Origin of the sequence: Roseobacter weihaiensis (assembly GCF_020622345.1) — a bacterium.
GTDB classification, from domain to species: Bacteria; Pseudomonadota; Alphaproteobacteria; order Rhodobacterales; family Rhodobacteraceae; genus Roseobacter; species Roseobacter weihaiensis.
The window spans coordinates 1-57,015 of sequence record NZ_JACNMO010000023.1 but is presented as its reverse complement, the minus strand read 5'-3'; the positions used below and the strand labels follow the sequence as shown (position 1 = coordinate 57,015).

57 protein-coding genes (1 of these 57 only partly in view) are annotated in these 57,015 nt (G+C 58.9%); 29 read left to right on the top strand and 28 right to left on the bottom strand.

What is annotated here, in order from left to right; genetic code table 11:
• Window positions 1-740 carry the 3' portion of a glycosyltransferase gene (locus H7847_RS20325; protein ID WP_227271316.1) on the top strand. 421 nt of this gene lie to the left of the window's left edge, so only the last 740 of its 1,161 coding nucleotides appear in the window; its start codon lies beyond the left edge, outside the window; its stop codon occupies window positions 738-740.
• Between the two features lie 43 nt (window positions 741-783).
• Here H7847_RS20325 and H7847_RS20320 read toward each other — a convergent pair whose 3' ends face one another.
• From H7847_RS20320 to H7847_RS20310, 3 genes are all read right to left on the bottom strand, one after another.
• Window positions 784-1,722, bottom strand: coding sequence for a pirin family protein (locus tag H7847_RS20320; protein ID WP_227271315.1), 939 nt, complete (start codon window positions 1,720-1,722; stop codon window positions 784-786).
• A gap of 243 nt (window positions 1,723-1,965) precedes the next feature.
• Window positions 1,966-2,565 (bottom strand): alpha/beta hydrolase, encoded by a 600-nt coding sequence (locus H7847_RS20315; protein WP_227271314.1) that lies wholly within the window; start codon window positions 2,563-2,565, stop codon window positions 1,966-1,968.
• Between the two features lie 23 nt (window positions 2,566-2,588).
• Complete coding sequence (locus tag H7847_RS20310) at window positions 2,589-3,521, bottom strand: VOC family protein (RefSeq protein ID WP_227271313.1); 933 nt, start codon at window positions 3,519-3,521, stop codon at window positions 2,589-2,591.
• 125 nt (window positions 3,522-3,646) lie between these two features.
• Between H7847_RS20310 and H7847_RS20305 the strand changes: the two genes are divergently transcribed.
• The 3 genes from H7847_RS20305 to H7847_RS20295 all read left to right on the top strand — a co-directional run bounded on the left by H7847_RS20305 (window position 3,647) and on the right by H7847_RS20295 (window position 7,952).
• Window positions 3,647-4,552, top strand: a complete 906-nt coding sequence (locus H7847_RS20305) for a LysR family transcriptional regulator (RefSeq protein WP_227271312.1) — start codon at window positions 3,647-3,649, stop codon at window positions 4,550-4,552.
• Between the two features lie 183 nt (window positions 4,553-4,735).
• On the top strand, window positions 4,736-7,303 hold the full coding sequence (locus H7847_RS20300) for a methyl-accepting chemotaxis protein (RefSeq protein WP_227271311.1): 2,568 nt from the start codon (window positions 4,736-4,738) through the stop codon (window positions 7,301-7,303).
• 229 nt (window positions 7,304-7,532) lie between these two features.
• Window positions 7,533-7,952, top strand: a complete 420-nt coding sequence (locus H7847_RS20295) for an ACT domain-containing protein (protein WP_227271310.1) — start codon at window positions 7,533-7,535, stop codon at window positions 7,950-7,952.
• 148 nt (window positions 7,953-8,100) lie between these two features.
• On the opposite strand, the gene H7847_RS27260 is transcribed toward H7847_RS20295, so the two are convergent.
• From H7847_RS27260 to H7847_RS20255, 8 genes are all read right to left on the bottom strand, one after another.
• On the bottom strand, window positions 8,101-8,304 hold the full coding sequence (locus H7847_RS27260; protein ID WP_227271343.1) for a transposase: 204 nt from the start codon (window positions 8,302-8,304) through the stop codon (window positions 8,101-8,103).
• A gap of 411 nt (window positions 8,305-8,715) precedes the next feature.
• The gene (gene ptsP, locus H7847_RS20285; RefSeq protein WP_227271309.1) at window positions 8,716-10,959 is read right to left on the bottom strand and encodes a phosphoenolpyruvate--protein phosphotransferase; all 2,244 of its coding nucleotides are present in this window, start codon (window positions 10,957-10,959) and stop codon (window positions 8,716-8,718) included.
• A gap of 46 nt (window positions 10,960-11,005) precedes the next feature.
• Complete coding sequence (locus H7847_RS20280) at window positions 11,006-12,244, bottom strand: aspartate kinase (protein WP_227271308.1); 1,239 nt, start codon at window positions 12,242-12,244, stop codon at window positions 11,006-11,008.
• 144 nt (window positions 12,245-12,388) lie between these two features.
• Window positions 12,389-13,027 (bottom strand): SDR family NAD(P)-dependent oxidoreductase, encoded by a 639-nt coding sequence (locus H7847_RS20275; RefSeq protein ID WP_227271307.1) that lies wholly within the window; start codon window positions 13,025-13,027, stop codon window positions 12,389-12,391.
• Between the two features lie 3 nt (window positions 13,028-13,030).
• Window positions 13,031-13,462: a DUF1178 family protein gene (locus H7847_RS20270; RefSeq protein WP_227271306.1), complete on the bottom strand. Its 432-nt coding sequence runs from the start codon at window positions 13,460-13,462 to the stop codon at window positions 13,031-13,033.
• 73 nt (window positions 13,463-13,535) lie between these two features.
• Entirely contained in the window at window positions 13,536-13,997 is a 462-nt protein-coding gene (locus H7847_RS20265) for an NUDIX hydrolase (protein WP_227271305.1), read from the bottom strand.
• Between the two features lie 167 nt (window positions 13,998-14,164).
• Window positions 14,165-14,926 (bottom strand): EcsC family protein, encoded by a 762-nt coding sequence (locus tag H7847_RS20260; protein WP_227271304.1) that lies wholly within the window; start codon window positions 14,924-14,926, stop codon window positions 14,165-14,167.
• Window positions 14,927-14,968: 42 nt separating this feature from the next.
• A complete protein-coding gene (locus H7847_RS20255) occupies window positions 14,969-15,460 on the bottom strand; it encodes a GNAT family N-acetyltransferase (RefSeq protein ID WP_227271303.1) in 492 nt (163 codons plus the stop codon).
• 92 nt (window positions 15,461-15,552) lie between these two features.
• Here H7847_RS20255 and H7847_RS20250 point away from each other — a divergent pair, with 92 nt between their 5' ends.
• Both H7847_RS20250 and H7847_RS20245 read left to right on the top strand, forming a co-directional pair.
• On the top strand, window positions 15,553-16,158 hold the full coding sequence (locus tag H7847_RS20250; protein ID WP_227271302.1) for a flavin reductase family protein: 606 nt from the start codon (window positions 15,553-15,555) through the stop codon (window positions 16,156-16,158).
• Window positions 16,159-16,282: 124 nt separating this feature from the next.
• Window positions 16,283-17,110, top strand: a complete 828-nt coding sequence (locus H7847_RS20245; RefSeq protein WP_227271301.1) for an endonuclease/exonuclease/phosphatase family protein — start codon at window positions 16,283-16,285, stop codon at window positions 17,108-17,110.
• A 62-nt stretch (window positions 17,111-17,172) separates the two neighbouring features.
• On the opposite strand, the gene H7847_RS20240 is transcribed toward H7847_RS20245, so the two are convergent.
• Window positions 17,173-18,801 carry a SulP family inorganic anion transporter gene (locus H7847_RS20240; RefSeq protein ID WP_227271300.1) on the bottom strand — a complete coding sequence of 543 codons (1,629 nt, stop codon included), beginning with the start codon at window positions 18,799-18,801 and terminating at the stop codon, window positions 17,173-17,175.
• Window positions 18,802-19,071: 270 nt separating this feature from the next.
• Here H7847_RS20240 and H7847_RS20235 point away from each other — a divergent pair, with 270 nt between their 5' ends.
• Genes H7847_RS20235 through H7847_RS20225 form a run of 3 tightly spaced genes read left to right on the top strand, consistent with a single transcriptional unit; the run spans window position 19,072 to window position 21,160 of the window.
• Window positions 19,072-19,944, top strand: a complete 873-nt coding sequence (locus H7847_RS20235; RefSeq protein ID WP_227271299.1) for an S-methyl-5'-thioadenosine phosphorylase — start codon at window positions 19,072-19,074, stop codon at window positions 19,942-19,944.
• Between the two features lie 35 nt (window positions 19,945-19,979).
• Entirely contained in the window at window positions 19,980-20,615 is a 636-nt protein-coding gene (locus H7847_RS20230; RefSeq protein ID WP_227271298.1) for a LysE family translocator, read from the top strand.
• A 14-nt stretch (window positions 20,616-20,629) separates the two neighbouring features.
• Window positions 20,630-21,160: an adenine phosphoribosyltransferase gene (locus tag H7847_RS20225; RefSeq protein WP_227271297.1), complete on the top strand. Its 531-nt coding sequence runs from the start codon at window positions 20,630-20,632 to the stop codon at window positions 21,158-21,160.
• 3 nt (window positions 21,161-21,163) lie between these two features.
• Here H7847_RS20225 and H7847_RS20220 read toward each other — a convergent pair whose 3' ends face one another.
• The 12 genes from H7847_RS20220 to coxB form a co-directional block, all read right to left on the bottom strand.
• Window positions 21,164-21,628 (bottom strand): YHS domain-containing (seleno)protein, encoded by a 465-nt coding sequence (locus H7847_RS20220; RefSeq protein WP_227271296.1) that lies wholly within the window; start codon window positions 21,626-21,628, stop codon window positions 21,164-21,166.
• A gap of 98 nt (window positions 21,629-21,726) precedes the next feature.
• A complete protein-coding gene (locus H7847_RS20215) occupies window positions 21,727-23,148 on the bottom strand; it encodes an FAD-binding oxidoreductase (RefSeq protein WP_227271295.1) in 1,422 nt (473 codons plus the stop codon).
• Window positions 23,149-23,190: 42 nt separating this feature from the next.
• Window positions 23,191-24,012 carry an MBL fold metallo-hydrolase gene (locus H7847_RS20210; protein WP_227271294.1) on the bottom strand — a complete coding sequence of 274 codons (822 nt, stop codon included), beginning with the start codon at window positions 24,010-24,012 and terminating at the stop codon, window positions 23,191-23,193.
• A 190-nt stretch (window positions 24,013-24,202) separates the two neighbouring features.
• Window positions 24,203-24,787 (bottom strand): GNAT family N-acetyltransferase, encoded by a 585-nt coding sequence (locus H7847_RS20205; RefSeq protein WP_227271342.1) that lies wholly within the window; start codon window positions 24,785-24,787, stop codon window positions 24,203-24,205.
• Window positions 24,787-26,049, bottom strand: a complete 1,263-nt coding sequence (locus H7847_RS20200) for a M16 family metallopeptidase (protein WP_227271293.1) — start codon at window positions 26,047-26,049, stop codon at window positions 24,787-24,789. The genes H7847_RS20205 and H7847_RS20200 overlap by 1 nt, the downstream gene beginning before the upstream one ends.
• Window positions 26,046-27,434, bottom strand: a complete 1,389-nt coding sequence (thrC, locus tag H7847_RS20195; protein ID WP_227271292.1) for a threonine synthase — start codon at window positions 27,432-27,434, stop codon at window positions 26,046-26,048. Before thrC ends, H7847_RS20200 begins: the two co-directional genes overlap by 4 nt.
• A 6-nt stretch (window positions 27,435-27,440) precedes the next feature.
• Window positions 27,441-28,121, bottom strand: a complete 681-nt coding sequence (locus tag H7847_RS20190; protein WP_227271291.1) for an SURF1 family protein — start codon at window positions 28,119-28,121, stop codon at window positions 27,441-27,443.
• 93 nt (window positions 28,122-28,214) lie between these two features.
• Window positions 28,215-29,021, bottom strand: coding sequence for a cytochrome c oxidase subunit 3 (locus tag H7847_RS20185; protein ID WP_227271290.1), 807 nt, complete (start codon window positions 29,019-29,021; stop codon window positions 28,215-28,217).
• A 24-nt stretch (window positions 29,022-29,045) separates the two neighbouring features.
• On the bottom strand, window positions 29,046-29,630 hold the full coding sequence (locus H7847_RS20180) for a cytochrome c oxidase assembly protein (protein WP_227271289.1): 585 nt from the start codon (window positions 29,628-29,630) through the stop codon (window positions 29,046-29,048).
• Complete coding sequence (locus tag H7847_RS20175; protein WP_227271288.1) at window positions 29,627-29,794, bottom strand: cytochrome C oxidase assembly protein; 168 nt, start codon at window positions 29,792-29,794, stop codon at window positions 29,627-29,629. Before H7847_RS20175 ends, H7847_RS20180 begins: the two co-directional genes overlap by 4 nt.
• 3 nt (window positions 29,795-29,797) lie before the next feature.
• Entirely contained in the window at window positions 29,798-30,736 is a 939-nt protein-coding gene (gene cyoE / locus H7847_RS20170; protein WP_227271287.1) for a heme o synthase, read from the bottom strand.
• A 61-nt stretch (window positions 30,737-30,797) separates the two neighbouring features.
• Entirely contained in the window at window positions 30,798-31,712 is a 915-nt protein-coding gene (gene coxB / locus H7847_RS20165; protein WP_227271286.1) for a cytochrome c oxidase subunit II, read from the bottom strand.
• Between the two features lie 186 nt (window positions 31,713-31,898).
• Between coxB and tldD the strand changes: the two genes are divergently transcribed.
• The 6 genes from tldD (at window position 31,899) to H7847_RS20135 (ending at window position 40,025) form a co-directional block, all read left to right on the top strand.
• The gene (gene tldD, locus H7847_RS20160) at window positions 31,899-33,320 is read left to right on the top strand and encodes a metalloprotease TldD (protein ID WP_227271285.1); all 1,422 of its coding nucleotides are present in this window, start codon (window positions 31,899-31,901) and stop codon (window positions 33,318-33,320) included.
• Window positions 33,321-33,418: 98 nt separating this feature from the next.
• A complete protein-coding gene (gene dprA / locus H7847_RS20155) occupies window positions 33,419-34,582 on the top strand; it encodes a DNA-processing protein DprA (RefSeq protein ID WP_227271284.1) in 1,164 nt (387 codons plus the stop codon).
• A 272-nt stretch (window positions 34,583-34,854) separates the two neighbouring features.
• On the top strand, window positions 34,855-37,443 hold the full coding sequence (gene topA, locus H7847_RS20150; protein ID WP_227271283.1) for a type I DNA topoisomerase: 2,589 nt from the start codon (window positions 34,855-34,857) through the stop codon (window positions 37,441-37,443).
• A gap of 182 nt (window positions 37,444-37,625) precedes the next feature.
• On the top strand, window positions 37,626-38,321 hold the full coding sequence (locus tag H7847_RS20145; RefSeq protein WP_227271282.1) for a CoA transferase subunit A: 696 nt from the start codon (window positions 37,626-37,628) through the stop codon (window positions 38,319-38,321).
• Window positions 38,322-38,332: 11 nt separating this feature from the next.
• Entirely contained in the window at window positions 38,333-39,382 is a 1,050-nt protein-coding gene (locus H7847_RS20140) for a PAS domain-containing protein (protein ID WP_227271281.1), read from the top strand.
• Window positions 39,383-39,398: 16 nt separating this feature from the next.
• Entirely contained in the window at window positions 39,399-40,025 is a 627-nt protein-coding gene (locus tag H7847_RS20135; protein WP_227271280.1) for a 3-oxoacid CoA-transferase subunit B, read from the top strand.
• Window positions 40,026-40,043: 18 nt separating this feature from the next.
• Here H7847_RS20135 and H7847_RS20130 read toward each other — a convergent pair whose 3' ends face one another.
• Entirely contained in the window at window positions 40,044-40,874 is an 831-nt protein-coding gene (locus tag H7847_RS20130) for a lytic transglycosylase domain-containing protein (protein WP_227271279.1), read from the bottom strand.
• 350 nt (window positions 40,875-41,224) lie between these two features.
• Here H7847_RS20130 and H7847_RS20125 point away from each other — a divergent pair, with 350 nt between their 5' ends.
• The 12 genes from H7847_RS20125 to H7847_RS20065 all read left to right on the top strand — a co-directional run bounded on the left by H7847_RS20125 (window position 41,225) and on the right by H7847_RS20065 (window position 53,300).
• Window positions 41,225-41,470 carry a hypothetical protein gene (locus H7847_RS20125; protein WP_227271278.1) on the top strand — a complete coding sequence of 82 codons (246 nt, stop codon included), beginning with the start codon at window positions 41,225-41,227 and terminating at the stop codon, window positions 41,468-41,470.
• A gap of 634 nt (window positions 41,471-42,104) precedes the next feature.
• On the top strand, window positions 42,105-42,953 hold the full coding sequence (gene cpaB / locus H7847_RS20115) for a Flp pilus assembly protein CpaB (RefSeq protein ID WP_227271341.1): 849 nt from the start codon (window positions 42,105-42,107) through the stop codon (window positions 42,951-42,953).
• A gap of 195 nt (window positions 42,954-43,148) precedes the next feature.
• Window positions 43,149-44,531, top strand: coding sequence for a type II and III secretion system protein family protein (locus H7847_RS20110; protein ID WP_227271276.1), 1,383 nt, complete (start codon window positions 43,149-43,151; stop codon window positions 44,529-44,531).
• Between the two features lie 4 nt (window positions 44,532-44,535).
• Entirely contained in the window at window positions 44,536-44,925 is a 390-nt protein-coding gene (locus H7847_RS20105) for a hypothetical protein (protein WP_227271275.1), read from the top strand.
• Between the two features lie 292 nt (window positions 44,926-45,217).
• On the top strand, window positions 45,218-46,453 hold the full coding sequence (locus tag H7847_RS20100; RefSeq protein ID WP_227271274.1) for an AAA family ATPase: 1,236 nt from the start codon (window positions 45,218-45,220) through the stop codon (window positions 46,451-46,453).
• A 20-nt stretch (window positions 46,454-46,473) separates the two neighbouring features.
• A complete protein-coding gene (locus tag H7847_RS20095) occupies window positions 46,474-47,916 on the top strand; it encodes a CpaF family protein (RefSeq protein WP_227271273.1) in 1,443 nt (480 codons plus the stop codon).
• 46 nt (window positions 47,917-47,962) lie between these two features.
• Window positions 47,963-48,925: a type II secretion system F family protein gene (locus tag H7847_RS20090; protein ID WP_227271272.1), complete on the top strand. Its 963-nt coding sequence runs from the start codon at window positions 47,963-47,965 to the stop codon at window positions 48,923-48,925.
• 12 nt (window positions 48,926-48,937) lie between these two features.
• A complete protein-coding gene (locus tag H7847_RS20085) occupies window positions 48,938-49,924 on the top strand; it encodes a type II secretion system F family protein (RefSeq protein WP_227271271.1) in 987 nt (328 codons plus the stop codon).
• Window positions 49,921-50,520, top strand: coding sequence for a tetratricopeptide repeat protein (locus H7847_RS20080; RefSeq protein ID WP_227271270.1), 600 nt, complete (start codon window positions 49,921-49,923; stop codon window positions 50,518-50,520). The genes H7847_RS20085 and H7847_RS20080 overlap by 4 nt, the downstream gene beginning before the upstream one ends.
• Window positions 50,521-50,551: 31 nt before the next feature.
• Window positions 50,552-51,409 carry a tetratricopeptide repeat protein gene (locus H7847_RS20075; protein WP_227271269.1) on the top strand — a complete coding sequence of 286 codons (858 nt, stop codon included), beginning with the start codon at window positions 50,552-50,554 and terminating at the stop codon, window positions 51,407-51,409.
• A gap of 6 nt (window positions 51,410-51,415) precedes the next feature.
• A complete protein-coding gene (locus H7847_RS20070; RefSeq protein WP_227271340.1) occupies window positions 51,416-51,913 on the top strand; it encodes a prepilin peptidase in 498 nt (165 codons plus the stop codon).
• A gap of 79 nt (window positions 51,914-51,992) precedes the next feature.
• On the top strand, window positions 51,993-53,300 hold the full coding sequence (locus H7847_RS20065) for a P-loop NTPase family protein (protein ID WP_227271268.1): 1,308 nt from the start codon (window positions 51,993-51,995) through the stop codon (window positions 53,298-53,300).
• A gap of 945 nt (window positions 53,301-54,245) precedes the next feature.
• Here H7847_RS20065 and H7847_RS20060 read toward each other — a convergent pair.
• The 3 genes from H7847_RS20060 to H7847_RS20050 are packed head-to-tail and all read right to left on the bottom strand — an operon-like array spanning window position 54,246 to window position 55,412.
• On the bottom strand, window positions 54,246-54,632 hold the full coding sequence (locus H7847_RS20060; RefSeq protein ID WP_227271267.1) for a hypothetical protein: 387 nt from the start codon (window positions 54,630-54,632) through the stop codon (window positions 54,246-54,248).
• A 21-nt stretch (window positions 54,633-54,653) separates the two neighbouring features.
• Window positions 54,654-55,049, bottom strand: a complete 396-nt coding sequence (locus H7847_RS20055) for a nucleotidyltransferase domain-containing protein (protein ID WP_227271266.1) — start codon at window positions 55,047-55,049, stop codon at window positions 54,654-54,656.
• Between the two features lie 18 nt (window positions 55,050-55,067).
• Window positions 55,068-55,412, bottom strand: coding sequence for a hypothetical protein (locus H7847_RS20050; RefSeq protein WP_227271265.1), 345 nt, complete (start codon window positions 55,410-55,412; stop codon window positions 55,068-55,070).
• A gap of 479 nt (window positions 55,413-55,891) precedes the next feature.
• On the opposite strand from H7847_RS20050, the gene H7847_RS20045 reads away from it, so the two are divergent.
• Both H7847_RS20045 and H7847_RS20040 read left to right on the top strand, forming a co-directional pair.
• Entirely contained in the window at window positions 55,892-56,620 is a 729-nt protein-coding gene (locus H7847_RS20045; protein WP_227271264.1) for a thermonuclease family protein, read from the top strand.
• Window positions 56,621-56,690: 70 nt separating this feature from the next.
• Window positions 56,691-57,015: transposase (locus H7847_RS20040; RefSeq protein ID WP_227271263.1), on the top strand; the 325-nt coding region annotated here is incomplete at its 3' end.

The window sequence follows — 57,015 nt, the reverse complement described above, 5'->3', positions numbered from 1 at the left end:
CGCTGTACCGCGATCTCTTTGCCGAGGGCGATCTTCACCTGACGGTCAATGCGCTCTTTGCCGCCCAGCTGATCGACTGCGGTGCCCCTGCGGCGCGGGTCGATACGCATCATCTGGGCATCCCGGTCACGCGCTATGGTTTTACACCCCCGGCCCCGGGCAAGATATTGCGACTGCTCAGCGTCAGCCGACTGGTGGAAAAGAAAGGTCTCAGCGTCGCCATAGAAGCACTCGCCCTGATGCGCGACAGCCATCCTGACGTTGATTGGCGCTATGACATCGGCGGGGATGGTCCGTTGGAGGCGGCGCTCAAGGCGCAGGTGGCCCGCGCGGGCCTTCAGGACCGCATCCGTTTCCTCGGTGCGTTGTCACATGAAGAGACCCTGCGCCGCATATCGGAGGCCGATGTGCTGCTGGTGCCGAGTGTCACGGCAGCGGACGGCGATCAGGAGGGCATCCCCGTCACCCTGATGGAAGCCATGGCGCTTGGCACCCCCGTCTGCACCACGCGCCATTCCGGTATTCCCGAGCTTGTGACCCACGGCGAGACCGGGGTGCTCTCGGACGAGGGGGATGCTGCCGGGCTGCGGGACAATCTGGCCTCGCTTGCCTTGGACAAGGACAGCGCCGCGACCCTCGCCAAGGCGGCCCGCCACAAGGTGGAGCGCGACTTCAACGAAGACCGCCAGAACGCCCATCTGCTGGCGCGGTGCGAGATGCTCGTGACCAAAGGCCGCTGAAGGTCACGAAGGACTGCAGGCTGGTACGGATCGCGACGGATGCCTAGCCGTCGGGCGCCGGCGTGAATTCGTCGCGGTCATCGGGGGGGAGCTGAAAGCGACCGTGTTCCCAATCCCCTGCCCGCCAGGCTTCCTTGGCCGCATCGATCTTGTCCTGAGACGAAGCGACGAAATTCCACCAGATATAGCGGGACTGCCCCAGTGTCTCGCCTCCCAGCAGCATCAGCCGCGCGCCTTGTGGCCCGGCCTTGAGCGTGATCGCATCCCCGGGGCGAAAGACCATCATCCGCCCGGCCTGAAAATCATCGCCCGCAACGGTGATACTGCCACTGGTGACATAGACGCCGCGATCCTCGTGATTGTCCGGCAGCGGGATCATCGCACCGGGCTGCAGCACGGCGTCCGCGTAAAACATCTCTGAGAACGTCTTGGTGGGGGCCGCCGCCCCCCAGGCCGTCCCGATGATAAGCCGCACCTCCTTCCCCTCCCCTTCGATGAACGGCAGGGCATCCTCGGCGTGGTGCTCGAAACCTGCGTCGGTGTCTTCGTCTTTCTCGGGCAGCGCGACCCAGGTCTGAATGCCAAACAGAGAGCTTGCTCCCTTGCGCGTCTCGGCGCTGGTCCGCTCCGAGTGGGTCACGCCATTACCTGCGATCATCCAGTTGACCTCTCCGGGATAGATCATCTGGTTGGTGCCAAGGCTGTCGCGGTGCTGGAACTCCCCTTTGTAAAGATAGGTTACCGTGGCCAGCCCGATGTGCGGATGCGGGCGCACGTCGATGCCCTGATCGGTCAGAAACTCCACGGGGCCCATCTGATCGAAAAAGATGAAGGGCCCCACCATTTGCCGTTTTGGAGCGGGCAAGGCGCGCCGTACCTCAAAGCTGCCAAGATCGCGGGCACGTGGAATGATGAGCGTTTCAATGGCGTCCAGGCTGCCGGCCGTCGGACAATGCGGTTCAATCGATGGGTTCCAACTCATTGGCTTAGGTCCTCCGTAGGGGTCTGGTCGTCTCCGGTCAGATTGCGGCCTGTGCGCTTGTCCAAAAGACCATGTCGAGGGTCCTTGGGGCGCAGAGCCCGCGCCGTGTCACTGCCTGCACTCTACCTCGGGGAACATGCGCCTGCACTTTCAAAAGAGAGGGTGCCATGTTCATCCTGGCTTCCAACGGGTCGTGTGCCACAAGGGCTGCGTGGGCTGGCCTTTCCCGACCTTGGTTTGCAATCAATCCGCTGCAAGAAAAGTTGCAAGCGCGTCAACCTCTGATCGGTGTATCTCGTGCCCGCCCTCGTGCCAAAGGAGGGTGACATCCGACTGCTGATCTTTGACATAGTCGACCAGCGCTTGTGTCAAAGGGGCGGGGCAGATCGGATCGCGTCGCCCGGCGCTAATCAGAACGCGCGCGCCCTTCAGCCCCGGTTGCGGCGCAGGGGCCCAGGGAATGAGCGGATGCAACCACGCCGCCCGGTCAAAGAGCTGCGGGTATTTGAGCATGATCGCCGCAAGGATATTCGCCCCGTTGGAATAGCCAAAACCCATTACGGTGGAGGCACCCTGCGCGGCCTTTTGTTCTGCAACAAAACCCGCCATGGCGTCTGCCCGCAGCGCAAGATCCGCCATGTCATAGACACCCTCACCGGTCCGCTTGAAAAAGCGGTTGGCGCCGCGTTCTGACACGTCTCCGCGGGCGGAGATCACCCGCGCATCCGGTCGGATCGTGGCGGCAAGATCGTGAAACTGCGTTTCATCCCCGCCGGTTCCGTGGAATGTCATCAAAAGCGGTGCCCCCGGAGGGGCACTTTTCTCAGCATAGTGGTAGGTCATCGGATTTCCTTTCGGTACCGCCCTCAATCCACGATCGGTGGCAGACTGTCTTCGAGACGGTCGCGCAGATGCTCGTGCTGACTTGGTAGTTGCAACGCCTCCCCCAGATGGGCGGTGTCTTCGTCCCGGTCAAAACCGGGCTCGTTGGTGGCGATTTCAAACAAGACACCCCCAGGGGTCCGGAAATAGATCGCCCAGAAATAGTCGCGATCAATCACCGGGGTGACCTGATAGCCGGTGTCAAGCAGCGCGCGGCGCACCTCCAACTGCTTTTCACGGTTCTCCACCGCGAAGGCGATGTGGTGTACCGACCCCGCTCCCTGGGCCGCATGTTCCTTGCCGGGCAGGGTTTCGACGTCGAGGATATTGGCCTCGTTCCCTGCCTCAATGGCAAAGCGCGTGACAGGCCCGTCGGTTTCAAGCGCACGGTACCCCATGAATGTCAGCAGTTCGGACATGGCACCGCCATCCCGCAACCGCATGGACGCCGATTGAAAGCCCCGGATCGCCGTCTCCTGCGATACGCCGTTTCCGGTCCAGCCGGGGCGGTCATCCTCCTCGGCCTCCACAAGCGAGAAACGCTCCCCATCCGGGCCGTCAAACTTCAATGTGTCCGCACCAAAGGCCGTTTCTTCGGTCAGGCCGGTCACCCCGTGGTCCTGCAGCCGGTTTTTCCAATAACCCAAAGCGCCTTCCGGGATCGCAAATCCGGTTGTACTGACCTCTCCCGTTCCCGGCCGACCCCTTGGCATATGCGGAAAAGGAAAATAGGTCATAACAGAACCGGGCGTGCCCACCGCATCACCATAATAGAGGTGATAGACATCCGGCGCGTCGAAATTCACGGTCTTCTTGACCCGGCGCAAACCCAGCGTCTTGGTGAAGAAATCGTTGTTTGACTGGGCGTTACCCGCCATCGATGTGATGTGGTGGAGGCCCTTGATATCGGTAATCATTTCATCTTCCCTTTCCGAAAGCCCCTTGGGCGGTTTCGTTCTGCGACCAAGATAGCGAGTTTCAGTCGAATGATTAGAGGGATAATTCACGTTTAATTATTGCGAAAATCACGGTAATCAAACGTATGAGCGGTCAGATCGAATATATTCACACCTTTCTGGAGGTCGTTGAACAGGGTGGGTTTGCGGCCGCCGGGCGCGCCCTGGGGCTCTCCCCCACAATCGTCACCCGCCACATTGCGGACCTTGAGGCAAAACTGGGTGTGCAGCTTTTCACCAGGACCACCCGCAAGGTCTCTCTGACCGATGCGGGACGGCTCTATCACACCCAGGTCATGCCGGTTGTCAGCGCGCTGAACGCGGCAAATGCGGCCGTCAGGACACGGCAGGTGGGGCTGTCCGGTCCCTTGAAGGTCAGCGCGCCCATGTCGTTCGGAACACGTGTACTACCGGATATCATTGCGCAGTTTCGCACACTGCATCCCGGCGTGCAGTTGGATTTGCAACTGACCGACCGCTTTGTTGATATAGCGGCAGAAGGCTTTGACCTCGCTTTGCGGATATCAGAGCCGCCGACCGATCAGACAACGATCTGGCGCAAGATCTGCAGTATCCCGAGGGTGATCGTCGGGGCCCCTTCCTACCTTGATCTGCACGATCCGATTACCGACCCCGCAGGCTTGCCCCGCCACCAATCTCTGCACTATGCGCATCAGAAGGGCTCAGCGGTCTGGGTCTTGCACCAAAAAGACGACAAAAGGCGGGTCCGGTTAGACCCCTGTTTTATCGGCAATAACGGCGATCTCATTTCGGAACTGGCCGTCCGCGGTGAAGGTTTGGCGCTCTTGCCGCTGTTCTTGGTCGAAAGCCATGTGACGTCAGGCCGTCTGAGGACTGTCCTGCCGGGCTGGCACGCCCCGGACATCTGGCTTACCACGACCTTTCCGCCCTATGACCGCCTGACCGCCAAGGTCGAGACATTCACGAAATTCGTCGAAGCGGAAATGCGCACGAACAACCCGGCCATCTAGCTGTACCTGCGACCAGGCAAGCAACGATAAGCTGATGCCGCCAAAAATGCCCAGCCGTTTACGATCCTAAAAGAAGTTGCTGATAACAGGGGTCTGCCAAGAAGCGGGCACCGACGTAATCAGGCCAGTTTTGCATCGTTCGCTGTTGCGATTGAGCCAACTCTAGCAAATGGGCGACCAACTATGACGAACTTCCTGCGTGATGCAAAATTAAGCCTTAAACTGCCGTTTTTTATCGGGGCTCTTGTCGCTCTTACAATCATGGTGATGTCTGCGGCTAACGCGGTCATGACGGCGGGCATCATCTCGAACGCTGCTCAGGTAAAGCTGGAAAGTATCGCAGTTCTCAAATCCAAACGCGTTGAGGCGCTGCTGGAAAGTATTGATCGCGACATTCGACTGCAGGCGGCCGCCCCCGCAACATCGCTGGCGCTGGTGGCCCTGGCCGATGGCTTTGACGCGCTGGACGACGCACAGGATGTTTTGCAGCGAGTCTATATTGATGAAAATGAATTCCCAGCTGGGGAAAGAGACCAGCTTGTGAAGGCCGACACCGGGTCAAGCTATGGTTTTATTCATGCCGTCTATCACCCGACGTTCGACGCGCTCCAGAACGAGATGAATTACTATGACGTTTTCCTGTTCGATACCGCGGGAAACCTTGTCTACAGCGTTTTCAAAGAACAAGATTTTGCCACCAATATGATGACCGGACCCTGGTCTGATTCAAACCTGGCCGAAGCTTATCACCGGGCGATGGAGCTGGACGCAGATGCCCCTTCGGTCTTTACGGACTTTGCCCCTTATGAGCCAAGCAGTTTTGCTCCTGCCGCTTTCATGGCCCGCCCCGTGTTCAACGAACAGGGAACGCGGTTGGGGGTTTTGGCTTTTCAGATGTCAATCGTAAAGCTGAACCAGGCAGCAGGTGAAATCGAGGGGCTGGGCGAAACAGGAGAAGGCTTTCTTGTGGGTGAAGACGGCCTGATGCGCACCGATTCATTCCTCTCGGACGGCGATGATATTCTCAATACGCGGGTGGATCACCCCGGATTAGCTGCCGCTGTCACCGGCGAGATCAGCGGCTTTGAAACCATGAACGAGAGAAGCCAGGACGTGGTCGGTTTTGCTGTCCCGATCAACTTTCTGGGCGCGCAATGGATCCAGATTGTCCAACAGGAGAAAAGCGAACTCTTCGGCGGCCTGCGTGCGGCCCTTCTCAAAGCGCTGCTGATCGCTGGTGTGGTCCTTGCCGGCGCTCTTTTGCTGTCAGTCTACTTTTCACGAAGCATCTCAAAGCCGGTACAGAACCTCACGGTCGCAGTGAACAAGGTCGCAGAAGGAGCCATCAACACCGATGTTCCATGTACCGAACGCAGGGATGAAATCGGCGAATTGGCACGCAAAACCGAAGTGTTCAGGCAGAATGCCGAGCGGATCGAAATGATGGTCGATGAACAAAAGCAAGCAAATGAAAAAATGGCTGCCCTGAGCCAAGAGCGTGAGATGGCCGCCCAACGCGAGATCGAACTGGCACAGGAAAAGGAAAAATCCGACCGGGCCGCCGAGGCGATGCGTCAGGAAATGCTGCAAAAGCTTGGCTCTTCTTTTGGTGAAGTCGTGAATGCCGCGCTGGCAGGCAACTTTGCCAGCCGTGTAAACGTCGCTTTTGATGATAAGGTTCTTACCGACCTGTCAGACAATATAAATAACCTGATGGAGGTTGTTGATACCGGCCTGACCACAACCGGTCACGTCCTGGAACGGGTCGCAAAGGGAGACTTGACGCAGCGCATGGAGGGGACATTTCAGGGCTCCTTCAAACAGTTACAAAACAATGTAAACGAAATGCTGGACGCATTGACCTCACTTGTAACCGACATTTCGGAAAGCGGGGAAACCGTGTCAGAATCGTCGGCTGAGCTTCGCCAGACGTCAGATTTGCTATCACGTCAGGCCGAACAAAACGCCGCCTCGGTGGAGCAGACGTCAGCCGCACTTGAAGAATTGACGGTAAGCATTTCACAGGTAACCGAAAACGTCGCGGATGTGAGCCGAAATGCCCAAGACGCACGAACAACAGCCTCAGAAAGTGGGCGTATCGCTGAACAGGCTGCCACTTCCATGGAGCGCATCGCGCAGGCGTCCGAAGAGATCAATCGCGTGACCGAGGTTATCAATGATATTGCCTTTCAGATCAATCTGCTGGCACTGAATGCCGGTGTTGAGGCCGCACGCGCCGGCGAGGCAGGACGCGGGTTTTCCGTTGTCGCCTCCGAGGTTCGTCAACTCGCGCAACGCGCAAGCGAAGCGGCAAAGGAAATCGCGCAGGTTCTCACCGAAAGCGATTCAGCGGTAAAGGAAGGCGTCTCGAACGTCTCGAATGCAAGAGCCTCGTTGGATCAGATCGCCAAAAGCGTCATTGGTATCTCCGACAACATCGCAGGAGTGACACGCGCGATGTCGGAACAAGCATCTGGTGTAAAGGAGATTACCTCGGCCGTCGCACAGGTTGACAACAACACACAAAAACAAGCTGCGGCGTTTGAAGAAGTGACCGCTTCGAGCCATGTTCTTGCACAGGAAGCGAAAGAATTGCACAAATCGACAGGGAAGTTCCAAGTGTCAAAATCCCGTAAGATGGCCGCACCGAAACGGACCCCCAAGGCTATGGCTATGGCTTCAGCACCAGAACCCGCGGCTCCCAGAATTGCAGCTGGTGCGGAACGCTTTAGCGGTTGGGACGAATTCTAGAGCCCGCCCTAAAATTCCAGACTGCCGTGTGTCTCAAAAGCCGCAAATCACTGCTGTATGCCTCGGGATTTGCAGCACCCCGGCGCGATACTTCACACCATGTCATCCAGCCACGGTCAGCCCCTAAGTATCATGCATTGCTATTTCTCGTTGTAGTGTTCGGCTTTCTTGTTATCTTCCATTGACCCCGTTCGTGACGCTGGTCCCCAACCAAGCAGAGGAGCGCAGAATGAGTGGGGAAACGGATTTAGAGGCGCTTTTTCGAACCTTGAAGATATCAGTGGCAGACGGCATCTATGTGTTTACGACTCTGGAACACCGAAAGATTCCCGAGGGTCTCGAACCCAAGATGGTCTTCCAGGAAACCGAAGGCACAACGCTCATCCTCCTGCGCGAAGAAGCTGAAGAACATCATTTCACCTACGAATTTCCCAGCAAAATGATCACCCTGAATGTACACTCTTCTTTGGAAGCCGTTGGGTTCATGGCACGTATCTCTACAGCGTTGTCAGTAGAGGGAATGGGCGTTAACCCTGTGGCTGGTTTTTTCCACGACCATCTCTTCGTTCCGCTCGGACGAGAGACGGACGCGCTGCGTGTTCTGGAGGAGCTGAAAGAGACCGCGCTCAATCACCCAGGAGCGTCTTGAAAGAACCTGATCAATAGCGGCACTCCGACGATCGCAACAGCAAAGCGCAACACATGTTGCGCAATCATCAAGACCATGTCCGCGCCTACAATCACGGCGGCAAAAGATGTCTAGCCCCCATTTTCTGTACCAGTATTTTGAGGTTTCTCTAATAAGGTTTCGGGCACCGGTGGGCGCATACCCAGGGCATGGTGTGGCCGGACTGGTTGTATTGTCTGAGCCAGATGTTGATGGCGACCTGAGCTTGCTTTGTGCTGTGGAACCATTCTGCGTTGAGGATTTCGCGGCTTAGTGTTCCGTTGAATCTTTCATTGTATCCGTCCTCCCAAGGACTTCCTGGATAGATCTGCATCGGTTGGATATCGGATGGTGGCGAAATCCTTTTCCGCACTAACTTTGGAAGTCGGGCAGACCAGTCAAGTCGATGCTCAGCACCGTAACGGGGATCAACAAGAGCCTGGGCCGCATTCCCGCCGTTAAGATCAGAAGAGCAGGCGTGAACGTTGCCCCCTACGGCAACGCCAAGAATGATCCGCACAGCGGCGTTCACAGGTGCGACAGATCGCTCCTCGCGCAAAAGTGCGGCGGCAAGACAACCGAAAATCGAGCCGAGAAGCTACGCCGAGAGCAGTGCGGCGACATTAAACGTTGCGGGCCTGCAAAACGGGGCCAGAAAGGGCATAATGTAATGGATATCGCACGCATCACATGAGGGGCGCACAAATGGTCATCCCGATCATGATCCGCAGAAACATCACTGCGGCTAGCCTTGCCGGCGCAGCCAGGCCATAACCGCGGGTCTGACTGACATCTCTCCCCGGTGGCGCGCATCAGAGATAACCTTGCGCACCTCCCCAAGATCAGATCGCCGCAGCAGGCTTTTCACGGGGCCAATGGAGGCGGGCCGCATCGACAGGTTTCGCAACCCCATCGCGGCAAAGCAGAGGGCTTCAACCGGGCGCCCCGCATCCTCACCACAGAACGAAACTGCCGTTCCGGTCGCTTCGCAGCGCTCGACAATGCGTTCGACAAAGCTCAGAAAGGACACGTTGAGCGTGTCGTACCGTCGGCGGACGCGCTCGTTTTCACGATCAGCCGCAAAAAAGAACTGTTTGAGATCGTTGCCCCCGATCGACAAAAAATCAACATCTTCAAAAAACTTGATCGGCGCGAACGCAAGGCTTGGTGTCTCCAGCATCGCGCCGACCTCGATGGTTTCCGGCAGCAGATGGCCAAGCCGCGCCTCGGCGGCCAGGGTTTTGTCCATCAGGCGGCGGGCCTCCGTGTATTCCTCCATCTGCGCGACAAAGGGAAACATTACGGTCAGCGGTCGCCCATTTGCCGCCCGGATCAGCGCCTGCAATTGCATCCGCATGATCCCGGGTTTATCCAGACCAACACGAATTGCGCGCCACCCCAGCGCCGGGTTCGGTTCATCATTGGGTTTCATATAGGGTAGAACCTTGTCGGACCCGATATCCAAAGTGCGAAACACCACCCGTTTGCCTTTGGCCGCATCCAGCACCCGCGCATAAAGGGCCACAAGTTCGGCGCGACGCGGCATCTGGTTGCGCACGAGAAACTGCAATTCTGTCCGAAAGAGCCCGACCCCTTCGGCACCAGAGGAGGGTAACGAGGGTAAATCCGCCATCAGCCCCGCATTCATGTGCAAGCTTATCGTAACACCATCGCGCGTGTGCGCAGGTTTTTCCCGGATCGAGGCGTAGCGCTCCTGAGCCGCCGCCAACATCGCGATTTTGTCGCGAAACGCCGACCCAACCGTCTCGTCGGGGCGCAGATGCACGATGCCCTGCTCGCCATCCACCATGATATGATCGCCATTCAACGCTTCGGTTGTCACGCGATTTGCATGCACCACCAGCGGGATGGCAAGCGCGCGCGCAACGATCGCGGCATGACTGCCCACCGAGCCTTGCTCAAGCACGATCCCCTTTAGGCTGCGACCATATTCAAGAAGTTCTGCCGGGCCGATGTTGCGCGCAACAAGGATGGGATCGGACGGCATCTCTGCCCCTGTATCAGCGCCCTGCCCCGTCAGAATACGTAAAAGCCTATTCGACAAATCATCCAGATCACTCAACCTTTCACGCAGATAGCTGTCCGTGACCTGCGACATCCGGGCCCGCGCGGTGGATTGTTCCTTTTCGACCGCCGCTTCCGCAGACAGGCCGTTGGAGATATCTTCCTCCATCCGGCGCATCCACCCCTTGGAGTTTGCAAACATCCGGTAGGCCTCAAGGACCTGAAGCTGATCCTTGTCCTGCCGGCCCGCGATTTGCAGCATCTTGTCGACGCCGACCCGCAATTGCTCAACGGCTTCGCGCAGGCGCTCGGCTTCGCGTTTCGGATCGTCCGCAATTGGATTTGTGACAACAACACGCGGCTCATGCAGCCAGACATGGCCCTCCGCAGCCCCTTCCTGACCAACGGTGCCGGGAATCATCACCGGCTGCGAATGCCGTGCGGACATCGCTGCCCCTTCCCCGACAAATGCGCCCAACTCCGTCATTTCCGCCAGCACCATTGCGACCACTTCGAGCGCGTAGATCTCATCCGCAGAGAATTCCCGCGCGGATTTGGATTGAACCACCAGCACGCCCAGCGCTTCCCCCAGGCGCTGGATCGGGACACCGAGGAAACTTGAATAAATCTCTTCGCCGGTCTCGGGCATATAGCGGAACCCCCGGGCGTTGGGTGCATCAGGCGTATTTACCAGTGTCCGTTGCTTGGCGACCTGCCCCACAAGACCCTCACCAAGCTTCATGCGCGTTTGGTGCACCGCCTCGGGGTTCAGACCTTTGGTTGCGCAGAGCTCCAGTGTCTCGGCATCCCGGAACAAATAGATGGAGCAGACCTCGCAACCCATGCTGGTCCCGATCAGGGAGGTGATTTCATCCAGACGCTCCTGGCCGGCCGCATGACCCGCCATTGCATCTCGTAACCGCCCCAGCAGTTTTCGCGATTCGCTCTCCAGACGCTCAGCCAAAAGTGCTTCCTTCCCAGATCATCGACATCAACGCAGGGCGATGCGATCAGGCAGCTTTCTCCAGTTCGAAGGCATCATGCAAGGCTTGCACGGCAAGTTCCATGTATTTCCTGTCGATCAGCACTGAAATCTTGATTTCCGACGTCGTGATGACCTTGATGTTGACCCCTTCCGCGCTCAGCACCTGAAACATCTTTGCCGCGACACCGGTATGGCTGCGCATTCCGATCCCGACAACGGATACTTTCGCGACGTCCGTGTCGGCGATCACCTCGTGGTAATTGATCGTACCGTCGGCCTTGGCGGCCTCGATTGCCTTTTGGGCGCGCGCGACCTGATCGGTGGGGCAGGACCACGTCATATCCGTGCGGCCTTCTTCGGCGATGTTCTGCACGATCATGTCCACGTTGACGCCAGCATCGCTCAGAGCGGTAAAGATACTTGCGGCAATACCGGGCCTATCGGCCACGCTGACCAATGTCATCTTTGCCTCGTCCCGGCTAAAGGCCACCCCGGCCACAACATTGCTTTCCATGATCTCTTCCTCATCGCAGACTAGCGTACCGGCTGTGTCTGATTGCTCTTCAAAACTGCTCAGCACGCGCAGCTTGACCTTGTAGCGCATGGCAAGCTCTACCGACCGCGTTTGCAGAACCTTCGCCCCGAGGGATGCCAGTTCCAACATCTCTTCAAAAGCGATTTTATCCAGCCTGCGCGCTTTCGCGCTCACCCGCGGGTCCGTTGTGTAGACACCATCCACATCCGTATAGATATCACAACGTTCGGCGCCAAAAGCTGCGGCAAAAGCGACAGCAGTCGTATCAGACCCGCCCCGACCGAGCGTGGTGATCCGCCCCTCGGGGCTCACACCCTGGAACCCCGCCACCACGGCAACCCTCATGCCTTCGTCGAATTTGGTATTGATGTTCTTAGGTGGAATATCCTCGATCCGTGCGGAGGAATGCGCATTCGTGGTGCGGACAGGCACCTGCCAGCCTTGCCAGCTGCGCGCGGGGACATCCATCTCCTGCAGGGTCAGCGCCATCAGGCCCGCCGTCACGTTTTCCCCCGAAGAGACAACCGCGTCGTATTCGCGTGCGTCATAAAGCGGAGAGGTCTCCCCCACCCAACCCACCAGTTCGTTGGTCTTGCCCGACATGGCAGAGACGATGACAATGACATCGTAGCCCTTGGCCACTTCAACACCCACGCGTTTTGCGGCCCGTCGGATACGATCCAGCGTCGCCACGGAAGTTCCTCCGAATTTCATCACCAGAACCGGCATTGTCGCGTCCCTTGCATCCGTCGCGGGGGGTTTACGCCCTCCGCCTCAGACACACAAGGCGTCGTCCCCATTTCGCCGCGCAACGCCTTGACCCTGCGGTTCGATCGGGGACACCGAGAGGTTTGCCATGTCACGTTTCGCGTCTCAGTAGGCGTGCGGTCGGCCGTCCCAGTTTTCAAAAACGCCGGTTGTGCGCATATCCAACGCATCAAAGCGCTCGACCAGCCCGTTCGCGGCCTCTGAAACACTGATATCGGCATGCGCACCGCCCATATCGGTGATGACCCAGCCCGGATGATAGATGCCCACAGCGATCCCGTCCTGGCGCAAGTCTGTCGCCAGATTTCGCCCCAGATTGAGCGCCGCGGCTTTCGAGGCCCGGTAGATGTAGCTGCCACCGGGTGCGCGTTCAGTTGACGCCATGGTTGAGGAGAGGATGGCAATGCGCCCCGCGCCCGACGCTTTGAGGTTCTCCAACAGCGCCTGCACGGTCAGAAAGATCCCCGTCACATTCACCGCAAAAGTATCCGCCCAGAGCGGCGCCGCATACCCATCCGAGAGCGCTTCGCCCTTGTCGAGATAAACACCCGCATTGCACACGAGCAGATCCACCGCGCGGCCCTCCAGGCGGCGCGCGAAGGCGGCATGGCTGGCCGGATCGGTGACCTCAAGCGGCCACGCCCCGGCGCGCGAGGTTCCGATCACCGTCTCGCCTCGGGCCGCATATATCTCTGACAAAGCCGCCCCAATGCCGCGGTTTGACCCCGTGATTACAACTGTCATGGGTCAATTTGTCTTTCTGTTTGGCACAAAAGGCAGGGGGGCCACCGGTACGCCGTCTTCAATCAGCGCTTTGGCATCCGCCCGGTTCACCTCGCCGTAAATCGCGCGGTCCGGCGCCGCGCCAAGATACATGGCGCGGGCTTCAGCCGCAAATTCTCTGCCGACGTAATCTGCGTTCTGCTCGACGTGCTTGCGCAAGGCCTGAAGCGCCTTCTCTTCCTCCGTTGAGGTTTTCGAGAGTGACCGGGGCGTCTGCGATGTCTCTGCCTGACGCGTTGCCACACGTGGCGCCATCACCGCCTTGCGCACCTCAGCCGATCCGCAGACCGCACAAGAGAGATGCCCCGCATCGGAAAGCGTCTGAAACGCCGATGCGGATTGGAACCAGCTGTCGACCTGGTGTCCTTCGTCACATATCAACGCGTATTGGATCATACTGCGCAGCGTACCCCATGAATGCTTAACGATTTCAGAAAATGGGCCGTAACCGCACAGAGGTCAAGCCAGCCTAGGCATCCAGACGCGGGTCAAAATCCAGCAAAATCCGCACCAACTCCGGTTCATCCACAAGCCGTGCGGCCTTTTTGCGGGACACCCAGAGCCGTTCGCGCTGGCCTGCTTCGGGGTAGTCGTCGGCAATCTCTTTCACTTCCACGGTAAAGACCATCGCAAGGCAAGGCAAATCGCTTTGGTCTTCCATCCCCTTGCTGTAGGAAAATATCCCGATACAGCGCCCGTCAGACCGCCCGCGGACACCGGCCTCTTCCCAGGCCTCGATGGCTGCAGATTCTGATGGTGTCTTGCCGTCCATCGGCCAGCCTTTGGGCACAATCCAGCGTTTTGACGTCCGGGAAGTGATCAACAAGACCTGAATCTTGCCTTTTCGGATCCGGTAGCAAAGCGCTGCGAACTGTGATCGAACATCCGTTTTGCGGGCCCCGGGGAGCGAAATAGGGAGTTGCTTTATCATGTTACGATGATGCGTACTCATAGAAATTCGGGGCCTTCGGCATCCACATTGATACTATGCCTGAAATCGGGACTCCTGCCAACCCAAACAAGCCCCATTCCACTACAGGAGCTTCCCTAACAGTTTATTAACACAACATTTGGAGGCCCCTATAAAACAGAATAGGTCTACATCAGCGCGCCTTTGCCGAGACGCGCGCGCAGCGCCTCCACCAGCTGGTCCAAGGGGACATCCGCCTCGATTGCCAGATGCCGCAGGCCAAAGTGCACATGCGCCATTTCCTGATAATAACTGGTGTAGGCGTAGTTCGTCGCAGCCCCTGCCACCGCCCCCAGAACCGGGACCGTCTGTGCGGCGAGTTTCTGCCCCATCACGGTTGCCAGCCGGGGGGCGACGCGGGCAATCAACCCGTGCACGGCCGCGCCGGTCAGGGTAACCCGCGCCGAAATAAACCCCAGATCGGCTCCATCGTCCGCCTCAAGCGGCCCTGCTGCGGCAAAAACCTGAATGCAGTCGAACTGCACATTTTCGGCATTGGTATCAAAGCCATACTCCTCAGCCACGCCTTCGATCACCCGCAACAGCAGCGTCGTTGTCACCGGCAGCTCGGCCAGGGCAGTCGGCAGCCCCCCCAGACCACCCACAGCCCCCATCGCGGCCCCGACGGCGGAGTTCAGCCAGCTTTTCTGATCCGGCACCATGTCGCGACTGCCATGCGCGGCCTTCATCGCTTGCTCCAGCGCCCGCGTGGTGGCCTGATCCAGCCCGCTGCGGACGGTTGCAGGCAACTGGTCAAGCAAGCCCTCGGCCCGGCCCCCAATCAGGTTGAGCAGATCAATCCCAAGACCCCCCGCCTTACGGTAGCGTGCGGCAAGCGCATCAAGACGCGCGTCGATATCGACAGGTTCTTGTATTTCGATCAACTCCATCGGCACCTCCTGTGACCTAACATGGGCGGTTTGCAGGCGTTTTCAATTGCTGCGCCAGCGTGTGACGGGGCCTGTCACACCCTCCCACGCACCAGCCACCAGCGCCCGCCCCAAGACACGCTCCGGGTTGGTGGGCGGCGGCATCACCACCGCGTGCAGACGCGTAAATCCGAAGCGCGCATAATAGGGCGCATCCCCAACGAGCAGCACGCGTTCCCAGCCCAGCCGCGTGGCCAGCGCCAGCGTCTCGCGGATCAGCACCGCGGCCAGCCCTTCGCCCTGCCGCGTCGGGTGCACCGCCACCGGCCCCAGGATCAACGCATCTGCCTGCCCGACATGCACGGGCCAGTACCGGATCGCCCCGGCAAGAATGCCCTCCGCATCTCGCGCCACCTGGTTCAGCTCTGCGACCGGCAGGATATCGTCACGTAAGCGGTAGGAGGACAAAGCCTCGCGCCCCGGCGCAAAACACAGGTCATAAAGCGCTTCGACCTCATAGGCGTCCTGCGCGGTTTCTATAGTCAGCGTATACACTTGGAACGGGCCGGACGGGTGTCCCCTCAGGTTTCGGGTGGCTTGGCCCTAACACATGCGATATGGCACCTGCAAACGATCAGGAGGCATTGATGTTCTACCGCCCAGCCGATGGCCACGGCCTGCCGCATAATCCCTTTAACGCCATTGTCACACCCCGGCCTATCGGTTGGATTTCAACACGCGGGGCCAATGGGCAGAACAATCTGGCGCCCTATTCCTTCTTCAACGCGGTCGCTTATGAGCCGCCACAGGTCATGTTCGCGTCAACCGCCGCCAAGGAGGATCGCGGCGACACCAAGGACTCCGTCGCAAATATCCGCGAGACAGGCGTGTTCTGCGTCAACATCGTGGAATATGCGATGCGCGATGTGATGAATGCCTCCTCTGCGGCGCTGCCCCGCGATGTGGACGAATTTGCTCACGCGGGCATTGCGCTAAGCCCTTGCAGTGAGATCGACTGCGCCCGTGTCGCAGAGGCGCCCGCAGCCCTTGAATGTCGCATGACACAGATCGTTCAGATCAAAGGCGCGCATAACCACGTCGTCTTTGGCGAAGTGATCGGCGTGCATCTGCGCGATGACACACTTGTCGAGGGACGGTTTGACGTCACCACCTTCACGCCGCTGAGCCGCATGGGCTATCGCGACTATACCCGCGTGACCGACATCTTCGAGCTGAGGCGTCCCGACGACTAGCGCCCCGCATCCAGGCTGACAAACTGCGGAATGCGCCGGGCCTCGGCAGGGCGCCCGTATCCGCGAGAGAGCGTCTGTGGTACCTTCGTTGATACGAACCTGCGCTGCAGAAGGGACCCCCGACATGACAGACTTCAACCACTCCATCATCCGCGCGGCGGTCTGGAACCTGGCCGGATATACGCTGCCCGGTCGGCCTGTCGGCATCTCGGCGCGCTCAAGAAAAGCGCAGCGCCAGGCCGAAGGTCTGGCCCTGCTCGATGCGGAGTTTGTCACGCTCGTCGAAGTCTCCCCCGTCAGCTACATCGAAACGCTCGTGGAAAAACTCGCGAGCTTTGGCGTGTGTTACAATCACACCATCGTGCCGCAGCAGGCCGGCAACATTCATATCGGGTTTTTGCACAAGCCCGGAATCGATGTGACAAACCCGCGGTTTATCCCTGGCTCCGAGGGCACCTACACGACCGGACGCCAGGCGCTCGCGGTTGACATCAAAATCGCCAAGCTGCGTGCCACCATCATCGGCGTCCACCTGAAATCAGGCCGCGACCGGCCCGAGCAACAAATGCGCGACAGCCAATGCAAGGCCATCGGCAACTACATCACGACGCTGCAAAACACACCCGGCACAAAGCGCCGCGCCGTGTTTCTGATGGGGGATTTCAACATGATCCCGGGCCAGGACGTCTCGAACTTCCATCATCTGGGCGGGGACGATGTGATGGATTTTGTCTCAAGCTGGGACCTGCAAGATCGTTTCTCCCATATCCTGGAGAAAGGCCGCGCCAACCTGCTGGATGGCTTTGCGGTCAGCCGTCGCTATTCCACCGATTACATCAAAGGATCGCTGCGGCTCTTTCCGATGCATTGGACCATGGACATGGGCCGCGAAGCCTTCCGCAAGCAAGTCTCCGATCACCTGCCTTTTGTGGCAAGCTTCAAGCTCTACTGAGACGCTGAAATGGGACGGCGGGTGGGGCGACTTGGCCGCAAGGCCAAGAGCGTCACCAGCCGTCAGTGCCCGCCCAGAATGCCCGTGCGCACCTGGTAATTCACCGCCAGCGCATAATCGGGGTCATCGTCGCTATCCACCATAAGATGCCCCGCCTTGGTCAGCAGCCGGTGACAATCGTGGCTCAGGTGGCGCAACTGGACGCGCTTGCCTTGCGCCTCATACTTGGCCGCAACAGCCTCAATCGCCTGCAAGGCCGACTGGTCCACCACCCGGCTGTCGGCAAAATCCACAATCACTTCAGAAGGGTCGCCCGCAACATCGAACATCTCCACAAACCCGTCGGAAGAGCCAAAGAACAGCGGTCCCTGCACCTGATAAACCCGCGCGCCCTCGGGCGTTGTGTAAGATTTGGCATGAATACGGCGCGCATTGTTCCAGGCATAGGCCAGCGCGCTGACGATAACCCCGACGACGACAGCCACCGCAAGGTCTTCCATCACGGTTACAACCGTGACCAGCAGGATCACAAAAGAATCCATCAACGGCACCTTGCGCAGGATCGTCAATGAGTTCCACGCAAACGTCCCGATCACCACCATGAACATCACCCCGACCAGCGCGGCCAGCGGGATCAGTTCAATCACCGGCGAACCGACCAGAATGAAAATCAGCAAAAACACCGCCGCTGCGATCCCTGCAACCCGCGTACGGCCGCCGGATTTCACGTTGATCATCGACTGCCCGATCATCGCACAACCGCCCATTCCACCGAAAAACCCGGTCACGGTATTGGCCAGCCCCTGCGCGATACATTCCTGCGAGGCGCCACCCCGCTGGTTGGTCATATCCCCCACCAGGTTCAGCGTCAGCAGGCTTTCGATCAGACCGATTGCGGCCAGAATAATCGCATAAGGCAGGATGATCTGCAGCGTCTCAAGTGAAAAAGGCACCATCGGGATATGCAGGCTTGGCAGCCCGCCCTGAATGGAGGCCAGATCCCCCACGCGCGGCACCTCAAGGCCGAAAAGGATCACGACGCCTGCCACGATGCCGATCCCAGCCAAGGGCGCAGGAATTGCGCGCGTCAGCCGCGGCATGACCCAGATGATTGCCATGGTCGCCGCCACCAGTCCCAGCATCAGGTAAAGCGGCCCTCCCGACAGCCATTCGCCGCCGCCCATCCCGTGGCCGGTATTCTCCATCGTGCCGGGGACCTTGAACTGCGTGAGCTGCGCGAGAAAGATCACGATGGCCAGCCCGTTCACAAACCCCAGCATCACCGGATGTGGCACCAGACGGATGAACTTGCCCCACTGCATGACCCCCGCAAAGACCTGCAAAAAGCCCATCAGAACCACCGTGGCAAACAGGTATTCAACCCCATGCTCGGCCACCAGTGCCACCATGACCACCGCCAACGCCCCGGTCGCGCCCGAAATCATCCCAGGACGCCCGCCGATCAGCGCCGTGATCAACCCCACCAGAAAGGCTGCATAAAGCCCTACCAGAGGATGCACGCCCGCAACAAAGGCGAAGGCCACGGCCTCCGGCACAAGCGCCAGCGCAACCGTGAGCCCCGATAAAAGCTCGATGCGCAAACGGCCAAAGCTCACGCCATCCTCCGGCATCCATCGCAGGTCGGTCATATCCAAATTCTTGGTAAAGGTGCTGAACAATGTTCGCGCCATAAAAATTTCCTAATGTATCTTCGCGTGAGAAAGGCGCGCCCGGCGCGCAGAACTACGCGCTCCCTAGACCCATTCCGATCAAATGAAAACCCCGCTCAGTATGCAGCAACATGGTAAACAGAGGTTAAACGTCGATCTGACGTGCCGCCTGCCGCTTTAATAGGACGGAGCGCTCTCTTAATGCATTGTTGAGAAAAAGCAGCGATTTCAGTCTTTCCAACTGGAGTCCGAGCGGGCAGACTGCGCGGCACAGACAAAAGGACAGCCTTGATGACCCAAACCAAGATTGCCGTGATCGGTGGCTCAGGCATTTATGACATCGATGGGTTGGAGGCTGCCCAATGGATGCCGGTGGACACACCATGGGGACCCCCGTCAGACGCGCTGCTCACCGGGACGCTGGACGGGGTAGAGATGGTGTTCCTGCCCCGGCATGGACGTGGTCACGTGCACAGCCCCACGACCGTTCCCTACCGCGCCAACATCGATGCGCTGAAACGGCTTGGGGTGACAGATGTGATCTCCGTCTCGGCCTGCGGATCCTTTCGCGAGGAAATGGCGCCGGGCGATTTTGTCCTTGTAGATCAATTTATTGACCGCACCTTTGCCCGTGAGAAATCATTCTTTGGCACCGGGTGTGTCGCCCATGTGAGCGTGGCACACCCCACCTGCCCCCGCCTGACAGAGGCCTGCGCAGCAGCGGCTGCGGCCGCGGGTATCACGGCGCATAAAGGCGGCACATATCTGGCGATGGAGGGGCCGCAGTTTTCCACATTGGCAGAATCCAAGGTGTACCGCGAGCGCTGGGGCGCGGATGTGATCGGCATGACCAACATGCCGGAGGCCAAACTCGCCCGCGAAGCCGAGCTCTGCTACGCTTCCGTGGCGATGATAACAGACTATGACAGCTGGCACCCGGAGCACGGTGAGGTTGATGTCACCGAGATCATCAAAACCCTGATGGGCAATGCCGACAGGGGCCGTGATCTGGTCCGACGCCTGCCAAAGCTGCTGGGGGCAGACCGCGCGCCCTGCCCGCATGGCTGCGACCGGGCCTTGGACTTCGCCATTCTGACCCAGCCGGACGCCCGCGATCCGGCGATGGTGGAAAAGCTGGATGCCGTCGCGGGGCGTGTTCTGTGACGTAATTGTGGCCCCTCTGTCAAAAAGGATAAAGGATGTCTCTTGATCTCTGGCTTGCCTTCGTTGCGGCCTCCACCGCGCTGCTCGTGCTGCCCGGACCCACGCTGATGATGGTCCTGAGCTATGCCCTGACCCAAGGACGTCGGGTTGCCGCCGCCTCCGCTTTTGGGGTGGCCACCGGTGATCTGATTGCCATGACCCTTTCGGTCATCGGCCTCGGGGCCCTTTTTCTAACCTCTGCACTGGCCTTTACCGTGCTCAAGTGGATCGGTGCGGCCTATCTGGTCTACCTCGGCATCAAGATGCTGCTCAGCGCCCGAGGGCCCGCCACGCCCCCCACGCTCGCGAAAGCACCCCCCGGTCAGTCCCCGCGCAAAGTATTTCGCGATCTAACGCTGGTTACGGCACTCAATCCAAAATCCAATACTTTCTTCATCGCCTTCGTGCCGCAGTTTATTGATCCGACCACTGCATTTGCCCCGCAGGCCGCCATCCTGGTGGCGACCTTTGTCACCATCGCGGGGATCAACGCGCTGGTCTTTGCGCTTGCCGCCAATGCCATGCGATCCCGCATCACGCGCCCCAGCGTGCAAACCTGGCTGACCCGTGCGGGCGGCGCCACCCTGATCGGCATGGGTGTGATAACCGCCACGCTGCGTCGCGGCACCTAACTCAGAGAGATCCCATGAAAACTATTCCAGATTACATTCGCACCATCGTGGATTTTCCGCATGAAGGGATCATGTTCCGCGATGTCACAACGCTTTTTGCCGATCCGCGCGGATTTCGGATGGCCATCGACCAAATGCTCCACCCCTATGCGGGTCTGCAGATCGACAAGGTCGTGGGCCTCGAGGCTCGCGGCTTTATCCTCGGCGGGGCCATTGCACATCAGCTCTCCAAAGGCTTTGTGCCAATTCGCAAAAAGGGCAAGCTGCCCGGCACGACAATCAGCGAAGATTATGCGCTTGAATACGGGGAGGCGATCGTCGAAATCCACGACGATGCCATCCAGCCGGGTGAGAAGGTGCTGGTCGTAGATGATCTGCTGGCCACCGGCGGCACCGCCGAAGCCGGGATCAAGCTTATCGAACGGTTGGGAGGTGAGATCATCTCTACCTCGTTCATCATCGATCTGCCCGACCTCGGCGGGCGCAAAAAGCTCGAAAACCTCGGCATGGAGGTCAACGCGCTCTGCGTCTACGACGGGCACTGATCCTCAGCCCAGAACAGCCGGCCAATTTGCATCTGCGGCTGCGATATGGCCGGGAATGTCGCGTTCCCAGCGGCGCTGGATGCGGTTTGAGAAGTTCAGGTAGAGCTTGCCGTCCACGATCTTCCAGGCGTCGGGAATGGTGGAGGCAGTAGAGCCTTTTGCCACCGCATAGGCGCAGAATCCGCCATATTGCGGCGCATAGGTGTCAGGATCCGAGGCAAAGGCGTCGCGGTTCTCGGCGCTGGCAAACTGCCATGTCACCCCGTTCCAGGAGTGGGTGAAATCCGCGCTGCCCTTGACTGGCGCACCTTCTGTGAAATAGCCCACAACATCGCTGCCATCCACGGCGATGCCATCCTCGGCGTAAACCTTGCCCGGCGCAGCCGTCGCACCCCGGGCGGTCATCAAGAGGCCCGCAGCGGGCAGTGTAGCAGCGGTACCGATCAGCAGATTGCGTCGTGTCAGCATGATGTGAGCATCCTTTCGGGTTGTTCGATGAGGCGTAGGTGGGGAACGGCTGGGCAAAGCGCCATATCTCACACGGACATGTTATCCGTGTTGCATCCTCAGCCTGCGGGTTTGAGCACCGCGCCGGGGTTCATGATGCCCTTGGGGTCAAGGGCCGCCTTGATTGCGCGCATCGCCGACAATTTGGTTGGGTCGGCATAGCGCTCCAGATCGTCCACTTTGAGCCGTCCGACACCGTGCTCTGCGCTGACCGACCCGCCCATCTCATCCACAAGATCATGCAGGCGACGCATGACATCGCCGCGCAGATGCTTGAAGGCCTCCCGGTTCTGGCCCTCTGGCGGGAAGACGTTGTAGTGCAGGTTGCCGTCGCCCACATGACCAAAACAGTTGACCCGGAAATCGCCCATCTTGCGGATCAGGGCATCGGCGCGATCAATAAAGCGCGCCAGCTCCCCCAAAGGCAATGACATATCATGCGAGCAGAGTGCGCCAACCCGTTTGTTTGCCTCGGGAATATGCTCGCGCACAGACCAGAAATCATCCGCCTGCTGGCCGCTTTGTGCGATGACGCCATCCGTCACGATCCCGACGTCATGGCCTGCTTGAAACATCTGCTCCAGCGCCTCTTGCGGTGACATCCCCTTGGCAAGGCCAACCTCAATCAGGACGGACCATTGCGGCGCTTTCTCAAAGGGTTGCCGGATGTCCGGCAGGGTCTGCTGCAAAAATGCCAGCCCTTGCCCGTTGAGCAGCTCAAAAGCGCTGACCATCTCACCAAGCTGGTCACGCGCAAGCGACAACAACGACACTGCGGCTTGCGGGGAGGACACTGCAAAGATGGCAGTGCCAATCTGTGCCGGTTGCGGGCTGAGCTTGAGCGCGGCTGCGGTAATCACCCCAAGCGTGCCTTCCGACCCAATGAGAAGATGCCGTAGATCATAGCCCGTATTGTCCTTGCGCAGCCGTTTCAGCCCATGCCAGGTCTCACCGCTGGGCAGTACGGCTTCCAGACCAAGGCATAGATCGCGCGTATTGCCATAGCGCAGCACCCCTGTGCCCCCGGCGTTGGTGGCCAGATTACCCCCGATCCGGGCGGTTCCCTCGGCCGCCAGCGACAGCGGAAACAGCCGGCCTGCCGCCCGCGCCGCAGCCTGAACATCCGCCAGAACGGTGCCCGCCTCGCAGATCAAAACGTTCTCCTCAGGGTAGACCGCCCGCACCTGGGTCATCCGCTCAAGAGACACCAGCAACGGCGCTGGCCCTGCGGGCATAACCTGCCCGCCAACCAATCCTGTGCCACCGCCATAGGGGATCACCGCCACGCGGGCCTCTGACGCAAGCCGCACCAGCGTGGCGACTTCGTCAACCGAACGCGGTGCTGCCAGGAGCGCCGTATGACCCTGCCACTGGCCGCGCGGTTCTTCGAGGTAGCGCGGGGCAAGCGGGCGCAAAACCTCTGCGGGCAAATGCGATCGGATCAGGTCTTCAAAGGAGGAATCAGCAGGATTGAGGCTCATGCCCTTTGATCCTCCGCCAGACCTCGTGATGCAAGGGGGTCGCTATTGATCGTTGAGGAGGGCCGGACGCAACACCATTACGGTTGGCCGCGAGGGCAGCCGATCCAGCGACATCTCAAGCGCGGGGCCACCCACTTCCACAATGGCGAATTCATCTGACATCCCCGCCAGAAAATCATCCAGAGCAAACAGCGAGAACCAGTGCATCGGAATGACCACAGAAGATCGCAACCGCTTCAACACGCGTGTCATGGTCGCCAGATCGAGGGTATAGCCACCATCCACGGGCGCCATCACAACATCAAGACGCCCAAGGGCGGCATATTGCGCAGCGTCCGGTTCGTGATGCAAATGACCCAGATGACCAACGCAGAGCCCTGCGAGCTCAAAGACGAAAATCGAATTCCCCTTTGGCTCGACGGCGGAAAAGGCAGATCGAATGTCGGTCGACACATTGCGGATCAGGACCTCACCCAGATCGAGATGATGCTGGATACCTTCCCCAAACGAGCCCCACCCCGGCAGCACATGAGGGATCGCAGGGTCGGGATTGGCGGTCCAATGGGTGTCATGGGCGTGGTTCATCGTCACCACATCGGGGATCAGCGGAAGGGAGCCGGTAAAGCCTGTGTAATCCGTGACCATGTTCAGCCCGCCATGGCTGCGGATCAGAAAACTCGCATGGGTGATGTAGTGGATGCGCACTGTTTCGGCGTCAACCGGGCCGAGGCTGGCCGGCACAACATATTCCATGCCCGGCGCGGCCTCCGCGAGCGCCACGCAATGGCTCGGCGTCCTGTCTGCGACCTGAGCCTGCGCTGCCCCACAGCAGATCAGAAACACCAAAAGACTGCGGATCATCATATCACCTACCCCCTGCTTAAAATCTTAGAGCGCGGGGGCCGAAGTCCAGTCTTTTTTACGCATCGATCCCACCATACCTTGCCACCCTGCTCAAAACGCGGGCAATCAGGCCGGTGTCGGCGCACATCGCACCAGACGTCTTTTCCGGTCAGGAAAAGACCAAACATCGCATGCGGCAGCGCCGCGCCGGTCAGGACGCGCTGGTTTTACCCCGGCGGTCCGACCTGAGCGCGGCATAGAGCACATGCGTCCGCCAGCGCCCATCGATCTGCAGATAGCTTTGGGCGACCCCTTCGTACTTGAAGCCCGAGGTCTCCAGCAACCCGCGGGAGGCCGTATTCTCCGGCAGGCAGGCCGCCTCGATGCGGCTGAGATCAAGCCGGGTGAACGCATGATGCACCAAGGCGGTGATCGCCTCGCGCATATAGCCGTGGCGCGCAAAGGGCTCGCCGGTCCAATATCCCAACGTTCCGGCCTGGGCCGGCCCGCGCCGGATATTGTCGAGCGTTATCGCCCCCAAAAGCTGCTCGTCCTGTCGCCGGATCAGAAACAGCGGCAGCGCCGTGCCCCCCGAGACCGACCTTTGGGCCCAATAGACCCTGTTGGTAAAAGCCTTGCGGCTGAGGTGGTCCTCGGCCCAGCTTGGCTCCCATGGGGTAAGATATTCGACGCTTTGGGCCCGCAGCTGTGTCCAGGCCCGAAAATCCGAATGGATCGGCGGGCGCAGCGTCATCCGCTCGGTTTCCAGTCTCAGCTTGCGAAAGCCCCGAAGTATCAAGCTGCCCGACGCTCCTGCAAATGCGCAAGCGAGGGCGCTCCCTCAATAGGACCGTAGAGCGCCAGCGCGGCCGGCGCGGCCTCTGCCATCTGCTGGGCAAACTCCCGCACATCCCCGGTGGTGACGGCATCGATCATGGCGACCGTCTCCTCCAACAGCGGGACCCGATCCCAGATCTGCACCAGACGCGCCAGACGCTCTGCCCGGTTCGAAGGGCTTTCGAGCCCCATCAGCAGGCCCGCTTTCATCTGCGCCCGCGCGCGGGCGACCTCCGCCGGCGCCATATCCTCCACGGCGCGCTTCATCTCGTCGATGGTGATCCGGGCAAGCTCGGGCAGCTGTTCGGCACTGGTGCCCGCGTAGATCGTGGTCATGCCGGTATCCGCATAGGCTCCGGCCTGCGCAAAGATGGAATAACACAGGCCCCTGTTCTCGCGGATTTCCTGAAACAGACGGCTCGACATGCCGCCGCCCAAGGCCGTGGCGTAAATCTGTGCGGTATAAATCAGGTCATCGCGATAGCCGGGACTTTCAAAAGCCAAAGCGAAATGCGCCTGCTCCAGCGCCTTGCTCTGGCGCCGCTCGCCACCTGCAAACCGGGCCGCATCCACATCGAAGGCCGGTTTCGCTTCCATCTCTCCAAAAAGTTTTTCCGCCAGCTTCACGATCTCGTTGTGATCCACAGCCCCGGCAGCCGAGAGGATCATCTGCTCGGGGCCATAGTGCTGGGCGATGAACCCCTGCAAATCACCGCGCGAAAAACCCGACACCCGCTCGGACGCCCCCAGGATACTGCGCCCCATCGGGTGATCCGGGTAGGCTTCCTCCTGCAACCAGTCAAAGATCACATCATCTGGCGTGTCGAGCGCCTGCCCGATCTCCTGCAGGATCACCCCGCGCTCGACCTCGATCTCGGTCTCTTCCAGCGTGGGGTTCAGCAGGATATCCGCAATGACATCCAGCGCCAGCGGCACATCATTCTGCAACACCCGCGCATAGTAGGCCGTGACCTCGCGGCTGGTATAGGCATTGATGTAGCCGCCCACATCTTCGATGCATTCCGCGATCTGCAACGCAGAGCGCCGCCTGGTTCCCTTGAACGCCATATGTTCCAGAAAATGGGCGATGCCGTTTTGAGCGGGCGCTTCATGACGTGCACCAGCGGTCACCCAGACGCCAATGGAGGCAGACGCCAGCCCCGGCATGGTCTCAGTTACAATGCGAAAGCCGTTTGGCAGGCGGTGTTGGTTCAATGTCACGCGTTCAATTGCCCTTTGATATGCTCTTTGAGGGCGGCCAGATCGTTCGGCACGCGGGTCACCCTCTCGTCTTTGTCATACAAGTCCGCCATGCGCGCAGGCAAGGGCGGGTGAATGCCACAGGCCGCCTTGACGGCGACAGGAAACTTTGCGGGGTGCGCCGTGGCCAGCGTAATCATCGGGGTCCCGCGCTGGCGCTGCGCCTCAGCGACTTTGACACCGATGGCCGAATGCGGGCACAAGAGCTCTCCGCTCTTTTCAAGCGTCGCGATGATCGTGGCCGAGGTTTCCTCCTCCGAGGCGCGCCCCGAGCTATAATGCGATTGCAGCACCTGAAGCGCCCCCTGGCTGACCTCGAACCCGCCGGCTTTCAGCTCGTCCATCAGCTGCACGATCGCGGGGCCGTCGCGGTCATAGGAATCAAAGAGCGCACGTTCGAAGTTTGAACTGACTTGGATATCCATCGACGGGCTGATCGAGGGCACGGTTTCCCCCTTGTGGTAGCCTTGGCCCGACAGACAGCGGTGCAGGATGTCGTTCTGGTTCGTGGCCACCACCAGCTTGTCGATGGGCAGGCCCATCTGCTTGGCGATGTAGCCGGCAAAGATGTCGCCGAAATTGCCGGTGGGCACGGTGAAACTGACCGGGCGGTGCGGCGCGCCCACAGAAACGGCGGAAGAGAAGTAATAGACCACCTGCGCCAGCACCCGACCCCAGTTGATCGAGTTCACGCCCGCGAGCCGCACGCCATCGCGGAACTCGAAATCGTTGAACATGTCCTTGAGCCGCGCCTGACAGTCATCAAAATCTCCGTCCATGGCCAGTGCGTGCACGTTCGCCTCCGCGGGTGTGGTCATCTGGCGACGCTGCACTTCGGAGATGCGACCATGGGGATAGAGGATGAAGACATCCACATTGTCCAAGCCCCGGAAGGCTTCAATCGCCGCTGATCCGGTATCACCAGAGGTGGCCCCCACGATGGTCACGCGTTCGCCCTTGCGGCCCAGGGCGGTCTGGAACATCTGCCCGATGAGCTGCATGGCAAAGTCCTTGAACGCAAGCGTCGGCCCGTGAAACAGTTCCAGCAGGAAATGCCCCTGATCGAGCTGCTTGAGCGGGGCGCGGGCCGCATGACCGAAGCCCGCATAGGCGCGGTCGATGATCCCCTGAAACTCCAGATCACTGAAGACATCGCCCACGAAGGGGCGCATGATCTTGTAGGCGATGGCCTCGTAGGGCTGCCCCTCGAGCGCTGCGATCTCGGTCAGCGTGATCTGCGGCACCTCCTGAGGCACATAAAGCCCCCCATCGCGCGCCAGACCGCTCAGCATGGCCTCTTCGAAGTTCAGCACAGGGGCGGTGCCACGGGTGGAGATGTAACGCATATCGCTTCAGCTTTTGGTTGCGCCGGGCCTGCGGCGGAGAAAGAAAAAGGTCATCACCGACCAGATCGCGGCGAGGGAGAACCATGTCACCGCATACTGCAAGTGATCGTTGGGAATGGCGCTTGTGTCCACAGGCATTGGCGACAAAGGACCGCCCGGTTGCGGCGCGTCGCGGCGTACCACAAGCACAGGCTCGGTGCCAAGGGCCTCTGCCATTGCCGCCACGTCGCGGGCAAACCAGATGTTTTCCGCCAGATCGGGCGCGGGCGTAAAGCTGTCGGTCTCCTGGGGCCATTGCAGGTTGCCAACGACGGTAACCGGGGGGCCTTCTTCGAACTGCAGCGCGCCCGCATCGGCCACGGTCACAAACCCCATGTCGATCAGAATCCGGTCGGTCTCGCGCCGCAGCGGGCGGATAATCCGGTATCCTGCGCCCACCTGCTTTTTCGACACCAGCACCCTGAGATGGTCGGGGCTCAGAATGCCTGTCACCTCGACTGGCAGGTAGGCGTCGCGGTCGGGGTCAAGCTGCGCCGGAAGCGGCACGGGGTCGGTACCGATGCGGGCCTCGATATCCGCGATGACGCCCTGTTTCCAGGCCAGCCGCTGCACCTGCCAGATCCCGAGACTGATGAGGATCGCGGCCCCTCCCAGTCCAAAGATCACCAAGAACGCCAAGCGTCGCATAAAGATGTGCCACCCCAATGGAAAAGCGCGCCCGGGGCACCCCCGCGCGCGCTTTGTGTTTTACGTCCCCTGACGGGGAATGCAAGCAGGCGCTTAGCCCGGCACGCCCCACATGTAGACGGCAAAGAACAGGAACAGCCAGACCACATCGACAAAGTGCCAGTACCAGGCCGCGGCCTCAAAACCCACGTGCTTTTCAGGGGTGAAATGCCCCTTCATCGCCCGCACCAGACAGACGGCGAGAAAGATTGTCCCGATGATGACGTGCAGGCCGTGGAAGCCCGTCGCCATGAAGAAGTTGGAGAAGAACTTGTCACCGCCAAACTCCCAGCCCTGATAGAGCAGGTAGGAGTATTCATAGGCCTGCAGTGCCGTGAACAGCACGCCGAGGATGATCGAGATCGCCAGACCCCAGATCAGATCGCGGCGGTTGTTCTCATGCACCAGCGCGTGGTGCGCCCATGTGACCGCACAGCCAGACAGCAGCAGCACCAGTGTGTTGATCAGCGGCAGATGCAGCGCGTCGACCTGGTAGATTTCCGGCGGGATGTACTCGGAACCCACATATTCGTTCATCGGGTAGATGGCGTGTTTGAAGAACGACCAGAACCATGCGGCAAAGAACATCACTTCGGACATGATAAAAAGGATGAACCCGTAGCGCAGGCCGATCCGCACCACCGGGGTGTGATCGCCGACCCGGCTTTCCGCCACCACCTCGGCCCACCAGCCGAACATGACGTAGAGCACGGCAACAAAGCCGATCCAGAACATCCAGGGCGTGATCCCCTGCATCCAGAGCACGCCGCCAAAGAGCATGACAAATGCCCCGATCGAGCCGAGCAGTGGCCAGATCGAGGGGTTTAGAATGTGATAATCATGGTTCTTTTCGTGCGCCATGGTACGTCCCTTACCTTATGGTGGTCAGTTCAGACTTGTGTCTGAGCTGGTATCGCTGGCCTGCACGTCGGCATAGTCCTCGGGCAGGTCGATCTCGTAGAATGTATAGGAGAGCGTGATGGTATGAATATGCTTGCCATCGCGGTCCTCGACGATCTCCGGGTCCACATAGAAGGTCACCGGCATCTGCACCCGTTCGCCGGGTTGCAGTACCTGTTCTTCAAAGCAGAAGCACTGGATCTTGTTGAAAAAGCCACCCGCCTGATAGGGGGTCACGTTGTAGCTGGCCGAACCTGCGATGGGCCGGTCTGTCGGGTTGTAGGCCTCATAGAATGCCAGACCCGATTCGCCGATGCGTACTTCCATCTCGCGCTCAACAGGTTTGAATTCCCACGGCATGTGGTTGTTGAGCGAGCCGTCAAAACGGACGGTGATCGTCTGGTCCAGAACATCCTCGGGGGCCACGTCGGAGACACCCGTCACACCGCCAAATCCCGTGACCCGGCAGAACCAGTCATAAAGCGGCACGGAGGCCCAGGCGAGCGCGCCCATGAAAATCACCACGCTTACGGTCTGTGCAACTGTCTTTGCAGGTCCTTGCAATGTCATCCGCCTGATATCTCCGTTCCAGAGGGAAGCTCAAAATCGCCATTGGTCACTTTGGTAAATGTCAGCGCCAGCACGAGGATCACAAAACCCGCCAGCATCAGGCCCACGCCGACATTGCGCCCTTTCCGGCGGGTATGTATTTCATGTTCAGCGCGAATGGGCATATCTTACCAGCCTCCCAGGCCAAAAGGACGCAATGCTGCTTCGAGCAGAATGACGCCAAAATGCGCAAAAAGATACCATAGAGACAGGCGGAAGAACCGTTTTTCAACCCGGTACCCATCGGCATCCGCTGCGGTCTCATCACGCTGCCAGACCTGGACCGCCCCTTTGAGGAACAAGGCGTTCAACACGAGTGCCGTGCCCAGATAAACCGGCCCACCGATTGCAGTGAACCCGGTACCGACGGCGAGTGCCGCCAGTAGAACGGTGTAGACGATGATATGGGTGCGGGTCGACTTGCGACCATGGGTGACGGTCAGCATCGGCACGCCAGCGTCGTCGTAATCCGCCTTCATAAAGAGCGCCAGCGCCCAGAAATGCGGTGGCGTCCACATAAAGATCAGCGCGAACATCAGCCAGGCTTCGACTGAAAAGCTGCCGGTGGCGATCACCCAGCCGATGACTGGCGGAAACGCCCCGGCCGCACCGCCGATCACGATGTTCTGGGGCGTAGAGCGTTTGAGCCACATCGAATAGACCACGGCATAGAAAAAGATCGTGAAGGCTAGCAAGGCCGCCGCCATCAGGTTCGCCGAGAGCGCCAGCATCATCACCGACAGGCCCGCAAGGGCGACGCCAAGGTGCAGCGCTTCGCCCGGCTGGACGCGGCCCGCAGGGATCGGACGCTTTGCGGTCCGGCGCATGATCGCGTCGATATCCGCATCCCACCACATGTTGAGCGCGCCGGAGGCCCCTGCGCCGATCGCGACAAACAGGATCGAGGCAAAAGCAATGACCGGATGCACGGATCCGGGGGCTGCCAACAAGCCAACAAGAGCCGTGAACACAACCAGCGACATCACGCGTGGCTTGAGCAAGGCAAAGTAGTCGCCGAGCTGCGCCTCTTCTTCGTGAACTTGTGATGTGTAGCCAACGTCAGCCATCAGATCGCCTTATGGAGTGAGAAAATCCTGGGGCGCCCGGTGGAACGCCCCGAATATCGGCTCAGTTGGAGGCCAGAACACGGGTTTGCGGCACACCTGCAAACTCTTCCCTAGCCTCCGCCAGCCATTCGGCATAGGCTTCCTCAGACACTACCTTGACCGTGATCGGCATGTAGGCGTGGTAAAAGCCGCATAGTTCTGAGCACTGGCCAAAATAGATCCCTTCATGATCCGCGTTGAACCATAACTCGGCCAGACGACCGGGTACCGCGTCCTGTTTCACCCCGAAAGACGGGATCGTCCAGGCGTGGATCACATCCGCCGCAGTGACTTGCATCACGACGGTCTTTCCAACGGGCACAACGATTGAGGTATCGGTGGCCAGCAGGAATTCATCGCGGCTGTAGCCTGCGTCTTCCAGTTTGGCTTCCATATGCTCGTCCAGCACGAAAGGCGTGACGTTGGCGTCTTCGGGGCGCGTGGATGTATCGAGCGTCGCGGGAGAGCCCAGCATGTAGCTGTCAAACTCGATCCCTTCATCCACATATTCATAGCCCCAGTACCACTGGTAGCCCGTCACCTTGATCGTCAGGTCCGCCTCCGGGATTTCCTGCTGTTTGAACAGGATCGGCAAGGACCAGGCCCCGATAAAGACAAGGATCACAATCGGCACCACGGTCCAGGCAATCTCCACCGGGGTGTGATGGGTAAAACTGGCAGGCTCCGGGTTGCGCCTGGCGTTGTAGCGGATCGCCACCCAGGTCATGAGACCTGTGACAAACAGGGTGATGAGCGTGATGATCACCAGAATCATGCCGTCCAGCCACTGCAGGTCGCTGGCCAGTTCGGTTACCGCAGGCTGAAAGCCCATCTTGCCATCGACCGGCGTGCCGATGATTTCAAGCCCGTCCTGAGCCTGTGCGGCGCTTGCCGTTAAGACAGACGCGAGGCCTGCGATAGAGAATAGTCTGTTCATATCTCGTCCTGATCTAAGACTGATCGCTGGATCATGTTGCGCAGTGTGGCAGCGGTTTTGGTTTGCGCATCCCCTCTGCCGTTGTAATCTCGTTTCTTACAATCATATTCTGATCATAAGATAAAGACATCTGCCTGCGTTATTAGGACGCTTCTCTTGAAATTCCCGCACCTAACGGAGCTTTTTATGACAGACGCCCCCTTTTCTCCGTTTCAGGATACACTCGACCGCGAGGCCGCCCAGAAGGTCCTGCGCGCGGCTACAGATGGGGCGGATGACGGCGAGCTTTTTCTGGAACGTCGGCGATCCGAAGCCTTGGTATTTGATGACGGGCGGCTCAAAACCGCCAGCTATGATGCCTCCGAAGGCTTCGGTCTGCGCGCCGTTCGGGGCGAGGTCGCAGGCTATGCGCATTCGACAGAGCTAACGGAAGCCGCGCTGAAGCGGGCCTCCGAGACGGCGCGGCTGGCTGTCGGTGACGGTGGCGGAACCTGGGCCGATGCGCCCAACCCCACGAATACAAGGCTTTATACGGATGAGGATCCAATTGCCGGCGCGAGCTTTCCGGTCAAGATCGACACGCTGCGCGAGATCGATGCCTTTGCGCGCGGGCTTGATCCGCGTGTGGTACAGGTGTCGGCCACCGTTGCGGCAAGTCTCCAGGAGATCGAGATTCTGCGCCCGGATGGGCAGGCCGTGCGCGATGTCCGTCCGATGACAAGGGTCAACGTATCGGTGATTGTAGAGGAAAACGGGCGGCGCGAATCGGGGTCGACGGGCGGTGGAGGACGTGTGGGTCTTGACGGTCTGCTTGATCCGGCCGACTGGCAGGCCAAGACCCGCGAAGCCCTGCGCATCGCCTGTGTCAATCTCGGCGCGGTTGCGGCCCCTGCCGGGGTGATGGATGTGGTCCTTGGCCCGGGATGGCCCGGTATCCTGCTGCACGAGGCCATCGGCCACGGGCTTGAGGGGGATTTCAATCGCAAGGGGTCCTCGGCCTTTGCCGGGCTGATGGGCGAGCGGATCGCCAGCAAGGGGGTGACCGTCCTGGATGATGGCACGATCCCCGACCGGCGCGGCTCCCTTACCGTGGATGACGAAGGCACGCCGTCAGGAAAGAACACGCTGATCGAAGACGGCATCCTCGTGGGTTTCATGCAAGACCGCCAGAACGCCCGGCTGATGGGGGTCGCGCCGACAGGCAACGGCCGCCGCGAAAGCTATGCCCACGCGCCCATGCCGCGGATGACCAATACCTATATGCTGGGCGGCGACACCGACCCGGCAGACATCGTGGCCAGCCTCAAGGACGGGATATACGCCGTCGGCTTTGGCGGCGGACAGGTGGATATCACCAATGGCAAATTCGTGTTTTCCTGCACAGAGGCCTACCGGGTCGAGAACGGCAAGGTCGGTGCCCCGGTCAAAGGGGCCACGCTGATCGGCGATGGGGCGACGGCGCTGAAACACATTCGCGCCATCGGCAATGACATGGCGCTGGACCCCGGGATGGGCAACTGCGGCAAGGCCGGGCAGTGGGTGCCGGTCGGGGTCGGTCAGCCGACCCTCATGATCGGCGGTCTGACGGTTGGCGGATCTGCTTCCTGAGCGTGACGCTAAAAAATCATCCGGTATGCAAGGCAAATCGTTCACGCGTTGTTAACCAACACCGCTTAAACCTGATTCTGCAACGGACGGAGCTACGGATGACTGACAGGGACTACAATCCTTCTTCCACTCACCCCCCACTCCCACCCACCTCGGAAGATGAACAGTTTTCCAGGCTCCGTCTGTTGCGTTCTCGCCGGGTTGGTATAACGACGTATAAACGACTACTGACTGAATACGGCACTGCGCAGAATGCGCTGGCCGCGCTGCCCGAGGTAGCGCGCGCCGCCGGCGTTGAGACATACGAAGTATGCCCGGAGGCCGTGATACAGGCCGAGCTCAACGCCGCCCGCGCGGCGGGCGCCCGTCTGGTAATGCAAGGCACCGATGCCTACCCTGCGGCACTGGACGAAATCGAAGATGCACCGCCGTTCCTTTGGGTGGTTGGTGACCCCGATCTTTTGCAAACACCGATGATTTCACTGGTCGGGGCGCGCAATGCGTCCTCTTTAGGCACGAGGATGGCGCGGGCGCTGGCGCGCGATCTGGGGGCTGCCGGCTACACTGTGGTCTCGGGTCTGGCGCGCGGTGTCGATGCTGCCGCCCATACCGCCGCCCTGCCCACCGGCACGGTTGCGGTTCAGGCGGGTGGGGTCGATGTGATCTACCCTGCGGAAAACACCGAACTTGCGCTCTCTATCGCGCAGAGCGGCTTGCGCCTGTCGGAACAACCCATGGGGCTGCAACCGATGGCGCGGCACTTTCCAAGCCGCAACCGGATCATCTCGGGTCTCAGCCAGGCCACGGTGGTTGTCGAAGCGGCCACAAAATCCGGCAGCCTGATCACCGCCCGCGACGCCCTGGACCAGGGGCGCGATGTGCTTGCGGTGCCGGGTAACCCGTTTGATGCCCGCGCTGCTGGCTGCAATCAGCTGATCCGCGACGGCGCAATCCTGGTCCGGTCCGCCGCTGATGTGATCGAAGCGCTGGCCCCTATCCACCACGAACAGCCCGAGTTGCCCATGACGCCCCCTGCCCCCGCGCCAACCCCTAAAAAGGCCAAGGGTGTGCAAAACAGTTTGAGAAAAGCCGCAGCCCTGCACCGCGATATCCTGTCCCGGCTCAGCCCGGCCCCTGTCGCCGAGGACCAGTTGATCCGAGACCTCGCCGTCACCGCGTCAGAAGCCGCGCCCGCGCTGCTTGATCTGGAACTGGACGGCCAGATCACCCGCCAGTCCGGAGGGCTGCTCTCTCGCAACTGAACGGTCCTGCGTGACGTTCTGGCCCATCCTGCAAGCCCTTGCCTGACAGGCCGATTGCAGCGTTCTTGAAACACTGCCTCAGGGATGTAGATCGCGATCACCCCCCAACCTGGCTGAATGACTTGCGGCAGCACGCCTTCGGCAGGGACACGCCCAGTCTCACCCGGAACAAGCAGAGTAAATTACACGCGGGCATTGAAAATATCTGCTTGCACCCCACCTCTCACACGGCCATAGACACATGATATTTTCGCTCAGAGGGTCCCCAGTATATGCCGGTTGTCGTCGTCGAATCTCCAGCCAAAGCCAAAACCATCAACTCCTATCTCGGCGATGATTACACTGTTCTGGCCTCTTATGGACACGTGCGCGATCTGCCGCCAAAGGATGGATCGGTGGACCCTGAGGCGGGGTTCGAAATGCTTTGGGAAGTGGGATACGACAGCCGCAAACACGTCAAAGCCATCGCCGATGCGCTGAAGGACGACAACGCCCTGATCCTGGCCACCGACCCTGATCGCGAGGGCGAAGCGATCAGCTGGCATTTGCAGGAAGCGCTAACCAAACGCAAGTCGATCAAGAAGGACACGCCGGTCAGCCGCGTGGTGTTCAACGCCATCACCAAGGCTGCCGTCACCGAGGCCATGCAAAACCCGCGCCAGGTCGACATGCCGCTGGTCGAAGCCTATCTCGCGCGCCGTGCGCTGGACTATCTGGTGGGCTTTAACCTCAGCCCGGTGCTCTGGCGCAAACTGCCGGGGGCGAAATCCGCAGGGCGGGTGCAATCCGTCACCCTGCGGCTGATTGTCGAACGTGAAATGGAGATCGAGGCCTTTCGGGCGCGCGAATACTGGTCGGTCAAAGCGCTGTTGGCCACCCCGCGCGGGCAAGAGTTCGAGGCGCGACTGACGGTTCTAGCGGGCAAAAAGCTCGACCGCTTCGACATCGAGAACGCAACGCAGGCGGAGATGGCCGTTCAGGCCGTCACGAGCCGCGATCTGAGCGTGACCTCGGTCGAGGCCAAACCGGCCAACCGCAACCCCTCCGCGCCCTTCATGACCTCGACCCTGCAACAGGAAGCGAGCCGCAAATTCGGCATGGGCGCACGCCAGACCATGAGCACCGCGCAAAGGCTTTATGAAGCGGGCTACATCACCTATATGCGGACGGATGGCATCGATATGGCCCCCGAAGCGGTCGCGGCGGCACGCGATGCCATCAAGACGCTTTATGGCGACGACTACGTGCCGAAAAGCCCCCGAATCTATAAAAACAAGGCCAAGAACGCGCAGGAAGCGCATGAATGCGTGCGCCCGACCGACATGATGACCAAGGCGGAAGACCTCAAAACCTCCGACGCCGATCAGCGCAAGCTTTACGATCTGATCTGGAAACGCACGCTGGCCTGTCAGATGGAAGCAGCCCGTCTGGAGCGCACAACGGCCGAGATTGCAAGCGCGGACGGGCAAGTCGCCTTGCGCGCGACCGGGCAGGTCATGCTCTTTGACGGGTTTTTGCGGGTTTATGAGGAAGGGCGCGATGATGTGGTCACGGATGATGACGACAAGCGCCTGCCCCAAATCGAACAAGGCGATGCGGTCGACAAACGCACCGTCACGCCCGAGCAGCATTTCACCCAGCCACCGCCGCGCTACACGGAGGCGACGCTGGTCAAGCGCATGGAAGAGCTGGGGATTGGCAGGCCCTCCACCTATGCCTCCGTGGTCACCACGATCCAGGACCGCGAATATGTGCGAAAAGACAAGAACCGGCTGATCCCGGAGGATAAAGGCCGCTTGGTCACCGCGTTTCTGAGCAACTATTTCCGCAAATACGTGGGCTATGACTTTACCGCCGATCTCGAAGATCAGCTCGATACTGTCAGCGCCGGGGATGCGGACTACAAGGATGTGCTGGGCCGGTTCTGGCGCGATTTTTCCGCGGCCATTGCGGAAACCGCCGATCTGCGCATCACCGAGGTGCTGGAGAAAATCAACGAAGTGCTGGAGCCGCATCTCTTCCCGCCCAATGAGGATGGCACCGATCCGCGGCTCTGCCCCAATTGCGGCGCCGGGCGGCTCAGCATGCGCACCGCGCGCTCGGGCGGGGCGTTCATCGGCTGTTCGAACTATCCCGAGTGCCGCTACACCCGTGCCTTCGGCCCGCCGGGCGAGGAAGACGACAGCGGCATCCCGCCAGAAGGCAAACTGCTTGGCGAGGACGGGGGCGACAAGATATATGCCTTCAAGGGCCGCTTTGGTCCCTATGTGCAGCGGGGCGAGGTAACCGAAGAGGTTAAAAAACCACCACGGCAATCCATCCCGAAGGATTGGTCCCCGGAAGATGTGGACCTGCCGCAGGCGCTAAAGCTGTTGTCTTTGCCGCGCGAGATCGGCCCCCACCCGGAAGACGGCATCACCGTCTGGGCCAATATCGGGCGCTATGGCCCTTACATCAAACATGCGCCCTCCACCTCTGACCGGGGGGGCACCAATGCCAATCTGGACAGCATCGACGAGGTCTGGACCGTGGGGATGAACCGCGCCGTGCAGTTGCTGGCCGAAAAACTGGCCAGCAGAGGCCGTCGCGGTGGCGCTGCAAAGACCTTGCGCGAGCTGGGCGAACACCCCGAACAGGGCGGATCGATCAGTATCATGGAAGGCAAGTACGGGCCCTATGTGAAATGGGAAAAGATCAATGCGACGCTTCCCAAGGAGAGTGATCCCGCGGAGCTTTCGATTGAAGCGGCCATCGCGTTGATCGACGAAAAGGCCACGCAAAAGGGTAAGGGCCGTCGCAAGGCACCAGCCAAAAAGGCCACCGCCAAGAAAAAGACGGCAGCCAGGAAAGCGGCCAGCTAGCCCTTTCTTTTGCTGCGGCATTGCCACGACAAGATCAAGGGGTGTGTTCGGATGGCGCACCTCGAAATGCTTGTGCAATTGCATACCGTGAAATACAACAGCGCGAAGAGCATGAGGGGCGGTTGACGGCTTTTGTGTGTACGCGCAAAATCTGGTGCGCCAGCCAGACACGAGGAAGCAAGATGAACAAAGTTTACGGATCGGCGTCAGAAGCGCTTGAGGGTGTTTTGCATGACGGCATGCTGATCGCTGCCGGTGGTTTTGGACTTTGCGGCATCCCCGAACTTTTGCTGGCCGCGATCCGTGATGCGGGCACCAAGGATTTGACCTTTGCCTCCAACAACGCGGGTGTCGATGATTTCGGGATCGGAATTCTCTTGCAGACCCGGCAGGTGAAGAAGATGATCTCGTCTTACGTCGGCGAAAACGCGGAGTTCATGCGTCAGTACCTGTCTGGCGAACTGGAGCTGGAGTTCAACCCGCAAGGCACTTTGGCCGAACGCATGCGCTCGGCGGGCTGTGGTATCCCCGGATTTTACACAAAAACCGGCGTCGGCACGGTGATCGCTGAGGGAAAAGAGCACAAGGATTTCAACGGCGAGACCTATATTCTTGAACAGGGCATCTTTGCGGATCTCTCCATCGTCAAGGCGTGGAAGGCCGATCCAACGGGCAATCTCGTGTTCCGCAAGACCGCGCGCAATTTCAACCCTCCTGCCGCGATGTGCGGCAAGGTCTGCATCGTTGAGGTGGAAGAGATTGTCCCGACCGGCAGTCTTGAGGCCGACAGCATCCATCTGCCGGGCATTTACGTGCACCGGCTCATTCAAGGCGAGCATGAAAAGCGTATTGAACAGCGAACCACCCGAGCCGCCTGAGGCGAAGCACTATGGCAGACACCTTTACAACGACACAAACCGAAACGGCTCAGGACGACACTCTTTTCAATGACAAGGGGTTTGACGGGTTTTCCCGCGCGAAAGTTGCGATGGTTCTCACCAATCCAAATCTCGACGACAATCCGATCGTCTACGTCAACGAGGCGTTTACCCGCACAACGGGCTATGCCCGCAGCGCCTCCATCGGGCGCAATTGCCGGTTTTTACAGGGTGAAGACACGGAAAAAGCCGCTGTTGACTTGCTCCGCAGTGCTATTGCCAACGATAAGAACGTGGCAGTTGATATTCTCAATTACAAATGCAACGGCGCGCCGTTCATGAACCGTCTGATCGTCTCGCCGGTAATTGATAAAAGCGGCAAGACACAGTATTTTATCGGCATCCAGAAAGAGTTGCGTAACGGGGAACGTGACGCCAGCGCTGAACAGATCAACGAACAGCTGATGGAAGTGCAGAACCGCGTCCAGTCCGATCTGTCGATGATCATCACAATGATCCGTCAACAATCAGCGGCAACATCGGTGCCGGACGACTTTGCCGCCCTGTCCCGACGGGTAGAGACCCTGCAGCTTTTGTATGAAGAGATGAAGCTCGCAGATCAGCAGTCGAACAGTGATTGCATCCAGATGGGCAGCTTCATTTCACGCCTCGCCAGCGCCATTGCCCATACCGAAGGCCGTTCCGGTTTGCGCATGAACATGCAGATCGAACCTGTGGAGATGCAGATCGAAGCCGCCACCCGTATCGGGCTGGTGGTCTCAGAAGTGCTGACCAATGCCTTCCAGCACGCCTTTGACCGGATGGATGCCGGGTTGGTTGAAATTCGCATGTCACAGCTCAGCGCAGGCGGTCTGCGCCTGATCGTCTCCGATGATGGCATTGGCATCCCTGCGTCCGCGCAATGGCCGTCCAGCGAAACTGTGGGCGGGCGGATCATCACCGGTCTGATTGAAGGTCTTGAAGGGACCTTGCATCTGGGCCGGGGGGCGGCGGGCAGTTTTGTTACAATCGACGTGCCGGCCGGCACGTCAGTCACATGATAGAATAGGACCTCTTATGCCTTGGGATCGAAACCAGATGGCGGCACGCGCCGCAGAAGAACTGGAAGACGGCTGGTACGTGAACCTAGGTATCGGCATCCCCACGCTGGTCAGCAACTACATCCCCGATGGCATCGAAGTGACGTTGCAGTCGGAAAATGGCATGCTCGGCATGGGTCCGTTCCCGATCGAAGGCGCGGAGGATGCAGACCTCATCAATGCGGGCAAGCAGACCATCACAGAGCTGCCACAGACCGCCTATTTCGACAGCGCACAGTCTTTCGGGATGATCCGGGGCGGCAAGATCGCCATGGCGATCCTGGGGGCTATGGAAGTGGCTGAAAACGGAGATCTGGCCAACTGGATGATCCCCGGCAAGCTGGTCAAGGGGATGGGCGGCGCCATGGATCTTGTGGCGGGCGTGGGCCGGGTGGTTGTGGTGATGGATCACACGTCAAAGCACGGCGACAGCAAGCTCTTGCGGGAATGCACGCTGCCGCTCACCGGCAAGGGGGTCGTGGACCGGATCATCACCAACCTTGGGGTTCTGGACGTGGTGGAGGGCGGTTTGCGGATCGTGGAGACCGCAGACGGTGTGAGCGAAGACGATTTGCGCGCCGCGACCGAAGCCACCATTGTCTGACCCCAAACGGGGAAAACGCTAGTTCAGCCCGGCAAAGACGCACCCGTCCGACACAAGCTCGGGCGGGGTCAGGCATAAACCGCGCGCGATCTGAAATGCGGCCAGAACCTTGGGCACATAATCCCGTGTCTCCGCAAAGGGGGGTACCCCTTGATGCTTGCGCAGGGAGCCTTCGCCAGCGTTGTACCCGGCGAGCACCATGATCGGGTCGCCGTCAAACTCTTCCATCAGCCAGTTCAGGTATTGAACCCCGCCCCCAATGTTTTCCTGGGGCGAGAGAGAGTCTTCCACACCAAAGCGGGCAGCTGTCGCAGGCATGAGCTGCATCAGCCCTTGCGCGCCCGCAGAGCTGACAGCCTCGGGGTTGCCCGCGGATTCCACAGAGATCACCGCCAGCACGAGCGCAGGCGACACCCGCGTCCCCACCGTCGACCGCAAAATATCGACCCCATTGGCCCGCGCGATCTGTTGCAGGTGCTGCAAGCGAGGCTGTGGGATCCCGCCTGTCCCGGCCAGCACAGTCATTGCCTTGTCCAACCGTCCCGGCCCTGAATCGACCAGGGCAGGCGAGACTTTGCTCCAGAACCAGCTGAACACACCGATTTTGCCTTCCTCTATATTTGTGTCATCGGGAACAATCGTGTCGGGCAAAGGCGATGGTCGCGGCAGCCCTGCCAAAAGCCGGGCCTGCTCTTCGGGATCGATCTGTGCGATGGTGGGCCGTTCGCCCGGTTTGGGCACACTGACCCGCTTTGCGCTGAAATCGGGGTATGGGTTGGGAGTTTCGGCCTCTATCGGGGCACAAAGCAGTATTGCCGCGATAAGCGACGCTGTGGCTTGTATTCGCATGGACCTGCTCGTCTTTATGTTTATCGGTTTTTCCGGTGCTTATTGCAGAAAAGCCTTTGTATGACCAGAAATTCCACGTCCGGATCGGGGCGGTTTTGCCACAATCCATGCTCTATTTAACGAAGTGTAAACATCAGGAAATTAATTATTTCAAGTGATTCAAGCACTTGATGTTTTTTTCGCGTTTTTTGGACCGCGAAGCGCAAATGTCACATTTGCCGTCAAATTCATGCCCCAATCAGACGGCTATATTGTTGCATACCAAGTCGGACGGGCCACCAGAGAAAAACGGTCAGTGAGGACGGCAAGGTTAGTAAGTAATGTTTAGTGATCCTTTGGAGGGACATACCATGATGAAATTTATCAAGAACTTCCGTCAAGACGAAGACGGTGCCGTAACAGTAGACTGGGTTGTTCTGACAGCTGCCGTCGTCGGTCTTGCGGTTGCCGCATACACATCCATCAGCGCTGGTGCGAACAATCTGACCGCAGACACAGCAACATATCTTGATCGTCAAGACCCAACTGCATTCGGCGACATCAGCGGTACTGGTAACACTACTGGCTCTTCTGATAGCTCTGATGACGATGGCTAACTCGTAAAAAGACGGGGAACCTCGTCTGGTCAAATCAAAAATTGGGGGCCGCATGCGATTAATCGCCAGGCGGCCCCTTTTTTTATCGTAGATCCAGTTTTCAGTTTACAAGGTTCGACATGTTTAGATTTGTAAAGCGTTTCACAGCGAAGGAAGACGGGGCGATAACAGTTGATTGGGTTGTTTTGACAGCAGCTGTTGTCGGACTGGGCGTGGTTGCTGTAGCTGGCCTTCAGGGCGAAACCGGTACCGTAAGCGATCGAACTGCGGGGTATCTTGACAGACAGGAACCAACCGCGAACGTGGATATTCAGGATTCCTTGCCTTAATACACCGCGAAGACTTTAAATCGGACCTTGAGGCAAACACGCCTCCTGACACGAAAAGCGTATTAAAAGCAGTTCGTTGTGGGCGGGCGCACCAGCGCAGAATGCTCTTCGGTCTGCTCAACATATTTAAGAGCACCGTTGCCAATGCGGGGGAAACAGGACAGAGCCGCTGTGCAAACTTTGAACGGTTCGCCGCGCTCATACCCCAAGGTCATCCAGAAATTGCCACAATTGAGAGCGATGTTACGGTCGGAGTATTCGCCCGCTGGTAGGTTTTGGGCACAATAGAACAACGAGGTGAGATGATGCGAGCAGTTTTTGGCTTGGTGCTTTTGGCAGGTGTCGCGCTTGCCGGTGGCGCGGTATACATGGCGAAAGATTACATCGGGCAGTATCAGGCGGAGCTGGCGCGCGCGAAAGACATGCAGCGACAGATCGTTCCGACACAGACCGTCTTCGTTGTAACGCGCAGCCTGAAATATGGTGACACACTGCGCGAGGAAGATGTCCGCCCTGTCCGCTGGCCGACCGATGCAATCCCGACCGGTTCGTTCACCGAGTTGGCGGCTATCTTTCCCGAAGACACAGATGAAGTCCGGCTGATTGTCCGTCCGATGGAAGAGAACGAAGCGCTGCTGGAGATCAAGGTCACCGAACCTGGCGAGGACATCGGCCTGACATCCCGTCTGGAAAAGGGCATGCGCGCATTTGCGATCCGTGTTGACGTCGCAAGTGGCGTGTCCGGCTTCCTGCGACCTGGCGACAGAGTCGACGTTTATTGGACCGGATCGATCGAAACAGGTAATGGTCGCGAAGACGTCACGCAGCTCATTCAGACAGCCGTCCGGCTGATTGCTGTGGACCAAACAGATAACCAGATAAATGGCACGCGTATCGCGCGTACCGTTACGGTGGCCGCCAGCCCCGAGCAGGTCGCCGCGCTGGCACAAGCCCAATCAACCGGCAACCTGTCATTGTCGCTGGTCGGCGCTGGCGATGACACAGAGCTGGATGACATTCAAGTCAATCAGGTTTCGCTTTTGGGTCTGACACAGGCAGCCCCTGTCGCCGCAGCCCCCAAGGCCAAGGTTTGTACGATCAGAACGCGCCGGGGTGCCGAGGTGGTAACGATCCCGATCCCCTGCACAAACTAAAGCAAACCCAAAGACTTAGAAGGGCGTCGCTGTCAAAGCGGCGCCTTTCACAATTTTAACGTGTTGCCATTTATCCACATAAAGCTCACCGTAGAACCCATTGATTATTGCAAATAAATCCAAAGCCGCGCACACTGCTACCCATGCGGGCGATAAGACCCGGAACCGAGGCGTGATCAAAAAAGGGCAGGTCACATGAAAATTGATGGAATATTTAGAGCAGCCCTACTTGGGCTGACCCTCAGTGTGAGTGCACTCGCCTTAACGGCGCCAGTGACGGCTCAGGCTGAAACCTTGCGCATCATTGCCAGAGACACCAACGAGACGTTGAGTGTGTCGCAGAACCGCGCAGTTGTTGTTGAAAGCGAAGTTCCTTTCGCTGAGCTCAGCATCGCCAATCCCGGCATTGCTGATATCTCGTCTCTCTCAGATCGTAGCATTTATGTCCTGGGTAAGGTCCCCGGCATTACAACGCTCACACTCTTTGATGCGGCCGGGCAGCTTATCACGAATGTTGAAGTGCGCGTCGCTCCTGATCTGGTCGAGTTCAAAGAGCGCCTGGGGCAGATCCTGCCGGGTGAGAACATCGAAGTGCGCACTGCAAATGATGGCATCGTCCTGTCAGGACAGGTCTCCAGCAGTCAGAGATTGTCGAAAGCGCTTGAACTGGCCGCACGCTACGCGCCTGATCGGGTCTCAAATCTGATGACGGTCGGCGGTGTTCAGCAGGTTATGCTGAAGGTCCGCTTTGCTGAAATGAGTCGTGGTGTTTCGAAATCGCTGCAAAGCTCCTTCTCAATCACTGGCGGAGACGTGTCCGCTGGTGTTGGTCGTGCGATCACCCCCGTCGCGCAAACGGACGCGCAAGGGGCGGTGCTGTTTGACTTCGGTGTCGGGTCGGCTCAGGTGGAGCTTTTGCTTGAAGCGCTTGAAACGAAAGGGGCCGTCCGCACATTGGCCGAACCCAACCTCGTGGCACTTTCCGGACAGGAAGCCAGCTTCCTCGCCGGGGGCGAATATCCTGTTCCTGTGCAAAGCGACGATGGTGTCGGTGTTGAGTTCAAACCTTTCGGTATCGAGCTGAACTTCGTGCCCCGCGTGGTTGACAGAGGACTTATAAATCTTCAACTTTCTGCTGCCTCTTCCAGCATCGACCCCGCGAATGGGATCAGCCTGGGCGGCGGCTTTACAGTCGATGCCTTTGTGCGGCGTGAAACCTCGACCACGGTAGAGATGCGTGACGGTGAAAGCTTTGCGATTGCGGGCCTGCTCGAAGACAACTTCAGCGACAGCATCGCACAGGTGCCTTGGATTGGAGACATTCCGATTCTCGGGGCCTTGTTCCGAAGCACCGATTACGAGCGCAACCAGACCGAGCTGGTCATCATCATCACAGCCCATCTGGTCAGCCCGACCCGTGGGGAGGCGCTGGCCCTGCCCACAGACCGCATCAGGCCGCCAAGCGAAGCCGACCTGTTTCTGAACGGGCGCACGGTCAACAATGTCAATGTCAGCGGCGCTGCGGGTGAAGTCGCCCAGCAAGACTTCAGCGGCTCCTACGGCTATGTGATGGAGTGATCAGATGGACAATCTCATCAACAAATCAACACGTGCTCTGTTTCTGATCGGTGGATTGGCAACCGTCGCGGCCTGTGCTCCGGAAAGTGGTGTAGGGCAATTCTACCGCGAGGCGGGCGCGCAGCTTGACCAGGGCGAATTTGGGAATGCCTCCTTGCACAATCAACTTGTGCAAACCTGCAGAACCAACGGTTTTGGCAGCGGCAAGGTCGGAGCTGCGGAGGCTGATCCGCTGGTTGTTCTCGATCCCGAAAGCACTCAGACCCGTAAGGTGTATCGCGTGCATTGTGACGGCACGCTCGACGGCAAATACGCGGCAATCATTTATCGCGAATATGTTGGGAGTGCTGTACAACCGACCACTGTCGAGGATGCTGACGCGGGCGGCGGATAGCGTCCACAGCTGTTGTCATGAAAACGAAAGGACGGGGCCTCGGCCCCGTCTTTTTTGTTGTGGCCCCCCGGCCCCCACAATTTCGCGGAAGATCGGTTATTGTGTCTAGATACCCAACAATTGGGCGGTTTAAGCCCTAATCTCGCCCAAGTTCACTGCGACTTTCTCTCTCATGGGACACGTATGTCCGACCGGATTAGTCGGATGAGAGCGTCACAGGGGATGTCGGGGTAGCATGAGTTACGGCCCTCTTGCCTCTGTTTCGATCTGAAACACGAAGGATTACGAGGCAATGAGCAGCACAATGCCACAACCGGAAACATCACCCATCGTCGCCTGCACTGTCAGCCGCGATGTGCAGAATTTCGATCTTCTGATTGAGGATATGGAATTGGCGCTTGGTGAGAACTGGGGAGATCTGGGATTTGCCGAAGCGCTCGCCTTTTTCGGACAGCCCGAGGCAAAATCGCTGGAATTCATCGCCCTCGCGATGGATGAAACGGACGAGGAAAACCTTGTTCTGATGGGCGAGATCATTGCACAGGCAAAAGCCCGCAATATCAAGGTGATCCTGATCGCCGAAGATGTCACACCGGCATCGCTGCATTCCCTGTTGCGGCAGGGCGCCGATGAATTTGTCCCCTACCCGCTGCCCGAAAATGAATTGTCCGAAGCCATTGATCGTGTGCGCGCGGCCGAAAAACAACGTGTCTCTGGCGGGAATACGCCCAGACTGCAATCGGATGAACAAAAGGAAGGCGCTGTTATTGTCGTGCACGGCCTGGCAGGCGGCACCGGCGCGACCACCCTGGCCGTCAACCTCGCCTGGGAGTTGGCAACCCAGGACAAGGAAAACGGGCCAAGCGTCTGCCTGATCGATCTTGATCTTCAATATGGGTCGGTCGCGACCTATCTTGACCTGCCCCGTCGCGAGGTTGTTTTCGACATGCTTTCGGATACCGAAGGCATGGACGATGAAATCTTTGGCCAGTCTTTGTTGACCTTTCAGGACAAAATGCAGGTGCTGACCGCGCCCACCGAGATGCTGCCCCTCGATCTGATCTCTTCGGAGGATATAACGCGGGTGCTGGATATGGCGCGCAAGCATTTTGACTACGTTTTGATCGATATGCCATCGACGCTGGTGTCCTGGTCGGAAACGGTGCTGAATGCGGCACATGTCTACTTTGCGGCGATCGAACTGGACATGCGCTGCGCCCAGAACACCCTGCGCTTCAAGCGGGCGCTGCAATCCGAAGACCTCCCGGTGGAAAAGCTGCGCTACGTGATGAACCGGGCGCCGAAATTCACCGATCTGGCGGGCAAGAGCCGGATCAAGCGCATGGCAGAGAGCCTCAGCATCTCCATCGACGTGCACATGCCGGACGGAGGCAAGCCGATCACGCAAGGCTGCGATCATGGTGTGCCGCTCGCGTTGTCCGCCGCCAAGAACCCTTTGCGCCGCGAGATTGCCAAATTGGCGGCCTCCATCCACGAGCTAAACAGTAACGATGCCCAAGCAGCCTGACCCGGTAAAGGAAAACGTGCATGTTCTCGAAGTATAAGAAACAATCCGGTGCGACACCGGCCAGGGCGGATGCCGCACCCGGCGCCGCGCCAAGTGCAGCCCCGGCCCCGGTTGCCAGCACGAACTCGATGCGCAAACCGGCCCAATCCGGACCCGTGCAGGTCACGCCAATGGACAAAGAGCGCAAACGCAAGGAACGCATGGGCGAGATCAAGCTGGATCTGCACCGCGTGCTGCTGGACAACCTGAACCTGTCTGCGCTGGAACACGCCTCAGAGCAGGACCTGCGGCAGGAGATAAGTGCGATTACCAGCGAACATCTGCAGGCCCAGAGCATCGTTCTGAACCGCGAAGACCGCCAGACCCTCACATCCGAACTTTACGACGAAGTGACGGGGCTGGGGCCGCTTGAAACACTGCTCAAAGATGAGACGGTCAACGATATTCTGGTCAACGGCCCCCAGCAGATCTTCGTGGAACGCGAGGGCAAGCTTCAACTGACCGACATTACCTTCAAGGATGAACGGCACCTGTTGCGGATCATCGACAAGATCGTCTCGGCCGTGGGGCGCCGTGTGGATGAAAGCAACCCCTATGTGGACGCCCGCCTCAAGGACGGCTCGCGCTTTAACGCGATGGTGCCGCCGGTCGCCGTCGACGGGTCGCTGGTCTCGATCCGGAAGTTCAAAAAAGACAAGCTCGGGATCGACGATCTGGTCAATTTCGGGGCCTTCACCGAAGAAATGGCGGCCTATCTGCAGGCTGCGGTCGCAACGCGCCTGAATATCATCGTTTCGGGCGGTACAGGCTCCGGTAAAACCACCACGCTCAACGCCTTGTCGTCCTTTATCGACAATGCCGAACGCATCCTGACAATCGAGGATACGGCGGAACTTCAGCTGCAGCAGACCCATGTGGGCCGGATGGAAAGCCGTCCGCCAAACGTCGAGGGCAAGGGCGAGGTCTCCCCCCGCGACTGTCTGAAAAACGCCCTGCGGATGCGCCCGGACCGGATCATCGTCGGCGAGACCCGCGGCGAAGAAGTCATCGACATGTTGCAGGCCATGAACACCGGCCACGACGGGTCCATGACCACGATCCACGCCAACTCTGCCCGCGACGGGATCAGCCGTCTGGAAAACATGATTGCGATGGCCGGGATCGAAATGCCCCTCAAGGCGGTGCGCAGTCAGATCTCTTCGGCCGTGAACCTGATTGTGCAGGCATCCCGTCTGCAGGACGGGTCGCGCCGCATGACCTCGATTACCGAAGTGACGGGGATGGAGGGCGAGGTCATCTCCATGCAGGAAATCTTCCGCTACCAGCGCGTCGGGCTGACGCCGGAGAATAAAATCATCGGTCACTTTACCGCCACGGGCGTGCGCAGCGCCTATGCGGAACGCTTCCGCATGTGGGGTTATGACTTGCCGTCTTCCATCTACGAACCGATCGCGGCCCAATAAGGATATCCGACATGTCCTACCGTTTCGCTACTTGAGGACCTGAAAAATGAGTGCAGAACCAATTATTTACGGCTTGATCTTTGTCGGCGTGCTGGTGCTCGTCGAAGGGCTCTACCTTGTGACATTCGGCAAATCCATCAGCCTCAACAGCCGCGTCAACCGCAGGCTGGAAATGCTCGACAAGGGCACGGGCCGCGAAGAGGTGCTCGAAAAGCTGCGCAAGGAAATGCAGCAGCACATGAAGACAAAGTCCATTCCCCTTTATTCGCTGCTGGGGGAGAAAGCGCAGAAAGCCGCCATCGCCTTCACGCCACGCCAGCTTATCATGATCATGGTCGTGCTTGGGATGGTAGCGTTTCTGGGATTGACCGTCGGCACGGAAACCTCCGTGCCGGTCCGCATCATGATGTCCGTGGGCATCGGCATCGGCGCGGTCTACTTCTGGGTTTCTCACAAAGCCAACAAGCGCCTCGCCATGATTGAAGAGCAGTTGCCGGACGCGGTTGAATTGATGGTGCGCAGCTTGCGGGTCGGCCACCCTTTCTCTTCTGCGGTGCAGATCGTCTCGAAGGAGGTCCAAGACCCCCTGGCCTCTGAAATGGGGATCATTGCAGACGAATCCGCTTACGGGCGGGATGTGGGCGATGCCCTCAAGGAAATGGCGGAACGCCTTGATATGCAGGATTTGCGGTTCCTGGCCGTGGCGGTCAATATCCAGCAAACCTCTGGCGGTAACCTCGCGGAAATTCTGGCTGGGCTGGCCAGGGTGATCCGGGCCCGTTTCCGCCTGTTCCGCCGGGTGAAGGCGATCACAGCGGAGGCGAAATGGTCAGGCAAGTTCCTGTCGGCCTTCCCGATCGTGGCTCTCATCGTCATCAATGTCGGCGATCCGACCTATTATGACGAGGTGCGCGATCACCCGTTCTTTATCCCGGCGTGTTTCGCCGTGGGGATCTTTCTCGGTCTCAATCTGCTGGTCATGCGCATCTTGACCGACATCAAGGTTTAAGGAGCCAACGACATGGAATTTATGAGCAGCCTTAACGCCATTATCGTTGAGTACCTTGGACCGCTGGGGCCGATCATCCTGCTGGGCACGGTGGGCGTCCTCATGGTCATTTTGACAATCTCGATCATGCTGGCGCAACCCGAAGACCCGATGTCCAAGCTCAAAAAGTCGATACAGGCCCCCACCACGAACGAGCCGGAAAAACGCCTGCGCCAGGGCGAACGTAACGAGCAACTACAAAAATTTGCGTCTTTTCTCGAACCCAAGGACGTGGCGGAACTGACCGCGCGCCAGTTGATGTTGCGTCAGGCCGGATACCAAAGCCAGGATGCGGTCCGGTTTTTCCATTTCGCACAGTTCTCGATGGGCATTGCGGGGCTTTTGCTGGCTTTTATCTACCTCACGATTCTCGGTGGTGGCGAAGGATTCAGCACCCAGAAGATGATGGTTTACACGATCGTGCCCGGAGCCATCGGCTACTACCTGCCCGTTTACTGGGTGAAACGCCGCGTTGAAACCCGCAAGGAAGAAATCACCTGTGGCTTTCCCGATAGCCTAGACATGATGCTTGTCTGTGTGGAGGCAGGCCAATCTCTCGACCAATCCATCGTGCGGGTGGCGGGCGAGTTGCATGCCTCCTACCCCGCACTGGCACAGGAATTCGACGTGGTTGCCTATGAGATGAAGGCAGGCAAGGACAAATCCACCGTCCTGAACGATTTCGGAGAGCGCTGCGGCGTTCAGGATGTATCCTCTTTTGTGACCGTTCTGAACCAATCCGCGCAGTTTGGTACCTCGATTGCCGAAGCCTTACGGGTTTATGCAGGCGAGATGCGGGATAAACGGGTCATGCGTGCAGAAGAAGCCGCAAACAAGTTGCCAACCAAGATGACGCTTGCCACTATGATGCTGACCGTTCCGCCTTTGCTGATCATTCTTGTGGGGCCGTCGGTACACGGGATTACACAGCTGGGCAGCTTGGGTGCCGGAGGACAATGAAGACAACACAACGGAGCGCCTGGAGGCGCGTCACCTTTGTGAGTTTGATGATCGGACTGGCCGCTTGTGACAGCACAAGCGGCTTTTCCGCACCAGAAGAGCAGGTGTTGGCCCCCGGTGTCGATCTCGACGCCGAGGCCAGAAACGAAGGTGCCGATACGGTTGAGGTCGGGCACCGATTGATTTCTGCAGGTGAATATGAGCTCGCCATTCGCTCGTTCAATCGGGCGGCGCTCAACCGGGGCAGACTAGACGCTGAAATCCTGTCAGGCTTGGGCACCGCAAACCTTGCCTTGGGACGTCTGGGACAGGCGGAAACGCTGCTGCGCCGCGCCGTGGCCCAGGACGACGCACAGCCGGTCGATTTCAACAACCTTGGCGTATTGCTGATGGAACAGGACAAAACCAACGAGGCGGTGCAGTATTTTCGCCGCGCCTTCGCGTTAAGTAATGGCGAAAACATCGCAATCCGGGACAATTTGCGCTTAGCGCTCGCAAAATCGGAAAATTCTGTTACACCAGAGGTACAAAAAAGCAGTGAATATAAATTGGTGCGACGCGGCAGAAGTGACTTTGTGATCCGCGCGACACCATAAACGAGGCAAGAGCAGAAAAAGGACGCAAAACATGCGCCACCCCTATATTCTTTCCGTCTGCGTTGCAGGCGTGGTTTTTGTTGCGGGCTGTAGTGAAAAGCCCTCCGGAGAAGAAACGGTCGAGCGTGCCTTTCAGGATGTGAATGTTGTTGACGAGTCCAACCTGTCGGATGTGATGCTGACGGTTGCAGATCCGAACGAAGCAATCTCCTATTTCCGACGTACACTCAATGACAATCCTGATCGTATTGACGTACGCCGGGGTCTCGCGACCTCCTATGTGCGGGCAAAGCGCTTTACCGAGGCGGCCGAGGCTTGGGAACAGGTGACGGAATTGGAGGATTCAACAAATGCCGACAGCGTCAGCTATGCAGATGCCCTGATCCGCAGCGGCGATTGGGCGACAGCAGAGCAGGTACTGGACAAGGTTCCGCCAACCCACGAGACCTTCAACCGCTACCGGCTCGAAGCGATGCTCGCAGACAGCAACAAGGAATGGAAAAAAGCGGACAGCTTTTATGAGACAGCCGTCGGGCTGACCACGACGCCGGCCAGTGTTTTCAACAATTGGGGGTATTCCAAGCTGACACGCGGCGATTTCAAAGGCGCAGAACAGATGTTTGGCCAGGCGATCCGCCAGGACACCAGCCTCTTTACCGCCAAGAACAACCTTGTTCTGGCGCGCAGTGCGCAGCGCAAGTACACCCTGCCCGTTGTACCCATGGGCCAGTCGGAACGGGCGCAGCTCCTGCACACAATGGCGCTGTCTGCGGTCAAACAAGGGGACGTGCAAACGGGCAAGTCGCTCTTGCGGGACGCCATCGATACCCACCCGCAGCATTTTGAGGCTGCCGTGCGCGCGCTGGAAGCACTGGAAAACCGCGGCTAAGCTATGATGGCCATTTCCGCCCATGCGGCCTCGTGGTTTGTGCCGTTTGTTCTGCCCATATGCTTTTACGTGGCGTTTACCGATCTGGCGCAGATGAAAATAACCAATAAGGCCGTCCTCGCACTGGGGGCTGTCTTTTTGGTTCTGGGTCCTTTCGTCTTGCCAACCTTCGAAGACTACCTTTGGGGCCTTGGCCATTTTGCGATTGTGCTGGTGTTGGGCATCATCCTGAATGCCGCAGGTGCTATGGGCGCGGGTGACGCAAAATTCCTTTCATTTGCAGCACCTTACGTTGCCCTCGGGGATCTCTACCTGTTGCTTATCATGTTTTGCGCGGTTCTGATTGCAGCCTTTGTGACCCACCGGGCGGCGCGGGCGAGCCCCTTGCGCAGGCTGGCCCCGGACTGGGAAAGCTGGGCGCAGAAAAAGAAGTTTCCGATGGGGTTGGCCCTCGGCCCCGCCCTTGCCCTTTATCTGTGCCTTGGTGCCCTCAATGGTGCCTGAATTCCGCCATTTTCGCCTTCTATTTTGCTGATCAAAGCGCGAAAGCGTTTCACGACAAAGCAGCACCTGAGGCACATCAATGAACATGCAGACGGCCAATGTGATGGCACCGCCTCCCCCGCGGACCCTGGGGGACATGAAACTCTCCACCGTGATGATGCGGGATATCATCCTCAAAACCATGTTCCGCAAGAATGTGGATATGGTGAGCGAGCTGAGCAAAGCCGTCTGTCTGCCGATCCCCGTCACGCAAGAACTTGTCGACATGGCCCGCAGCCAGCGCCTGCTGGAGGCCACCGGCACGCTGAACGCCAATAACGGCAATGAAATGGGTTACCAACTGACCGAGCAGGGCAAGGCGCGTGCGCTCGATGCCTTGGCGCAGTCCGAATACTTCGGCCCGATGCCCGTGCCGCTGGACGTCTACCGCGAACAGGTCGAACGCCAGTCGATCCGCAACATTCAGGTCACGCGAGATCAATTGACAGGGGCCATGGGGCATCTGGTTTTGCCTGAAACCCTGCTGGATCAGCTTGGGCCTGCGGTCTCTGCCGGTCGCTCGATCCTGATGTATGGCCCGCCCGGTAACGGTAAATCGTCGATCTCGAACGGCATCCGCGACGCCCTGGGCGACAATGTCTTTGTACCGCGCGCCATCGAATACGCAGGTCAGGTCATCACCGTCTACGACCCGATCGTGCATGTGGCCGTGGCCGAAGAAGAGGAAGACCCAACTTGCCTGCGCCGGACCACACGGTTTGACCAACGCTATGTCAAATGCGAACGCCCAACGGTGATTACAGGGGGCGAGCTGTCGCTGGATATGCTCGATCTGGTCTACAATCCGACCGCCCGCACCTATCAGGCCCCGCTGCAATTGAAATCCACCGGTGGCATCTTCATCGTCGACGACCTTGGCCGCCAGGCAGAACCGCCGCAGGCGCTTGTGAACCGCTGGATCGTCCCGCTGGAGGAAGGCAAAGATATCCTGTCGCTGCAATCGGGTGAGAAGTTCGAAGTGCCCTTTGACACGCTGGTGATCTTTTCCACCAACTTCCACCCCAATGAGATCTTTGACCAGGCGGCCCTGCGGCGGATCTTTTTCAAGATCAAGATCGACGGCCCGCATCAGGAAAACTTCCTCAAGATTTTCGCCATGGTCGCCAAGAAGCGCAAGATGCCGCTGGATGAGGCGACCCTGGTGCATCTGCTCAAGGTGAAATACCCCGAGATCGAAAACATCTATGCGAACTACCAGCCGATCTTTCTGATCGACCAGATGATCTCCATCTGCGAGTTCGAGGGCATCCCCTACCAGATGCGCCCCGACCTTTTGGACCGCGCCTGGGCAAACATGTTCGTGAAAGACGAAAAGATCGTGAAGTGAGCGTTGCCCATTCCCGAAAATGAACCTTGCGATGCCGGGCAAACCTGCACCAAATTTGGCTAATCTCTTATGAAATAGCCGCTCAGAGCCCATTTTACCGAATGCTGCGATAAGCGCGAATGTTGGCCCTCTGTGGTGGGGTCGAAAAGTGACAAAATCAAAGTAGGTTTTGCCGAGGGTTTATAGCACAAGAATGTGCAATGGTTTCGGTCGTTGAGCGGTCGGCGCTACAAACGGTTCTCTGATTGCGGCTTTGTCGAGCGGGTGAGCGGTGTATCCGCCGGGGGTCATGGTTCTCTCCGAGGTTGCAGAGTTAGCGCCTCATGATGGTGTTCGGTGGCAAACCGTCTCCAATGTCGTTTGGGGGGTGAGCAGGCGGCCCTGCGTCCCAACCGGTTTTTCGAGATCGGTCAAGCTCCGTCCCTTCGGGACATTGCTCCCCGCCGCCAGGGCGGGAATTGAGATCAGGTGGTGGCCTCCGTCGTGCATTGATACTCCGTTTCGTTCTTCCACAGCGTCAGCATTAGCACAGCGATCTTGCGGGCTGTTGCGACCGCCGCTTTGCGGGACCCTCGTCGTCCAGACAGGCGGGCAGCCCAACTCTTCAGCGGCGCGCAGCGTTTGTGCTACCCGCTCCGCAGCCTGCAGCCTCCACATTTCCGCAAATGCAGCACTATGCCCGCTAGAATATCCCAAGGATTCAAAGGGTTTGTTTTTCCATGTGTCGCGCCTGGACGAAAGATGTATTCGGAGAACTAACGCGCATCCACTGTCGTCTGCGACAGCGGCTCCCTCGAGGCGGGGGATGACGTCACCTTCATCATGAGCTGCGCCAGACACACCGCCAATACCGCACCGGTTCGGCCACCTTGTACGATTGCCGCGCGCGTACCGTTTGCAACCTGGGCTGTTCGAGCGGCGGCTGGCAGGTGATACGGCACGTAGCTACACTTTCGGGTGGATGGGCGTTCGCTCCGACCAGTTCCAACCTGTTAGCCGTGCTATCTCATCTTCAAAGTCACAAGACGCCACAACTTTTGCACCTTTGCCACGTAGACCAATAACTAGCTGGCTTAGGTCAGAAATGTGTTTATCTGGTTTGGCAGTGCCATTTGGTTCGATGAAAGCCCCATACGGATAGAAAAGGAAACCATCTTCCTCATTTTGGCGTCCAGGGTTCACATCCAAAGAAACTTCCAAATCAAGCTCCATCGCTGAAGCGATGATTGATCGGCCAGACCGTGTTCCTGCTAAAAGCTCAGTTGCGCTCTCTGCAAGTGCTTCGAATTCATCCCAATAATCAATATAAAGACGACAGGTTAGATCAGTCATAACATTCTCACCTTACAGGTATCATTGGCGGGTTATCGAATGGACCGCCCGCCCGGATGATTGACATATCAACCCCATTCCAAGTTCAACCTCTAGCTCGCGCGCCAGATTGCGGAGACCCGCTTCACCACGGTGAATTCGTCCTTGCTGAATAGTCATATTAGGTGTCCTTTCAGCGGCAGAACCCGGACTAGGATTCAAAATGCGCTTCGGTACAATGTTGGGGTCGTAGATGATTTGCGAAAAACGGTCTGGAGAAACGCGAATAGCAACATCAATGTCCGATCCAGCGCGGGCTGTACCACCAGCCCGACTACCTTGCACCAAAATATCGTCTCCAAGACCCAGCTCATTTGCTCTTGCACGAACACGCTCAGACAAGTTTCTGAACTGTTCAGGTGATAAGCCTTGTGGCATTCGCCCACCGCGAACCCTCTACAAAATCCTTGTCTTGGCCATGCCCCTTGCGATGAGGACGCCTGCCCCGCTTAGCAACACCGCCCCGACACCGCCTGTGGCACCGCCGATTGCAGCCCCGTCGAAGCGCTCTACAACGCCGCCTTCGTCATGGCCGGCGCCTGCTGCCGTACCCGTGACCACGCCGGGGGTTGCGGTCGCGCGCATCGTGCCAAGAGCCCCTCTGCCTGCGCGAACGGAATTCACCGCGGCGCCGCCGACGGGAATGAAGACAGTGGGTATGGCTCCAACAAGTTCGCCACCCAGATACGAGCCGGGATTTGCGATCTGGTGCTGGCGCATGATCTGACGTTGTGCTTCCACGATTTCCTGATAGCTGCGGTCGTCGAAAATGCTATTGAGGCGCGCTCCAAGCTCTTCGTCCCAACCAAAGGTAACGCCTTGAAGAACACCTGCGCGGACACTTTCGTCGCCTCTTGGTGGTCGGGTCGCTGTTGCGATCTGATATTGCGACCAAGCCTAGTCTTGGTAAGGCTTGTAAAACTTTTTTAAGGCCGCTTCTGGACCATCCCCAAAGATAGCTTCGCCGATCGCGCCTGGAATGCGGCTCAAACCACTGGCACCACGACCGGAACCCCCAAGGAATCCTTGGTCAGCAAAAACGCCGTCGCCGTTTCTCGCCCGGCAAGAAGCGGGCCGTGAATACCATGGCGAACCGTCTCAAATGGCACGCCATACCGGATTGCGCCCGTCGCAAATCAGGGCGCGTGGCGGCTGGCAGTACCACTGGTCTGTCCTGCCTCCAGAGGCGCGGAAGGCGCTGCTCGCAGAGTAGGTCAAGCATGAAGGCACCCGACCGGATCGGGGTCAGGCCTGGGTCGATCACTCTGCTTTCCTCGGTGGGCCGTGCAGATGTCCAGTCCATCACGATCAAGGGTGCATTGAGTGTGTTTGACGGTGACACGTTGGAAATCGGGCCCGTGCTGATCCGATTGCACGGGATCGATGCGCCGGAGAACGGGCAAACCTGCTCCTCTGCAGATGGCGGGAAATGGCAGTGCGGTGCGGCGTCTTCTCAGCGTTTGTCAGCTCTGATCGACGGCAGAGAAGTCACATGTGGTGCCCGCAACAGAGATCCCTGTGGCCGCATCGTGGCAAGCTGCGAGGTTAGCGGGGTGGATCTCGGAGCAACCCTCGTGGGCGAAGGGTTGGCATGGGCCTTTGTTGAATACAGCGACGACTATGTCGCTCTCGAAACGCAAACCCGGTCAAGATATCTGGGCGTCTGGCAGGCCCCGACGCAGACACCCTGGGACTACCGCGACGACAAATGGCACCGGGCCGTCGCCTCAGCGCCGCAGGGATGCCCGACCAAGGGCAACATCAGCCCCGGAAAGGCGACGCGGAAAATCTATCACACGCCCTGGTCGCCCAATTACGGCAATACCAAGATCGACACCAAAAGGGTGAGCGCTGGTTCTGCGACGAAGGCGAGGCACGCCAGGCGGGATGGGTCGCGGTGGCTTCAAGGTAGAGAACTGCGAAGGTCCGGTTCGAGCTTATTTTGTTGAAGAAGTCGGAGTTGCTTTGGGCCAAGTCGTTTGCTTCGCTTCCTATTGTAAGATGAGGAGGGATTTGACGATGATGGGTGTTGAGGAAGCTCCAGCGCGGTTGTTTTACGACTTTGATCTTGAGGCACACGTCCCTGCGGACCATCTTCTGCGCGAGATTGATCGGTTTCTGGATGTTGACACGATCCGCCAGCGACTCGGACCGCATTATAGCCATCTAGGCCGTCCTTCGATTGACCCGGAGCTGGTCATGCGGAGGTTGGTGATTGGCTATGTTCTGGGCATCCGATCTGAGAGACGTCTGTGTGATGAAGTCCATCTGAACCTGGCTTATCGGTGGTTCTGTCGTCTTGGCATTGATGGCAAAGTGCCGGATCACAGCACCTTCTCAAAAT

Excerpts from the sequence above, each read along its gene's own strand:
- H7847_RS20210 (WP_227271294.1), bottom strand. The coding sequence starts at position 24,012 with ATGATGATCCGCAGTCTTTTGGTGTTTCTGATCTGCTGTGGGGCAGCG.
- H7847_RS20135 (WP_227271280.1), top strand. The coding sequence starts at position 39,399 with ATGCCTTGGGATCGAAACCAGATGGCGGCACGCGCCGCAGAAGAACTG.
- H7847_RS20080 (WP_227271270.1), top strand. The coding sequence starts at position 49,921 with ATGAAGACAACACAACGGAGCGCCTGGAGGCGCGTCACCTTTGTGAGT.
- H7847_RS20315 (WP_227271314.1), bottom strand. The coding sequence starts at position 2,565 with ATGACCTACCACTATGCTGAGAAAAGTGCCCCTCCGGGGGCACCGCTT.
- H7847_RS20280 (WP_227271308.1), bottom strand. The coding sequence starts at position 12,244 with ATGCCGGTTCTGGTGATGAAATTCGGAGGAACTTCCGTGGCGACGCTG.
- H7847_RS20265 (WP_227271305.1), bottom strand. The coding sequence starts at position 13,997 with ATGATAAAGCAACTCCCTATTTCGCTCCCCGGGGCCCGCAAAACGGAT.
- H7847_RS20240 (WP_227271300.1), bottom strand. The coding sequence starts at position 18,801 with ATGGCGCGAACATTGTTCAGCACCTTTACCAAGAATTTGGATATGACC.
- H7847_RS20060 (WP_227271267.1), bottom strand. The coding sequence starts at position 54,632 with ATGACTGATCTAACCTGTCGTCTTTATATTGATTATTGGGATGAATTC.
- H7847_RS20130 (WP_227271279.1), bottom strand. The coding sequence starts at position 40,874 with ATGCGAATACAAGCCACAGCGTCGCTTATCGCGGCAATACTGCTTTGT.
- H7847_RS20070 (WP_227271340.1), top strand. The coding sequence starts at position 51,416 with ATGGCCATTTCCGCCCATGCGGCCTCGTGGTTTGTGCCGTTTGTTCTG.
- H7847_RS20305 (WP_227271312.1), top strand. The coding sequence starts at position 3,647 with ATGAGCGGTCAGATCGAATATATTCACACCTTTCTGGAGGTCGTTGAA.
- cyoE (WP_227271287.1), bottom strand. The coding sequence starts at position 30,736 with ATGGCTGACGTTGGCTACACATCACAAGTTCACGAAGAAGAGGCGCAG.
- H7847_RS20145 (WP_227271282.1), top strand. The coding sequence starts at position 37,626 with ATGAACAAAGTTTACGGATCGGCGTCAGAAGCGCTTGAGGGTGTTTTG.
- H7847_RS20125 (WP_227271278.1), top strand. The coding sequence starts at position 41,225 with ATGATGAAATTTATCAAGAACTTCCGTCAAGACGAAGACGGTGCCGTA.
- H7847_RS20175 (WP_227271288.1), bottom strand. The coding sequence starts at position 29,794 with ATGCCCATTCGCGCTGAACATGAAATACATACCCGCCGGAAAGGGCGC.
- H7847_RS20275 (WP_227271307.1), bottom strand. The coding sequence starts at position 13,027 with ATGACAGTTGTAATCACGGGGTCAAACCGCGGCATTGGGGCGGCTTTG.
- H7847_RS20045 (WP_227271264.1), top strand. The coding sequence starts at position 55,892 with ATGAAGGCACCCGACCGGATCGGGGTCAGGCCTGGGTCGATCACTCTG.
- H7847_RS20295 (WP_227271310.1), top strand. The coding sequence starts at position 7,533 with ATGAGTGGGGAAACGGATTTAGAGGCGCTTTTTCGAACCTTGAAGATA.
- H7847_RS20110 (WP_227271276.1), top strand. The coding sequence starts at position 43,149 with ATGAAAATTGATGGAATATTTAGAGCAGCCCTACTTGGGCTGACCCTC.
- H7847_RS20235 (WP_227271299.1), top strand. The coding sequence starts at position 19,072 with ATGACCCAAACCAAGATTGCCGTGATCGGTGGCTCAGGCATTTATGAC.
- H7847_RS20260 (WP_227271304.1), bottom strand. The coding sequence starts at position 14,926 with ATGGAGTTGATCGAAATACAAGAACCTGTCGATATCGACGCGCGTCTT.
- dprA (WP_227271284.1), top strand. The coding sequence starts at position 33,419 with ATGACTGACAGGGACTACAATCCTTCTTCCACTCACCCCCCACTCCCA.
- H7847_RS20245 (WP_227271301.1), top strand. The coding sequence starts at position 16,283 with ATGACAGACTTCAACCACTCCATCATCCGCGCGGCGGTCTGGAACCTG.
- H7847_RS20140 (WP_227271281.1), top strand. The coding sequence starts at position 38,333 with ATGGCAGACACCTTTACAACGACACAAACCGAAACGGCTCAGGACGAC.
- H7847_RS20230 (WP_227271298.1), top strand. The coding sequence starts at position 19,980 with ATGTCTCTTGATCTCTGGCTTGCCTTCGTTGCGGCCTCCACCGCGCTG.
- H7847_RS20320 (WP_227271315.1), bottom strand. The coding sequence starts at position 1,722 with ATGAGTTGGAACCCATCGATTGAACCGCATTGTCCGACGGCCGGCAGC.
- H7847_RS20310 (WP_227271313.1), bottom strand. The coding sequence starts at position 3,521 with ATGATTACCGATATCAAGGGCCTCCACCACATCACATCGATGGCGGGT.
- H7847_RS27260 (WP_227271343.1), bottom strand. The coding sequence starts at position 8,304 with ATGCAGATCTATCCAGGAAGTCCTTGGGAGGACGGATACAATGAAAGA.
- H7847_RS20055 (WP_227271266.1), bottom strand. The coding sequence starts at position 55,049 with ATGCCACAAGGCTTATCACCTGAACAGTTCAGAAACTTGTCTGAGCGT.
- H7847_RS20065 (WP_227271268.1), top strand. The coding sequence starts at position 51,993 with ATGAACATGCAGACGGCCAATGTGATGGCACCGCCTCCCCCGCGGACC.
- H7847_RS20270 (WP_227271306.1), bottom strand. The coding sequence starts at position 13,462 with ATGATCCAATACGCGTTGATATGTGACGAAGGACACCAGGTCGACAGC.
- H7847_RS20225 (WP_227271297.1), top strand. The coding sequence starts at position 20,630 with ATGAAAACTATTCCAGATTACATTCGCACCATCGTGGATTTTCCGCAT.
- H7847_RS20185 (WP_227271290.1), bottom strand. The coding sequence starts at position 29,021 with ATGGCGCACGAAAAGAACCATGATTATCACATTCTAAACCCCTCGATC.
- H7847_RS20190 (WP_227271291.1), bottom strand. The coding sequence starts at position 28,121 with ATGCGACGCTTGGCGTTCTTGGTGATCTTTGGACTGGGAGGGGCCGCG.
- coxB (WP_227271286.1), bottom strand. The coding sequence starts at position 31,712 with ATGAACAGACTATTCTCTATCGCAGGCCTCGCGTCTGTCTTAACGGCA.
- thrC (WP_227271292.1), bottom strand. The coding sequence starts at position 27,434 with ATGCGTTACATCTCCACCCGTGGCACCGCCCCTGTGCTGAACTTCGAA.
- H7847_RS20105 (WP_227271275.1), top strand. The coding sequence starts at position 44,536 with ATGGACAATCTCATCAACAAATCAACACGTGCTCTGTTTCTGATCGGT.
- H7847_RS20220 (WP_227271296.1), bottom strand. The coding sequence starts at position 21,628 with ATGCTGACACGACGCAATCTGCTGATCGGTACCGCTGCTACACTGCCC.
- H7847_RS20075 (WP_227271269.1), top strand. The coding sequence starts at position 50,552 with ATGCGCCACCCCTATATTCTTTCCGTCTGCGTTGCAGGCGTGGTTTTT.
- H7847_RS20215 (WP_227271295.1), bottom strand. The coding sequence starts at position 23,148 with ATGAGCCTCAATCCTGCTGATTCCTCCTTTGAAGACCTGATCCGATCG.
- cpaB (WP_227271341.1), top strand. The coding sequence starts at position 42,105 with ATGCGAGCAGTTTTTGGCTTGGTGCTTTTGGCAGGTGTCGCGCTTGCC.
- topA (WP_227271283.1), top strand. The coding sequence starts at position 34,855 with ATGCCGGTTGTCGTCGTCGAATCTCCAGCCAAAGCCAAAACCATCAAC.
- H7847_RS20300 (WP_227271311.1), top strand. The coding sequence starts at position 4,736 with ATGACGAACTTCCTGCGTGATGCAAAATTAAGCCTTAAACTGCCGTTT.
- H7847_RS20180 (WP_227271289.1), bottom strand. The coding sequence starts at position 29,630 with ATGACATTGCAAGGACCTGCAAAGACAGTTGCACAGACCGTAAGCGTG.
- H7847_RS20100 (WP_227271274.1), top strand. The coding sequence starts at position 45,218 with ATGAGCAGCACAATGCCACAACCGGAAACATCACCCATCGTCGCCTGC.
- H7847_RS20090 (WP_227271272.1), top strand. The coding sequence starts at position 47,963 with ATGAGTGCAGAACCAATTATTTACGGCTTGATCTTTGTCGGCGTGCTG.
- H7847_RS20250 (WP_227271302.1), top strand. The coding sequence starts at position 15,553 with ATGTTCTACCGCCCAGCCGATGGCCACGGCCTGCCGCATAATCCCTTT.
- tldD (WP_227271285.1), top strand. The coding sequence starts at position 31,899 with ATGACAGACGCCCCCTTTTCTCCGTTTCAGGATACACTCGACCGCGAG.
- H7847_RS20095 (WP_227271273.1), top strand. The coding sequence starts at position 46,474 with ATGTTCTCGAAGTATAAGAAACAATCCGGTGCGACACCGGCCAGGGCG.
- H7847_RS20085 (WP_227271271.1), top strand. The coding sequence starts at position 48,938 with ATGGAATTTATGAGCAGCCTTAACGCCATTATCGTTGAGTACCTTGGA.